The sequence below is a fragment of the Flagellimonas crocea genome, from assembly GCF_033441595.1.
GTDB lineage: Bacteria > Bacteroidota > Bacteroidia > Flavobacteriales > Flavobacteriaceae > Flagellimonas > Flagellimonas crocea.
Window position 1 is genome coordinate 841,096 of record NZ_JAUZVX010000001.1, and the last position, 57,671, is coordinate 898,766.

A 57,671-nucleotide genomic window follows, 5' to 3' on the forward strand; every position below is an offset into this window, starting at 1 on the left:
GCCTCGTCCAAAGGTATAAGTGTAGCCAAAAGTGGTCGTAAAATCAGTGGTGTTGGTCTGTACGGTATTTCGGAAAAGTGAAAGTAAATTCAGTGTGAAGTTGTGTCCCTCCTTCCAAGCATAATTGCCTCCCAAACGAAGGTTGTAAAACTGGTTTTGTTGCTCCCCATTCACAAAGGATGTATTGTAGGAAGCTGAAAAATTGCCTCGCAACTTTTTATCAAAGAATTGTTTGGCAACCCCCAAGGTTGGACCCACGGTAAGTCCTGTATCTGTATCCCCTGTTTTGGTGTACGAGGTGTTTGCCGCCAAGGTGATGGTCAGCGATTGCTGTGGATATCCCATGGCGTACGATGCTGTGCCATTATAAAACTGACTACCACTGTTGGCAATGGCCGTCCCTTCCTGCTCTTCGTTGGAATCTTGATACACCAGATTGATATTTGCCCTATTATTTCGTGTCTCTGTCTGTTTTACTGTATAGTTGATGCCCAAATTGGCATTTTTGGAAATCTGCCGATAGTTCAAGGTGTCCAGATTATCCAACTCGCTTACCTGATTGATGTAGTCGAACTGGTCCCTGATGTTGGTATAGGATTGGAAATTGGAAAAGGAACCGTTGATGCCAAGCCTTTCCGTTGGGGTGTAGTTCAGGTTGATGGCACTTACCAATCTTTTCATTGCCGAGGCTTTGGAATCGTCCAAATTGTCCCGTTGCAACCCTGCATTTACCCCTACGTTGAGTTTGTTGTCAAAAATGGTCTGTGTGGCATTTAGGGTGATGTTTTCCAAATCATTGTTGAAATAATAAGCGCCAAAAGTTCTGTATTCGGGGTCTATGCGCTCATAAGCCCCGCCCAAAGTTCCGTTGCCTACGGTATAATCAATGGAGGCATTGAAGGCATTGGTATAATTGGTGGTGATATTTTCATCCAAGAATGCCGATAGGAGCCCTTTTTTACTTTTCGGCTCTTTTACCCGTATATCTTCGGTGATACCCGAAATGGCATACTCCAATCGAACGTTTACATTATCCCGTATTCTAAAATCGGTTTGGAGCGAAACCACCGCATTGTCCTTGGGAGATAGTCCAAGTTCCAAGGGAAAAGGTTCCTCCAGTGAATCCTCTTTATCCAATGCCTTGAAGAAAATAAATCCAACGTTAAATCTTTCGAGACCATAGGAGGTTTTTAGGCCAAACCCTCTTCGTAAGTAAGCTGTTTGCTGTTGCAGCGCCTCAACATCATATTCCGACGCCCTTAAAAATCTACCGTACATTGCACTGACCTTAAATGGTCCCGTGGGAGCGAGGTCCACCCCCACTCCCGTAAATTGATGCCCACTGAGCGTGTAGGGCGAAAAGGTCATGGCGGCATCACCGATGTGGAGCGTAATCCACTTATAAGAGGGGCTAATACTTAACCTATTAAGCTTGAAAGGACTCGAAAAATCAAAATTTTGATTGGTATAGGCAAAAGACAGCGGAACATTATAAACTTCCGCTATATTGAAGTTCAGATTTCCATTCAGAAAATAAGTAAATGCTTGACGGTTTGCGGTACCCTCATAAAAAAAACCGTTGGCCGATAAGCTTCCGCTGTAATCAAAGAGTTTAGCTTTGCCCAATCGGTCAAGGTCAATACTTTGTGAAAGACCAAGAAAACCACACATAAAAAAAGGAAATAAAAGCTTGTACAATTTGGGTTGGTTAATTCCCCAATGATACTATTTACCATGCTTCTATTTTTCACCCGTTTGATGGATGGGCCTATTGAACTAATGGTTGCCCGATATGAATTGATGAATGAATTGGAAACCCTAAACTTCCTTGTCGAAAATAAGCGGTTTGTATGCAAAAAAATCCCGGGCGAATGGCCCAGGATTTTTTAATATAGTATGTTATGAAGTTTAGTTTGCTTCGGCAACCACTTCAAAAGGGAATTCCAATACGACTTCCCTGTGCAATCTGATAACAGCCTCGTAAGGTCCAGTTCTTTTCACCGCACCACCTTTGATGTTGATGAATTTTCTATCAATCTGGTGTCCTTCTTTGTCCAAAGCAGCGGCAAGGTCGATATTGGTAACAGAACCGAACAATTTGTCCCCTGCTCCAGCCTTAGCTGCAATCTTGATTTCCAATTGCTTCAATGCATCGGCAATCTTATTGGCCTCGTCGATTACTTTTTTCTCCTTGTGAGCTCTTTGCTTAAGGTTTTCCGCCAAAACTTTTTTGGCAGAAGGAGTGGCCAAATCGGCCAAACCTTGTGGGATAAGAAAGTTTCTGCCGTAACCGTTTTTTACGGTAACGATATCATCTTTAAATCCCAAATCCTGTACATCTTCTTTTAGAATAAGTTCCATTCTCTGGTGTTTTTTATTTCAACATATCGCCAACATACGGCATTAACGCTAGGTGACGGGCCCTTTTAACGGCCTGTGCCACTTTTCTTTGGTATTTCAAGGAAGTTCCAGTAAGTCTTCTAGGAAGCAGTTTACCTTGTTCGTTCACCAATTTCATCAAAAAATCAGGATCTTTGTAGTCTATGTACTTAATACCGGATTTCTTGAACCTGCAGTATTTCTTCTGCTTGCTGGTCTCAATGTTAAGCGGGGTCAAATATCTGATTTCCCCGTCTTTCTTCGATTTTGCTTGTTGCTCGATAGATGCCATACCCTATGCCTTTGCTTTTAGTTTGTTTCTTCTCTTTTCCGCCCAAGCGATTGCGTGCTTGTCCAATTTAACGGTCAAAAAACGCATGATGCGCTCATCTCTTCTAAATTCCAACTCGTATGGACCGATGGCCTCACCTGGGGCTTGGAATTCAAACAAGTGGTAAAATCCACTTTTCTTGTGCTGAATGGGATAGGCCAATTTTTTAAGTCCCCAATCTTCTTTGGAGACCATTTTGGCACCATTCTTAATCAAGAAATCCTCGAATTTCTTGACTGTTTCCTCTATCTGTGTTTCAGACAGAACGGGATTCAAAATGAAAACAGTTTCGTAATGGTTCATTATAATATATTTTTAAAGGAGCGCAAAATTAAGAATATTTCTTTCACCCTGCAAGAAAAGTGAAAAAACTTCGTTTAAGTACATGAGTTATCAACAATGAATAACCCCTTAAACCTAAATAACGCTTATAGTAAATTACACAACAAAATAGACCATGTTTACATCTTTTGTTGCTCCTAAACACCTTTTTTGTGTAATTTGCCGATGATTTAAAACCCTACAAATCACCCCATTCTATGAAATTAAAAAGTATAATTGTAGACGATTCCTCAATGCAGCGGATGGCCGTTGCAAAGCTGGTCAACAATCATCCACATCTTGCTTTGGTTGCTGAGTACAGTAACGCCATTGAAGCCAAAAATGGCCTGAAAAACCATGAAATCGACCTGATCTTCTTAGATGTAGAGATGCCGATCATCAGTGGTTTTGACCTTTTAGAGGCCCTAGAGAACCCACCACAGGTAATCCTGATCACGGGAAAACCTGATTATGCACTTAAAGCTTTTGACTACGACGTAACCGATTACCTTCACAAACCCATTACCCTTGCACGTTTTGAGGCCTCCGTTAAAAGAGCAGTGGCCAAATACGAGCAGATGAACCGGGTGGAAGAAGACGAAGAACACATCTTTGTAAAGAGCAACCTTAAGAAACGTAAGGTTATCCTAAATGATATTAAATGGATCGAAGCTTTGGGAGATTACATAAAATTGGTGACCGATGAAGCCAACATTGTAATTCTTTCTACCATGAAATCTTTCGAAAAGCAATTGCCTGCCGAAAAATTTCTACGGATCCACAAATCCTACATCGTGAATCTGGAGAAGATTGAAAAATTCAACAGTAAAAATGTTGAGGTAGGGGGCAGACAGATTCCATTGAGCAGAAACAAGAAAACCGAACTAGCGGAAGCGCTGGCCAACGTATAATCATATGTGGTCCACATTGTAGACCAGTCTTACACTTTTATACTTGGAAATAGCATTAAAGGATTTTTCAATTCTTTTAATGCTATTTTTTGTTTGTGATAAAGATTGTTTTTTTGGGATTTTTATCATCACGTTCTTGAGATAATCCCTCCGAATCCTGGCCACTGGAGGGTATTCCGGCCCCAAAATATGGGCTCCCAGAACATTCCGTAAAGAACTGGCCAGCCATTCCGAAGCCTCGTTCAATTTATTGAAGTCCTTATCCTTTAGGGTGATTTTAATGAGGCGCACCAAGGGCGGATATTTAAATTGTTCCCGCTCATAAAACTGCTCCTCGAACATTTTATCGTAATCGTTTGTGGTGACCTGCTGTAAAATCTGATGGTACGGATTGTAGGTCTGAATCAGCACTTTGCCTCTTTTTTGGGTACGCCCTGCCCTGCCCGCCACTTGGGTCAGCATTTGAAAACTTCGTTCATGGGCCCGGAAATCAGGAAAATTGAGCATGGAATCCGCGTTCATGATGCCCACCAAGCTTACATTTCTAAAATCCAATCCCTTCGTCACCATCTGTGTGCCTACCAGAATATCCATTTCTTGGTTTTCAAAAGATAAGATGATCTTTTCATAAGCATACTTGCCACGTGTGGTATCCAAATCCATTCGACCCACCGAGACCTCTGGAAACAACTGTCCAAGTTCTTGTTGAATCTGTTCCGTACCAAACCCCTTGTTGTCCAAAGTAGGGCTTCCACAGGCCAAGCACGCCTGTTGCAGTGCCATATGGTAGCCACAATAATGGCAACGCAATTGGTTTCGGTGCTGATGGTAGGTCAAACTAACGTCGCAATTGGGACATTGGGCCACGTGCCCGCAGGTGGTGCATTCCACCACCGGGGCAAATCCCCTTCTGTTCTGAAAAAGAATGATCTGTTCCCCTTCCTCCAACGCTTCGGAAATCGCCTTGATGAGAAGTTCAGAAAAATGTCCTTTCATCCGTCTTTTACGGGTCGCCTCCTTTATGTCGACCAGATTGATGTCGGGCATTAAAACATCGCCAAACCTGTGCAAAATGGATGCGTAGCCATATTTGTTGGTCTTGGCATTGTACATGCTCTCAATACTGGGAGTTGCCGAACCCAACACAATATTTGCCTTGTGAAGGGCGGCCAATACCACCGCGGCATCCCTTGCATGGTAACGCGGGGCAGGATCAAATTGTTTGAACGATCCTTCGTGTTCTTCGTCCACCACCACCAGTCCCAAGTGTGAAAAAGGGAGAAAAAGTGATGATCTTGCCCCTATGACAATCTGTGCCTTTTCGGCATTCTTTAAAACATTGTTCCAGACCTCTACCCTTTCGTGAATACTGTATTTTGAATGATACACCGAGACTTTGTCCCCAAAATAATGTCGCAATCTATTGATCAACTGGGAGGTCAGGGCTATTTCCGGTAACAGGTATAAGGCCTGCATACCTTCTTCCAGACATTTTTGAATCAGCTTTACATAGACTTCGGTTTTTCCCGAAGAGGTGACACCGTGCAACAACACTGGTTTCTCTTCCTTAAAGCCAATATTGATGTCCTCCAATGCTTTTTGCTGATACTCATTGAGGGCAACATGTTTGGATGCTTCGGATTTCTCCTCAAACTCAACCCTGTCCTTCCGAATATGGTACTCCTCCAAAACATTTTTGTCGATGAGCGATTTGATTACGGAGCGGGAGCCCCCACTCTGCTTTTCCAAATCGGTAATGGGAATGGGTTTGGCACTTTTCGACTTAATTTGGAAGAGCGACAGCACGACCTGACTTTGTTTTGGTGCCCTGGAAAGCTCGTTCAACAATTCTGACAGTTGTGCTTCGTCTTCATAGCGCTCCGAAAGTTTTACATAGCGGACCAATTTCGGTTTGTACTGCTCGTAGATTTCTTCTTTTTGAAGCACCACTCCCTTATGTGCCAAGGTATTTATCAGTTTTAGTACATTCTTTTTATCCACAATATCGCTGACCTCGGATATTTTCAATGCAGTTTGGTGCTGAAGTGCTTCAAATATCAAGAACTCATCGTCCGTAAGTTCTGTTTCATCCACTTCGGCATTTTTATTGGGCAAAATAAGCGTCTCACTTTCCAACATAAAAGCACTTGGCAGCGCACTTCGGATAACTTCGCCCAAAGTGCACATGTAGTATTGGGCCACCCAGCCCCAGTGCTTGAGCTGTATTTTGGTCACTACGGGATAATCGTCTAGAATCTGGTAAATTTCTTTGGGCTCATAAGCCTCGGGAGCATTTTGGTGTACCCGGTATGCCAATCCCGTATAAATTTTGGACTTGCCAAAAGGAACGGCAACGCGCATCCCTTCCTGAATAAATTCCGCCTCTGCCTGCGAAATTTTATAGGTGAAGAGTTTTTCCAGTGGGATGGGAAGAACAACGTCCAAAAAATAATCCATACATCAGTTCTCTTCTACCCTATGCCAGGTTTGGGTCCTGTACAAAAAGGCAAGGTAACCCCGCACTTTCAATCGATCTTCGTTCTCTTCGTCCAGCCAAACACGGCCTCTAAAGGTCATGGCCTGCTCGGGGTCGAACAGTTTGTCCCCTTTGTAGATGCCCTTGCTGTTCTTCTCGAAATCTTCCATGATTTTCATTCCAAGAATGGGCTTGTCCTTGCGCTCCCCTTCGCATTTGGTGCACAGGGCGCCTTTTTTTCCTTCTTCCAGAATCTCTACGACTTTGGCGTGCATCAGTCCGTCTTCCTTATATATTTCAATTATGGCCTTGGTTACCCCGTTGCGGTCGTCAATGGTTTTCCATTTGCCAAAAACAGTTTGCGACCATGTCATCTGGCAAAGCAGAAAACACCCTGCACATATCCATTTATTCCAAGTTCTTCTGCTTTTCATGTCTTTTTTTTAGTGAGTTCAAGGTTGCGTTCAATTCAAAACCCAATAATAATATATTGGAATTTAGCCAAATAAACACCATTAAAATCAACAATCCTCCCAAAGCTCCATAAAGTTCGTTGTAGCGGGCAAATTTTTCAACATAAATTCCGAAAAGATAAGATGTCAACAGGAACAACAACGTGGTCATTAAGGCCCCGGCAGAAAAAAAACGGGCATTTCTCCCCTCCGCGGTACCAAAATAGTAAAGTATGGCGGTGGTGAAATACGAAAGACTGAGGAAGAAAATCACTTTCGCCGCCTGTATCCCAAGGGTATCTCCTTTCTCAACATCATATCCCAACCTCTTGCCCAGATATTCACTTGCATATTCAACAATATAGAACTCAAAATATACAAATGCCACGGCACCTATGATCAATAGGATGGAGAGCACAAGCCCCACCATAAGGGCGTAGGCGTATTGACGAAAAAAATTACGGGTAAGCTCCACGTGATACGAGTTTTCGAACCCGCCAAAAATGGCATTGACCCCATTGGCCACCAAAAAGATGGATAGAATAAAGGAAGAGGACAATAATCCTCCTTGCTTTTGATTTTTGATCTGTTGGTAGATTTCACCAAAATAATCACTCGTAGCTGATGGCAAAAAAGATTCGAGGAAATCCAAAAACTGTGCATCAAAATTCTCGTTGCCCACACTCACGTAGGGAATAATAAACGGAATCAAGGTCACCAAAAATATGAGCAACGGGAACAGGGCCAAAAACAGACTAAACGCGATTGAGCTGGCCCTTGAGGAAAGGGTGCCTTTCACAATTCCCACCAAATACATTTCAATCAAATCATACAAAGAGAGTCCTTCAAAAGCGGTGAGCTTTATCTTTTTCAACAATTGGACGATCCAATTGATGACGGGTATTTTTTCCAACTGCTCTTCGATGACCTTGGACATTTATACGGCTTTTAAACTTAGGTCCATATTATAAACCGAATGGGTAAGCGCTCCCGAAGAAATGTAGTCCACACCGCATTCCGCATACCTCCGAATAGTGTCCTCCGTGATTCCTCCCGAGGATTCGGTAAGACATTTATCCCCTATTCGTTTGACTGCCTCTTGGGTTTCTTCGTAATCAAAATTATCCAAGAGAATGCGATACACCCCTTCGCAGGCCAAAATCTCATCCACTTCGTCCAAATTTCGGGCTTCAACGATAATCTTTAGATCTTTGCCGTTCTCACTCAGGTATTCCTTCGTTTTTTGAATGGCTTTGGTAATCCCTCCCGCAAAATCGATATGGTTGTCCTTGAGCATGACCATGTCATAAAGGGCAAACCTGTGGTTTTCGCCACCTCCTATCTTAACGGCCCACTTTTCCAAGGCTCGGATTCCGGGAGTAGTCTTTCGGGTGTCCAATATTTTGGTGTCCGTCCCATCAAGAATGGACACAAAATCCTGTGTCTTGGTTGCAATGGCACTCATACGCTGCATGGCATTGAGCACCAAACGCTCGGCTTTCAGAATACTTTGGGAACTTCCTTCCACATAAAAAACAATATCGCCGTATTTGACAGGCGAACCATCTTTCAGCAAAATGTCCAGTTTTAAACTGGGGTCCACGTAACGGAACACTTTTTCCGCAAAGGACACTCCGGCAATAATGCCTTCATCCTTTACCAAAAGTTTTGCTTTTCCCTGTGCCGATGCCGGGATGCAGGCCAAGGAACTATGATCGCCATCGCCCACATCTTCCCTAACGGCGTTGGCAATGATCAAATCCAGTTCGTTTTGAAATTGTTCTTCGGAAATCATCCTATTGGGGTTTTAACGAAAATAGTAAAAACATTGTTCGCTGTCCATCACTTTGGCATGCATAATTTAAGCTGAAACGTTTATTTTTGGGCATGCAGATTACTTTGATAGCCATTGGAAAAACCGATAAGTCTGAACTTGAAGAACTTATAGCTGTTTACGAAAAGCGGTTGATGCACTACATAAAGTTCCAGATGGAAATAATTCCCGATATAAAAAATAGAAAAAACCTTTCCGAAGCCCAGCAAAAGGAAAAGGAAGGTGAGCTTATTTTGGCCCATCTGCAACCTATGGACACCCTTGTTCTGCTCGATGAGAAAGGAAAACAATATACCTCCGTGGACTTTGCCCAGTTCTTGCAGAAAAAGATGAACAGCGGAATAAAAAACCTTGTGCTGGCCATTGGAGGGCCTTATGGTTTCAGTGATGCCGTTTACGCCAAAAGTTCAGGTAAGGTAAGTTTATCCAAAATGACATTTTCCCATCAAATGGTCAGATTGTTCATAGTGGAACAGATTTACAGAGGGTTTACTATTCTCAGGAACGAGCCCTATCATCATCAATGAATTGGATAAAAGACCGCTACGCTTTAAGAGACAAGACAAAAGATTTTTCCTGATTATTTGATCATTACATCTTGGCTCTTGACTCTGTATGTCTTATGTATTATGTCTAAGAAACTAGTAAAGCACTCTAAACTTGATGGTGTTCTCGATTTTCTTAAGGGCTTTGATCACATTCTTGTCGTATTCCTTGTCCAAATCGGTAATCACGTACCCGACCTCACTGTCCGTAGAAAGATACTGACCGGAGATGTTCAGTCCATATTGTGCCAAAATCTCGTTGATCTTGGCCATGATACCGGGAACATTGCGGTGGATGTGCAAAAACCGGTGCGCCTTGTTTTGCTTTGGTAATCGTATGTTCGGGAAGTTTACGGCATCTACCGTGTTTCCCGTATTGATGTAATCCATGATTTTATTGGGCACAAAATCAGCAATGTCTCGTTGCGCCTCCTCGGTACTTCCTCCAATATGTGGGGTTAGGATTACGTTGGGCAGCCCTTGTAAAGGAGTTTCAAATTCTCCATTACTACGAGGCTCGGAAGGATACACGTCCACAGCGGCACCGCCCAATTTTCCGCTTTTTAAGGCAGATGCCAAGGCATCAATATCAACCACAAAACCTCTGGATAGATTAATGAGTTTGGCACCATCCTTCATTTGGTTGATCTCTCGCTCTCCAATAAAATTTTTGTTGGCCTTATTGTCATCAACATGTAAAGTGACCACATCAGAAACATTCAACAAGTCTTCCAATGTATTGCATTTTATGGCATTCCCGATAGCCAGCTGATCGTCCACATCGTAATAATACACTTTCATGCCCATGGCCTCGGCCAAGACGGACATTTGTTTGCCTATGTTTCCATAGCCTACAATACCTAGGTTTTTACCTCGTACCTCTTGGGAGCCGGCCGCCGTTTTGTTCCATTCACCATTATGGATTTCGGTGCTACGCGGGAAAATGCTCCTCATGAGCATAATAATCTCTCCCACAGCAAGCTCCACCACCGAACGGGTGTTGCTATATGGCGCATTGAATACCACTACGCCCCTTTTCTTACTATATTCCAAGTCTATTTGGGTAGTTCCGATACAAAATGCCCCGACCACCAATAATTTATCGGCGGCATCCAAAACCTTTTGGGTCACCTGGGTCTTGGACCTGATTCCAAGCACATGAACTCCTTTGATGCGCTCAATAAGTTCATCCTCGGAAAGACTGGTCTTGATCAACTCTACCGAAAACCCCTCTTCAGAAAGGTTCTCAAAAGCTGCCGTGTGTACATTTTCCAGTAAAAGGATCTTGATTCTGTTCTTGGGGTATGATAAGTTTCTTGGCAAATCGTTCACAAATAAAAATTCATCTAGGTTAGGTGCAACGTAATCGGCATTGTTCGCCGCTTTTTCACGGTGCACATTTTCGGTGTAGGCAAAAAATTTATGGGCAATTCCGGCTTCGCGCATTACATAGTCGCTATACCCGTCGCCAATTACCTGGACCTCGCCTTCCAAATCCAAGTTTTTCAAACATTCAATTTTACCATTGTGGGAGGCCAAAACGTTGGTTTCGTCAAAGCCGATGATATTTTCCTGATCATCAAATTTGAAGGTGTTGGCGTAAACACGGTGCGATGGAATATTGTATTCTTCCACAATGGGATCTATAAATTCCTTGAAACCGCACGAGATCACATAAATATCCTCCGAGAACTCATGAAAGAATTGCTTGTTGGCTTCAATCGATTTTGAGATTTTTTGTCGGAGCTCTTTTACCAAGTTCTCCAAATCGCTTTTATTGGCGTTCAATAAGCGGATTCTTCGTTCCAAGGATTCCGTAAAGGAGATATCGCCATCAATCCCCAAGTTGGTGATTTTCTGTATTTCGGCCACAATCTCATCTCGTTTGGGATTGTCATGGAGGGTCATTTCCGCCAAAACATCCAAAGCTTCCACCCTTGTGAGCGTGCTATCAAAATCGAACACATATTTGCGTCCTGTTTCTACCATGGTTCGGTTCAAAAAAAATTAAGGCATAAAATTAAACATTAATTCCATCCTTGGAATCGGAACTTATCAAAAAGCTTACACATTTACGGATAAATCAAAAAAACATTACGATTTGTTTCATATGATACCCAAAACACACTTTTTTCAAACGAAGCGGTCATCAAAACCATCTTCGGGTGAGCTTGCAATAGATTTTATATTCCTGTCCAAACTTTTCCTGAAGCACTTCTTCTTCCGGTTTGATCTGAAATCGGTTCATGAAGGATACAAAGCCGGCTGCAATAAGGGTGTTGAATGCATTTCCCAGTTTTAATCCAATGGCCAACAACAAAAGTAACATGCCCAAGTACATAGGGTTTCGGGTAAATTTGTAAACACCCGTCGTGACCAGTGCACTGGATTTTTTGGGATTCATTGGGTCCACCGTTGTTTTAAAAATGAAGAATTGGACCATAGCGATCAAAATCACCAAAACTCCCAGCCCTGAAAGAAACACGGCAAGTCCCTGCTTACCAAAAAACTCGAATTCACCAACGGGCAAAAACCTGTCCAGCACATACATTGATCCTCCAAAAACCAACATTACCAATGCTGGTGGTACTTTCATTTTCATAGAATTCCGTTAAACCCCGAAATTACTACTTTTGAAAATCAAATAGAACCCTTTTTTGATTTGAAACTAGTTTTTGCCACCCATAACGACCATAAATTGGAAGAAGTACGGCAACTTTTGCCCAAAAGCATTACGCTGCTCTCCTTGAACGATATACAATGTTTTGATGAGATTCCGGAAACCGGGGCCACCATCGAGGAAAACGCCAAGATCAAGGCCGATTTTGTGACCAAAACCTATGGTTTGGACTGCTTCTCGGATGATACCGGCCTGCTTGTGGATACATTAAATGGAGCTCCCGGTGTATATTCCGCCAGATACGCGGGTGAACAAAAGAAGGCTCCGGACAACATGGCAAAACTTTTAGCCGACTTGGGACAATCAACCGACCGATCGGCGCACTTTAAAACCGTGGTCCATTTAAACCTCAAGGGGGAAAGCTATGTGTTTAATGGTGTTGTTAAAGGTGAAATCACCACCGAACCACATGGTGAAGGTGGTTTTGGCTATGACCCCATTTTTAAACCCGACGGATACTACAACACCTTTGGGGAACTGCCTTCGGAGACCAAAAATACCATCAGTCATCGTGCTAGGGCCATTCAAAAATTGGTGGCATTCCTAAAAAAGAATACCACTTAGCTTGTACCAATCAAAATAAGTGTACCTTTGCCGCTTTATTAACGCCGCCGGTATGGGCAAGGTGTTGTGATGGGCTTGAACGGGAAATACTAAATATCGCTCTATACAACACAAACATATTTGCGATTTAAGGTATTTACACCGCTATGACAAAATTTGAAGCCTTGGGGTTGGACAAACCCCTATTGGATGCCATTTCCGACCTTGGATTTGAATCCCCCTCTGAAGTACAAGAAAAATCAATCCCAATTTTATTGGAGCAAGAAACCGATTTGGTGGCCCTTGCCCAAACAGGAACAGGTAAAACTGCCGCTTTTGGATTTCCTTTGATTCAAAAAATCCAACACGACAGTAGAACCACACAAGGATTGATTCTCTCCCCAACAAGAGAGCTTTGCTTGCAGATCACCAACGAATTAAAATTATACTCCAAATACATAAAGGGACTAAATGTTGTGGCCATCTATGGTGGTGCCAGCATTACGGAACAGGCCAGGCAAATAAAGAGGGGCGCACAAATCATTGTGGCAACTCCTGGTCGAATGAAGGACATGATCGGCCGAAATATGGTCGATATCTCCAAAATTGATTATTGTATATTGGATGAAGCCGATGAAATGTTGAACATGGGCTTCTACGAAGATATCAAGGACATTCTGTCCAACACCCCAAAAGAAAAGTTTACATGGCTATTTTCGGCAACCATGCCGAAAGAAGTGGCCACGATCGCCAAAAAGTTCATGCGCAACCCCGTGGAGATCACTGTTGGTTCCAAAAACGCTGGTGCCTCTACCGTACAGCACGAATATTATGTAGTGGGCGGTCGTGATCGTTACGCTGCACTTAAACGTTTGGCCGATGCCAACCCAGGTATTTTCTCCGTAGTGTTCTGCAGAACCAAAAGAGATACCCAACGTGTGGCGGAAAAGCTTATCGAAGATGGATATAATGCTGGCGCTTTACATGGGGATTTAAGTCAAAACCAAAGGGATTTGGTGATGAACTCTTTCCGTAAAAAGCAGGTGCAAATGTTGGTGGCCACCGATGTGGCGGCCCGTGGTATCGATGTGGATGATATTACCCACGTAATCAACTATCAATTACCCGACGAAATCGAGACCTATACACACCGTAGCGGTCGTACAGGGCGCGCTGGAAAGTCTGGTATCTCCATGGTCATCATCACTCGTTCGGAATTGAGAAAGATCAAGGCCATTGAGAAAAAGATTCAACAGGAGTTCTTGTCCAAGAATATTCCGGACGGCATTGAAATCTGCGAGATCCAATTGTATCATTTGGCCAATAAGATCAAGGAAACCAAGATCAATAAAGAAATTGAAAGTTACCTACCTGCCATTAACGATGTGTTGGAAGGCATTGATCGCGATGAGTTGATCAAAAAGATTGTTTCTGTCGAATTTACACAGTTCTACAACTATTATAGCAAATCCAAAGACCTCAACAGTCAGGATTCGGGCAAGGAAAGAGGAACTTCGAAAGGGGATATCCCGTCAGAAGGTTCTGTTCGTTACTTTATCAATGTTGGGGAGCGTGATGGCTACGATTGGATGAGCTTAAAAGATTTCCTCCGTGATACCTTGAACTTGGAAAAAGAGGATGTATTCAATGTAGATACCAAGGATACCTTTTCCTTCTTCAATACCGATGCACAGCTTACCGAATTTATTTTACAGACCTTCACGGATTTTAAACTGGAAGGACGCTTTATAAATGTTGAAGTCTCCAAGAACCCAGGCGGTGGCGGTGGCAAAGGCGGTAAAAAACGTCGTGGCAGAAAAGGAGGAGATGGAGGCCGTAAAGGCGGCAACAAATCCTTCAAAGGAGGTAAAAAAGGAGGTTATGGTAAAAAAGGAGGCAAGAAAAGACAGGGCTTTTATTAGTTAATTCTATATTAAATGGTAAGTCTCCCCTGTTTATTTTTCTTTGTTTAGTACTTTTATAGCTACAAAGATTGCATGAGAAGATTACTACTTATACTATTGTCCCTTATCCCATTGCTAGGTTCTTCACAAGTTGAAGATGTTGAAAACCAAGATGTGCAGGATTTTACCGCAACGGTGATCAACGCCCAAACGGAATTTCCTTTGGAAAGCGTGCATGTGGTCAACCTTAATCAGGTAAAAGGTACCATTACCAATCCTGAAGGTAAGTTTACCATTCCTGCCGCTGTCAACGATACATTATATTTTTCCTATCTCGGTTTTAAGACCCAAAAAGTACGGGTCACCAACGATATGATTCGATTTGGAAATACCGAAATCGCACTAACAGAGTTGGCCTATGCCCTTGAAGAGGTGGTTGTGAGACCCTATCAACTCACGGGATATTTGGAAATCGATGTAAAAAACCTCCCTGTGAACAATGCCTATCAATACAGTATTTCGGGACTTCCTACCAGTTATGAGGCGGGAAACAAAAACCCGAGTGCGGTAACCAAGGTCTTAGGGGCCATTCTTAATCCTGCCGATTTGTTGCGGAACCTTTTTGGTAAGAAACCACGGCAGATGCGCAAGCTTCGTCAGATTAAGGAAGATGATAATATTCGCGACCTTTTGGCCTCAAAGTTTGATAGGGAGACCTTGACAGAGTTACTTCAATTGGAAAAAGTGGACATTGAGGATATTCTCAATAACTGCAACTATTCCAAATCCTTTATAAAAACGGCCAACGACCTTCAAATTTTGGATGCCATTTCCAGCTGTTATGAAGAGTACAAAGTGCTGAATAGAAATCAATAATCACCTGGATAGTCTTGTATTTGGATTGTTTAAAGTGGATATAAATAAATTTTATATTTACCAAGGCATTTTATAGCTTTAAACAAAATCCCTATCCATGAAAAAACTACTTGTTGTTTTGTTCTCGATACCTCTATTTTTTGGCTGCAAGAAAGTAATAAAAGAACAGGAATCTCCAAAGACGCAAGTAGCAGAGATGGAAGTCCCGAAAAAGAATGTACCCTTTACATGGGAAGGTGCCAACATCTACTTTTTGCTCACCGACCGTTTTAACAACGGAAATCCGAATAACGATGTCAATTTTGGGAGAACGGAAAAAACGGGGGTTCTCAGAGGTTTTGAAGGTGGGGACATCGAGGGAATAACAAAAAAAATTGAGGAGGGGTATTTTACAGATCTGGGCATCAATGCAATTTGGTTCACCCCCATTGTGGAGCAAATTCATGGCGCAACGGACGAAGGTACAGGAAAAACCTATGGTTATCATGGGTATTGGGCCAAGGATTGGACCGCTATCGACCCCAACTTTGGAACCAAAAAAGACCTTGAAAAATTAGTAAAAACTGCACACAGCAAAGGCATACGTATCCTTTTGGACGTTGTTCTGAACCACACAGGGCCTGTTACCGAAAAAGATCCTGTTTGGCCAGATGATTGGGTAAGAACCGACCCAACATGCCAATTCACCACCTACGAGAATACCACAGCCTGTACTTTGGTAAACAATTTGCCCGACATCCTTACGGAATCGGATGAACCAGTCGAGTTGCCCGATGCACTCTTGGCCAAATGGAAAGAGGAAGGTCGCTTGAGCAAAGAACTGGACGAACTTCAATTATTTTTTGAACGCACGGGATACCCAAGGGCCCCACGTTACTACATCATCAAGTGGCTCACCGACTATATCAATGATTTTGGTGTTGATGGTTTTCGTGTGGACACGGTTAAGCACGTGAACGAAAATGCATGGGCGGACCTTCATAAAGAAGCGAATTATGCTTTTGAAATGTGGAAGAAGAAAAATCAAAATAAGATATTGGACGACACCCCATTTTATATGGTTGGAGAAGTATATAATTACGGTATTTCAGGAGGTCGTGAATTTGATTTTGGTGACAAAAAAGTGGACTTCTTTGATTATGGATTCAAGAGCCTCATCAATTTTGAACTGAAAAACGATGCGGATAAAAGCTACGAAACCATTTTTCAAAAATACAGCAAACTTCTCCACACCAAGTTAAAGGACAAAAGTGTACTCAACTATTTAACCTCCCATGATGATGGCTCACCTTACGACAAAAACCGAAAAAAGCCATACCGCTCGGCCAATGTACTTTTGCTCACGCCAGGTGCCTCACAAGTATATTACGGGGATGAAACTTCCAGAAGCTTGACAATTGAAGGAACTGAGGGAGATGCCACACTAAGATCATTTATGAACTGGGAGGACTTGGACAGTCTGCCAGAAACGCAAAAAATACACAGACACTGGCAAAAATTGGGTCAGTTTCGTGCCAACCACCCAGCCATTGGAGCGGGAAAACACAAACGCTTGGCCAAATCGCCCTATGTATTTTCCAGAACCTATGACAATGGGGAGTATCGTGACAAAGTAGTGGTTGGGCTTGATTTACCTAAAGGCAAAAAGTCCCTTTGGGTAAAAGGGTTCTTTGGTGATGGCACTACGCTGTATGACACCTATTCCGACACACAAGTGATAGTGGCCAACGGAAAGGTAACCCTCGACAATGATTTTGATATTGCCCTATTGGAACTTGTGGAATAAACCTTATTGTCTGGAGTGCAATGCGATTCGGTTGCCTTCCGTATCCAAAAACACCGCCATAAAACCTATTTCTGGACTGATCTGAGTCTTGGACTGAACAATCTTACCGCCATTTGCTTCGATACGGTCAAGTTCCTTTTGTACATCCAAGCTATTGAAATAAATCAGTACACCTTGGTTTTCGCTGGGCTTATACCAGTCCTTATTTTGAATCAGGGAACCAGCAGCGCCTGGTTTTCCGTGATCTGCAGGAAACCAGCCCATTTTGGTGCCCCCAAAATCCTGTAGTTCAATGGCAACCTGAAAAACAGCCTCATAAAATTTTTTCGCTCGGTCCATATCCGCAACAGGAATCTCGAACCAGCCGACCATATTGTACTCCATAATTTATTGATTTTCCAAAATCTGTTTTAAACTGACCAACCCCTCTTCAAAGTCTTTGCCCACTGCTTTGTCCATGCTCATAAACAGCATCATAATACTCATCGGAAACTTGTGCTTTCCTGAAAAACCCCAAATCACCTTGGTTACGTTCGGGTCCACCTCTTTGGTGGCAATGTAGGCATCCGAAGTAGATTTAAAAGGTTTTAAAAACCGTAGCTGCGAATCAATTCGGTCGCCGTCCATAATGTTAATGATTTCTTGCTCACCTTCCCCTACTTCTTTGTTGCCGTTCCAATAACTTATGGCTCCTATCTTTCCATCAGTGCCTGTAAACTTTTTTTCCATGTTGGGGTCACGTTTTCCCCAAGGAGACCATTCGTCCTGGTTTTTTAAGGATTTGAGATAGGTGAAAACCACACTTTTGGGTCGATGGATTTCGATAGAGCGGGAAACATCATAAGACTTGGGAGCAATAGCGGCCAAAAGAAGGATAAGTGCCACTACCCCAAAAACGATATAAAGTATTAGCATAACTGTATAATTGATTGATTCACAGTTAAAAATACAAAAATTATTTACTTGACAAGATACCTTTTAATGATACCATCCACGTTTTTAATGGATTTTTTGGTCCAATCCAACCGTTTTCCAAGCATCTCTATATCAGATAATTGCCATTCAACTTGAGAGTCGCGCACTTTTTGGGCCAAATGCTGTATGATGATAGCTGCGGATACGGAAACATTCAAACTCTCGGAAAAGCCGACCATCGGGATTTTAAGAAAACTATCTGCTTGCTCCATTACCTCGTTGGACAGTCCCTTTCTCTCCGTACCAAAAAAGATGGCGGACTTCTCCAAAGGCGAAAAGTCGGGCAATAGAGTGGAATCGTTGTAAGGTGTAGTAGCGATTATTTGATAACCATCTTCCCTCAATTTGGAAATGCAATCAGCCACATTTTTGTAGCGGTACACGTCCACCCATTGTTCCGCACCCATGGCAATATTCTTGTCCAAACGTTTACCAAAACGGTTTTCTACCACATGAAGGTCCTGCACTCCAAAGGCATCGCTACTGCGTAGAATCGCACTGGTATTGTGCAGTTGATACACATCTTCAATAGCAATGGTAATATGCCTAGTTCGTTGTTGAAGTACTTCTAAAAAACGTCGCTTTCGCTCTTCAGTGAGGTAGGTTTCCAAATATGTCAACAAGTCATTATCAAACATAAAACCAAGATAGGAAAAATTGAAAATGTGAATTTTGTAAAAATAGAATTGTTATTTTAGAAAGATGTGGTCCACCACTCAAAAATACTTAACAGTAAAACAACACAATGCACAATCTAAAAAAGATAATTCTATCCGCTCTCCTTTGTATTTTTACGCAAGGATACGCCCAAACAACTTCCCTTATAAAAACGAAGGTCCTGGACACCGTTGAGACCAAATTGAATTCCCATATCATTCAAATGCTTTGGTTGAAGGACACCATACAAGTCGATATACAAAAAGAACAGATACAGGTAGATCCCACCTTAATCAAAAGCCTACGGGAATCTGCCAAGGACAGTACCCTTTACACTTCCAAAGAAGAAATTGATGAACTTCTCGGTGTATTAAGAAGAGGTGCACAAAACTGTTATTCATATGCACTTGAAAGCTATTTTGAGCACAATGAAGCGTTTGACCAAATGATTTTTGGGAAATCGACACATATCGGACTCGAATCAGCAGAGAAAATTCTGGACAATTACTTCCAGCTGATAGGCTTGGTCAACACAAAACCAAGACGAAACCTTAATGAACCATTACCAAATGATGTTTTGCTTTCCTTTATCAACAAAAATGGAAGGGCCATTCATTATGCCTACTACCACAACGGTGTTTTTTATTCCAAAAATGGCTCATTTGCACCTAAAGAGTTCCAATCCTTGAGAAAGTTTCTCAAAAAAAGCTATTGGGACACACAACAAATCATTCTTTATAAAATTGATGAAGAAAAAGTAAAAAATATTTGATGTGACACATCTTTGTTTCATATTACAGTTTCAACCAAACATTATTGACTATCAATGAACATTAAAAATTTTACAATTGCCATATGCTGCCTGATGGGAACAGGCATATTTGCCCAACAATCCAACAAAAAACAGAACAACCCCATTTTTGAAGGATGGTATGCCGACCCCGAAGGAATCGTGTTTGGGGACACCTATTGGGTCTACCCGACCTTTTCGGATGATTATGATAAGCAACTTCATTTTGATGCCTTTTCATCCAAGGATTTGGTAAATTGGGAAAAGCACGAGCGTATTTTGGACACGACCAAAATCAAATGGTTGAGGCAGGCTCTTTGGGCACCTTCCATTATTGAAAAGGACAATAAGTATTACCTGTTTTTTGGTGCCAACGACATTCAACGGCCCGGAAGAAGTTCCTACGACCCAAATAACGATATCAATCATTATGGGGGCATTGGTGTGGCTGTAGCAGACAATCCAGGTGGACCCTTTGAAGATTACTTGGGCGAGCCATTGATTTCCGACTTCTATAACGATGCACAACCTATTGACCAATTTGTTTTTAAAGATGTGGACGGCACTCATTATTTTTTCTACGGTGGATGGAGCCATTGCAACTTGGGGAAGCTCAATGAGGATTTTACGGGCTTTGAGCCATGGGAAGATGGCCGTCTGTTCAAAGAAGTTACCCCGGAAGGTTATGTGGAAGGTCCGTTCATGTTTTTACGGAACGGCATCTATTATTTTATGTGGTCCGAAGGAAACTGGACCGATGGAAGTTACAAAGTGGCCTACGCCATGTCAGATGAGCCAACAGGGCCCTACAATCGTATCGGCACCATCTTGGAATCAAAGGAAGGAGATATTGCCACGGGTGCAGGGCATCATTCCGTAATCAATAAACCGGGCACGGATGAGTGGATCATAGTTTATCACCGCAGGCCCATTCCCAATAAAGACCGTGACCATCGTGTAACCTGTATGGACAAGATGGAATTTAATCCAGATGGGACCATAAAACCGGTGATCATGACTTTTGAAGGGGTTGGAGGAGAATAATTTTGGACAACCCTCGAATACTTAGCAAATGATTGAAAAGGATATATTGGATCTAAGGCACCGGCTACATGCAAATCCGGATATATCCAATCAGGAATATGGCACAGCCGGATTGATCAAAAACTTTTTGGCACCATATCATCCCACGGAAATTATCGAAGGAATTGGTGGGGCTGGCTTGGCAGCCATCTACAAATTTCCAAAAAAAGGCCCCACCGTTGCAATTCGTTGCGAACTTGATGCCCTGCCGATACAGGAAATCAATTCCTTCAACCACAAATCCACCAAAAAAGGAATATCGCACAAATGCGGTCACGACGGGCACATGGCAATGGTTGCCAGTCTTGCACCGTGGTTAGAACGTAAACCTTTGGCTTGCGGCACGGTCGTACTGCTGTTTCAGCCCGCGGAAGAAACGGGAGAGGGTGCCAAACGGGTCCTGGAGGATGAAAAATTCAAAAAAATACGGCCCGACTACGTTTTTGCACTTCACAATATTCCCAAGGAGCCGATGCACAGCATCATTTTAATGGACAATGGGTTTTCTGCGGAAGTACAGAGTGTCATCATCAAGGTGAGAGGAAAGGAATCCCACGCCTCGGAACCTGAAAATGGAATCAATCCTGCCTTGGGTCTTTCTGAAATCATCCAAAAAATATCGGAACTCAACGTTCCAGAGCCATCCGATTCCAGTTTTGCCCTTTTAACCCCGATACATATCAGCATGGGGCAAAAATCCTATGGAGTCTCTCCTGCGAACGGAGAGCTGCACTATACACTTCGGACATGGAACACAGCCAAAATGGATGGATTGAAATCAGAACTCATCAAGCTGGTGGAGAAGATAAGCCATGAGCACAAACTACGGTATGAACTGGAATGGCTGGAACATTTTCCTGCCAGTTCTGTTGATAGTGAAAGTAATGCATTTGTCCAACAAGCGGCAGAGGCAAATAATTTGTCCATAGTCCAAAGAAAAACGCCTTTCAAATTTGGGGAAGATTTTGGTTGGTTTTCCAAATCCTACAAAACCGCAATGTTCGGGATAGGTTCAGGAGTTTCTACACCCGCTCTGCACAATGCGGATTATGATTTCCCCTACGAAATTATTTCCACTGGGGTTTCTATGTTCAAATCCATAATTTTGGATATACTGAAAGAAATCTGAACCTGATGTCCAAACAAAAGATCGTGGTGCTCTCAGGAGCGGGAATGAGTGCAGAAAGCGGCCTAAAAACCTTTAGGGATGAAAACGGTCTGTGGGAAGGCCATGATGTGATGCAAGTAGCCACTCCGGAAGGCTTTGCCCGAAATCCTGAACTGGTACTGGAATTTTACAATCAGCGAAGAAGGCAATTATTGGATGTTTCGCCCAACAAAGGACATTTGGCCCTTGCCGAACTGGAACAGGCGTTCGATGTGAGCATCATCACCCAAAATGTGGACAACCTGCACGAACAGGCCGGTAGCTCGCATGTGGTCCATTTGCACGGTGAACTTTTTAAAGTGCGTAGCACCATCAATGAAAACCATGTTTTGGATTGGAAAAAAGATTTGATTCTAGGCGATACCGACGAAAACGGACATCAATTACGCCCCCATATTGTATGGTTTGGCGAAATGGTGCCGATGTTGGAAACTGCTGCCGAGATTACCCAACAAGCGGACATTTTGATTATTGTGGGAACGTCTATGCAAGTGTACCCTGCGGCGAGCTTAATCCATTACGCTCCGGAACAGACCCCGATATACTTTGTGGATCCCAAGCCCAACATTCGGTCAGCGGATTTTTATAACCTCACCGTAATCCCCAAAACCGCGGCCGAAGGAATTCCCCTATTGGTAAACGAGCTTTTCAATAATTAGCTCTGGCCTTTTTTGCCCAAGCAACCAACGCATTGATTTGCTCATCGGACAAGTCGGCATCGGCATGTGTCCATGTGTATTCGTTCAGGGGCATCTTCCCCTCTTTTACTTCTTCAATTACCTCTTCCAGTTTATGGTCCTTCTTCTTATTGTCATAATTATCCCAATCGGAGAAATTTAAATGTCTTTTTCCATCTTCAATGTGGTCCGCCAACCAATAGGAAACCGGAGCTATGTTGTTGTACCAAGGATACTCCGTATTGGCACTGTGGCAATCGTAGCAGGCGGTCTTTAAAATTTGTTTTACCTCAGCGGAGGGTTGGGTCTCAGCTTCAAAAGCAGCCACATAATCACCTTCGGCCTTATTTTTTTCGGGACGGTAAAATTGTATCCCGATCAATACGATCAAGAGGACAATTGCTATTTTTTTTACTATTTTCATTTTTTCCTTGGATTTACATAAATGTATTGATTTTTTGTGACAGAAGAACAGCTTTATACCGCACTTGATTCCGGCAGGATATCAAAATCCCAGATAGATGGCTTGGTGCTTCAATTGGAAGAACACCCCAAATTGGCACCTGCGCTTTTTAGGCTTGTTTTGATGGAAGATAAAGAAGGAACCTACAGCGCAAGCTGGACCTTTGATCATTTGATGCGGAAGCAACTTGTTTTTCTAATCCCCTTTATTGATGAGTTTACAAATGGATTGGCCGAATTAAAGTCCGAATCCTGTATTAGGCCCATTGCCCATGTATGCGAAATGTTATGTGAGGCCTATTTCAAAAAAAAGAATCCAGAGTTTGTTCAAAACATGACCAACGATCATTTGGAAAAAATAATGACAGTTTGCTTTGATTGGCTCATAAGCCCCATGAACGTTGCTCCTAAAGTATTTGCTATGACAAGTTTGTACTATTTAGGTCTAAAATTTGATTGGGTCCATCCCGAACTCAAACAGGTTTTAGAGGTCAATTATGCCGCAGGAACCACAGGATACAAAAACAGGGCGAAAAAAACTCTGGATAAGTTGGCCCAATTGGGGGTCTAAACTGGCACGTTTAAGTATCTTTGTTCCTTTCAAAATTTTCTTGACCATGTCATTGACACCACTAAACGCCATTTCGCCGATCGACGGTAGATATAGAAACAAGACCAAGGCCCTTAAAGACTATTTTTCGGAGGAAGCGCTGATCAAATACCGCGTTCAAGTAGAGATTGAATACTTTATCGCGCTCTGTGAAATCCCATTGCCACAGTTAGCGGATTTCAATAAGGCTCTCTTTCCGAATCTACAGGCAATCTACCAAGAGTTTTCTACGGCCGATGCACAGGCGATCAAGGATATTGAAAAAACCACCAATCACGATGTAAAAGCGGTGGAATACTTCATCAAGCAAAAGTTTGATGCTTTAGATCTTCAAAAATACAAGGAGTTCATCCATTTTGGGTTGACCTCACAAGATATCAACAACACAGCAATACCACTTTCCATTAAAGAGGCCGTGAACAATGTTTATGTGCCTTCCTATTTGGAGGTTTTTGAAAAATTGAAGGAACTTGCCAAGGAATGGGAAAACATCCCCATGTTGGCCAGAACACACGGTCAACCTGCTTCCCCTACCCGTTTGGGCAAGGAAATTGATGTATTTGTGGAACGCTTTAAGGAGCAGTTCAATTTATTGAACGATATTCCCAGCGCCTCTAAATTCGGTGGCGCTACGGGAAATTACAATGCACACAAGGTGGCCTATCCCAACAATGATTGGAGAGCCTTTGGAAAACAATTTGTGCAGGAAAAATTAGGGTTGCACCACTCCTTTCCTACCACCCAAATTGAGCATTACGACCATATGGCGGCCTTGTTCGATTGTCTTAAGCGCATCAATACCATTTTGATTGACCTGAACAGGGATATGTGGACCTATATCTCCATGGACTACTTTAAACAGAAAATCAAAAAAGGGGAAGTTGGCTCTTCGGCCATGCCGCACAAGGTAAACCCCATCGATTTTGAAAATTCAGAAGGAAATTTAGGCTTGGCAAATGCCATTTTTGAACATTTATCGGCAAAATTGCCTATTTCCCGTTTGCAGCGTGACCTTACGGACAGTACAGTGCTTCGTAATGTTGGAGTACCCTTTGCACATACCATTGTCGGGTTTCAATCCACTTTAAAAGGTTTGAACAAGTTGGTGCTGAACCAAGCCAAGTTTGAACAGGATTTGGAGGACAATTGGGCCGTGGTTGCGGAAGCTATCCAGACAATTTTAAGAAGGGAAGGCTACCCTAATCCGTATGAAGCTTTAAAAGGCTTGACACGTACCAACGAGAAAATCAATCAGAAATCCATCGCTGATTTTATTGAAACACTAGAAATTTCGGATGCCATTAAGGCCGAATTGAAACAAATAACCCCAGCGAATTACACCGGGGTTTAATGTCTTAATAAGTGAAGGGAAGATAATCAACCTTCTTTTTGTATCTGAACTCTGTGCGGATAAGGGATTTCGATTCCAGCTTCGTCAAGAGCGATTTTACTATTTTCGTGGGTGGCGAAATACACATCCCAATAATCTTCTGGCTTGCAAAAGGGACGAACGGCAAAATTCACTGAGCTATCAGCCAATTCCATCACGTTTACCGAGGGCGCAGGGTCCGTGAGTACTTTGTCGTTGGATGTCAACACCTTTAGCAATACCTCCTTTGTCTTTTTGATATCCTCGCCGTATCCCACACCTATGACCGTGTCCACCCTTATCTTGCCTTCGGCGGTATAATTGATGATGTTCCCGTTGGCCATGGCCCCGTTCGGCACAATGGCCAATCTGTTTTGAGGTGTTACCAATTTGGTCGTAAATATTTCGATGCCCTTTACCTTGCCCAAAACACCCTGTGCTTCAATAAGGTCATCGATTTTATAGGGTTTAAAAATCATGATGAGGACTCCGCCGGCAAAATTGGAGAGTGATCCTTGAAGAGCAAGTCCCACGGCAAGGCCGGCCGCAGCGATTACCGCAGCAAAAGTGGTGACATCGACTCCCAAGCGGGAGATCACGATTATGATCAGAAAAATTTTTAAGGCCCAAGAAAATAAGTTGAGTAGGAATTTTTGAAGTGACTGATCGTACTTACTTTTGGACATTACTGTGCGGGTTCCCCCAACTATCTTTTTTACCACCCACATTCCTACGAGATAAATGAGGAGTGCCGTTACCAGTTTTGGGCCAAAATCCTTTGCCAGTTCAACTCCATAATCGAACCATTCTTGTGCTTTCTCCATGTTGTTTTGGTTTTGTTAGTTTTCTTATAATGAGACACTAAGATACTAAACTAGGTCACTCATTTATTCGTTCAAAACATTCCAAAAACAAAAAGGGCAACAAATGTCGCCCTTAATTGAAGTTATGATGATTGGTCTTAGCCCTTTAAAAAGTCCCCGATTTCTCCAAGTCCCTCACCTTTGTAATCGGATTTTTGAATGGCCTGCATTAATTGGATAATGTGGGCGGGGTTCATATCCTTGCCCAATACACGGACAAGTGCAAATCCTTTATCCTCACTATCTCCGTAAATGATCACTTCATCAATGGCATCTTCATCACCTAAATATTTAATGACGCCCTTGCCATATTTTGAATTGATTTTCATTAGTTCCACAAAGTCATCACCTTTTAGGATCTCTCGAACTCTTTTCTTTTCAATTTCGTACTCTGCTTCATTATCGGCATTCTTCTTGAAGGCCAATAAGTTGAATTTTCTCAAGGATTCAATGGCTTCTTTTTGTGTCGGGTTCAAATCTATCCCGTCCATTTTAAGAATACTGGCAGGTACATCTATGGATAAAAAATTGGGGTTCTCCGAATTGTCCACGTAATACTCCTGCAGACTTGGCTGCGAAGCGCAGGAAGCCAGGAGCACTGCTCCGGCAACCAATACGGTTTTAATGATATGTTTCATCTTTTCTATGTTTTTGATTGATTTTGAAATCTAAAAATCGATTGACAATAATAAGTTGGGAGTTTCTGTGTTTTGTTACAATTCCCTTCCGATTATTGTCAACCGAAGTGTGATTAGTTCTTCTTGCCAGCTTCGTTGAGTTCTTCGGGCAAATTCATTTTTTTGGTCAATGAACTTATTTTGTTCAGGTCAATATCTCCGGTAAGGGATAAAATCACGGTCTCAAATTTATGCCCATTGGCCTCAACGTTGTTTATTCCGGTAACGAACATAAGCAGCTCGCTCACATGGTCGGAATCCCTACCCTCTTTAATGTAGAACTTAGCATTGGCGTCTTTGTCCTTTACCCTCATAAGTTCTTCCATTTTGGAAGATTTTAGGTAGCTGTCCACAGAGGATTTCATTTCTTCCCCGATTTTCTTGTTCTCGGTGGTAAACACCTTTAGGCTTTTTAGGCTGCTGGCAATATCCATAAAATCCCGTGCTTCTGGATCATCCACCTCCACATCGATTTTTGCGAGCAGATTGAACATACTTTTGTTCACCACTACGGATGTTACATCGTCGAGGTCCTCAAACTTATCAAAAAGTGATTGTGAAAACCCTGCCAAAGGCAATAAAGCCATTACTGTGATTAAAATATACTTTTTCATGTTGTTACGTTTTTTAATTGTTGTTGTAAATTTTTTGTTTTGCTTCTTCAAACTCTTTTAGATAGGCCACTTTTTCTGTGCCTTTGTTAAAATTTTCCGCCAAGAGCTCAAAGGCCTTTTTGGTTTCTTCGTAGGCGTACTCCGCCTTTTCTTGTTCCAAGCGCTGTTCTTCTTGATACTGATTTCCAAAATAAATGCCAAAGGTCAAAACTACTGCTGCTGCAACGGATAGCCACTTGTAATAGTTTACTCTAGGTTTTAATGGTACCTGCTTGGTGTACTTTTCTTCCTTGGCCATGGAAAAGTAGTTGAACATAGGTTTGTACTGCTCCAAGTGAGGGGCTACCTCGTCTTGTGAAAAATACTCCCTTAATGTTCTTTCTTCGCCCACTGTTGCAGTGGCCTCGAAATACTTTTCCAATATCTTTTCTATGTTACCCAATTCCATAGTTGTGTTTTTTTATTAATTCTTCCCTTACTGTTTTTCTGGCCCTCGACAGTGCTACGCGCACCGCAGTGGGTTTCATGTCCAATAGCTCGCATATTTCATCGAACTCGTATTGCTCTACATCCCGTAGCTGCAATATCATTTTTTGTTGTTCTGGCAGGTCTTCCATTATACGTTCCATCCAACTTACACTGTCCTCGGCCTCCAACTGTTTTTGCAAGGAGGTGTTTTCGTCGCTGTAGTTGCTGTGAACCAATTTTAGGTTTCCCGCTTGTTTGGACTTTAAACGGTCCAAGCAAAAGTTTTTGGTCATGGTCATGGCAAAAGCTTCTACGTTTTTGTACTTCTCCATCGACTCGTTCTTCGACCATAACTTCAACAAAATTTCTTGAGTGGCATCCTCCGCTTCTTCCCTGGAAACCAACAGGCGTTTTGCGAGCCTGTACAGTTTATCCTGAAATGGTAAAACCACATTTAAGAATTCTGTTTGTTTCATTGGTTGTTTTGTTGTTCAGTCTGTTAATTATCGGTCTACACTATCACGACGATACATATCGAAATTTGTTACAAAAAATTTGTTATCTCCTCATATAGCCCTATTTTGCAGGGTAAATTTACATGTTAATCCATGTGATAATGCTCATCTAAACCTACACCAATAATCAATTTGGAACAAAATTTGAGTAAATTCAATAAAAATTAAGCTATGAAAAAGTATTCTTTCCTGTTTTTAGGATTTTCCTTGCTGTTGACCTCGTGCAGTAATGATGATAACGGTATCAAGCCTGGTCCAACCCCAAACCCTGAACCAACTGCCGACGTCACCGCTCAAGACTTTATGTGGAAGGCTATGAACCTTTGGTATTTTTGGCAAGGTGATGTGGCCGATTTGGCCGATACTCGATTTTCCACCGATGCCGAGTACACGGCTTTTTTGGAATCCTACCCCGATGCTGAAAATTTCTTTTACAGTATTTGCAACAACCATGAGAGAATAGTAGGTGAAGAAACTGCCACAGACCGATTCAGTTTTGCAAACGAAGACTATAGTGAATTGGTTAGTAGCCTCTCCGGCATTTCCCAAAGCAATGGACTCGAATTTGGTTTAGGGCTTATCGGGGATTCTGGTGATGTGTTTGGGTTCGTTCAATACATCGTCCCAAATTCGGATGCCTCCACCAAAGATATCCAAAGGGGTGAATTTTTTACACGCGTCGATGGTACTCAACTAACTGTAAACAATTATCGAACTTTGCTTTTTGGTGAAAATAGTACCTATACATTAGGAATGGCGACAGTATCGAACAACACCATCTCGGACAGCGCCAAAGAAGTTACCCTGACCAAAATAGAGAACCAAATCGAAGACCCAATATTAGTTGCTAAAACCTTGGACGTAAACGGCACCAATGTGGCCTATTTGATGTACAACCGCTTTTTGAGCAGTTTTAATGAAGATTTGAACGATGTTTTCGCCCAATTTAAGGCTGATGGTGCTACAGAGTTGGTTTTGGACATGCGTTACAATCCGGGCGGCTCCGTGAATACTTCTCGCTTATTGGCCAGTATGATCTATGATACCAACACCAATAATGTTTACATCAAACAACAGTGGAATGATAAAATTCAAGCTGAATTTTCAGAAGAGTTTTTGACGGATTATTTTGCCAGCTCAACTGGTTCAAGCCCTATTAACTCGTTAAATCTTACAAGGGTATTTGTAATAGCAACAGGAGATTCCGCCTCCGCCAGTGAATTAGTAATGAACGGTCTTGCTCCTTATATGGACGTTATTCACATTGGGGAGGTTACCAGTGGAAAAATTGAATTTTCAATCACTTTGGTCGATGACCCAGGAAATTCTTTTGTCTACAATAGCGACCGTGAAGGTAATATTAATCCTCAAAACAGCTGGGGATTGCAGCCTTTGGTGGGAATAAATACAAACGCAGTCGGAAATTCTGATTATATCGACGGTCTAATCCCAGATATAGCCCTTAGCGAAGATTTGACCAATCTTGGTGTGTTGGGCGACCCAAACGAGCCTCTTTTGGCACGCGCCCTAGAAGAAATTTCTGGAATATCTGCTAAAATAGACTTTACTGTGGAAATGCCAGCTGAGAACTTTGACAGTTCCAGAATGCATACTCCATTAAAAGACAATATGTATTTGGAAAAGCCATTGCAGTTGAACAAATAATAAAAAAGCGGCCAATTGGCCGCTTTTCTTCTTTTAAAGGTTCAGGTGAACACTTCTTTCAAATATCAATAATTCTTATTTTAACCCTTTGTAAGTAAAATACGTATCCTTTATTCCGAATTTTTTTATAAATTGCAATCAACCTCTTAATTAAACTTTAGCCAGAAATTTTTTAAAGTTGGCTATTATTAATTCTAATTCATGAGGTATCTCCCCACTACATTAGCAAAAGCTTCTTCGTGATTGCTTTTTGAAAAAGTACTTCCACTATCCGCAAAATAGTAAACTTAACCATTATATCATGAAAACAAATTTCAAACTATTACTCACATCTCTATTCGTACTGTTGATTTTTAATGCATGTAACAAGACGTTCGAAGAACAATTGTTGTTGGAGGAATCACAATTGAACGAAATAATTACTGTAAAAGGACAATTTGATGAATTTCATGAACTTAAAAAACTTTACGACGATGTAGTTGTTAAGGAAATAAAGAAGAACACCGCCGATAAAAAAGGAGAATACAATTTTCAAATAGATTCCACCAATGTCATTAAAAAATCATTTGAAAATGACAACTATTACACTTTTAGCGTGATTAGGGAAGATGATATTTGGCCCAATTTCGAGAACCTCGTAATTTCCAATAAGGACGGGCAAGATCCAGAAGCTTATCTTTTTGTATACATTCCCGATGAGGCATATTTAGAAAGTTTTAAAGAAAACCCTAACACCGCATTTTCTGGGAGCATTGAAGCAAAACCGCTCGACTACGAAAAACTTATGGCCTCTGCGGGTGGTTGCATAAACTACACCACGGAAATATGTAACTATGGCGGGCACACGGACAACGGCTTGGGCGAAGGTGTTGCAGGGCCTGGTTGCCAAGACACCTACATAGTGAACAATACGGTTTGCTTTATCTCACCCAATCCTTTCGATGGTGTGGGCGGTGGCGGCGGAAGCTCCGATGGAGGAAGTGGCGGAGGTGGAGGTTCCTCAAACGATTCCGACCTTCCGTTGGCCGACTCCGATGTAATTACCAAAATAGTGGTAACTCACGAACAATTGCACCAGCTCAACAGCGACCTTGGCTTTGTATATGCTTCACCAGAGGCGTACTGGGTCAGGGATTCAAAGAATAAGTATGAAGTGAGCAGGGTTATTGAATTTGTAGAAGCCAACAAAATAAACGGGATAGTATCCAAAAATGTTAAAGATTTTTCCGCTTGGTACATTAAATTAAAAATGTTGCCCAATTCTCCTTGCGGCGTGGGACACGATTGCGTGAAATCCATAAAAATGATGGCCCAAGGCCTACGCACGCTCCATGGGCAGGAGGGTATTTTAATGGCCGATTATTTTGACAGTTTGGTCTCAGATTATGGAACTTTCACAAAATCTGATCTACAGGCCTTTTATACTATGGCAAAGGCCATTACGGAGGATTACAATAACCGAATGTTCGATGCTGTCACAGGTGGTTTTGTTGCAGGTATAACACCTGTTTTGGAGATAGCACTTTTTGAAGTAGGTGCCCCAGTTGCCATTAAGCTGCTCCAAAAAATACCCATTTCTTGGGTATATAGAGGAACCCGCTTGAACAACATGGTCAAGAAAGTTAGGCTTTTGGGTAAGATGGGAAACAATAATACTGTAAGAGAAGTAGTGACTAACACTCCAGTTGCAAAAGCATCGGAACTTTTTAAGGCACTAACAAAACACGCAATATCAAAAACAAATAAAGCAGATGGAGTAATTTTAGCCAATATGGGAAATGGGAACTTTATAACTTACCGACCTATAACCGCTTCCAGTAGTAATATTCCTGCTACAATAACTTTAGACTTCAGAGCTGCGGGGATTTGGTCAAAAGTGAGGGACGTTAAATTCGTATTACCATGATAAAAGAAAATATTTTTGATGAACAAAATTTGGATATTTTTATCCCTAATGATGGTGTGGAGTTCATTTATTCAATACTTCAGAATCTAGGATACCGTGATTTTACTACTAAAAAAGCCAAGAAACATGGGTTAGATGTACTGAACAAACTTTTTGAATTAGATTTAATTGAAATATTTAGTTGGGGTAAACATCATAACTTATTTAACAACCTAGACCTGAACAAGAATCAAACAATAAAATTAATTGATAATATTTGGTTTGTTGGAGCCGATTTTGAAGACTTTCTTAATATGCCCATGTTCAGGCACAAAGATTGGTATTTAAAAGCCTTGGACAATGAGGGGCTAACATCGACTACAAATTGGAAAATCTTTGTTAAACAGAAAATAGGAAATCTGGAAAAATGGATTGAAGAAAACAGGCCAAAAGAATAGGCAGTAATATACTACACAATCCAAGGTATAACTTACTTTAACATAAAATTGCTCCAAAAAACACCCATTTCTTGGGTATATAGAGGGACCCGCTTGAACAATATGGTCGAGGAAGCAGGGGTCTTGGAAAACTAAGTAATTCTGGAAATCATATAAGGAAGGTTTTAACTAAAACTCCCGTTTCCAAGGCAAAAGAACTTATCATTTGGGCTTTTGACCCATATAAGGCAAAAAAAGGGAAATTGAAATTGAATATGCATCGTAAGTCTAAAAGAAATTGTCACAACATTACTCAATACCTAATCAAAATAAAAAAGCGGCCTATCGGCCGCTTTTCCTTTTTAAAGGTTCAGGTTGAGCCCGATCCTAAAGTTTCGTCCTCGGGTGGTGAAACCTAGCAATTCACGATAATCTTCGTTCAGCAAATTATCCGCATTCAAGAATACATTCAATTTATTCTTAATCAGTTCGTGCCTAATGGAAAAGTTCAACAGTGAAAATGGTTCCAAGGCAATATCCGAGAACGTAGCAAAATCCGTATCAAAACGTTCACCAGTGTAAGCGTAGGTCAATGACGCATCGGTACTCTCACAGAATTGATACCACAAAGACACATTCGCCTTGTGCTTGGGAATACGGATGGCATTGTCGCCCTTCCGTTCCGTGAAGGTGTAGTTGGCATTGACGCTAAAGCTGCTCCAAGGCAACCACGTAGCTTCTACCTCTACCCCATTGGCATCAATTTCATCCGCCACATTGATGCTCATAAAATTGGCATCGTAACCAATGGCATTCGTCTCGTTTCTATCAAAATAAACCGTGCTGATTCGGAAAGTATTATCGAGTTTAAATTCAATACCTCCCTCAATGGTAGCGTTTTCTTCAGGCTCCAATTCTGGATTCCCGCCGAAAGCACCGAACAATTGCGTTAGATTCGGTGTGATGTACGATGTAGCATACGACCCCATCAATTTTACATATCCATCTTCAGTATCAAACACAAATGATGGATTCACATTGTACACAAAATGGTTTCCATATTCGGAGTGATTGTTCAGTCTGGCGCCCGCATTCAGATTCAATCCAAAATCCGAAACATAGACCACATTGGCATAAGGGTCAACAATGGTAAAATCCACTTCTTCTGTAAAAATCGCTTCAACCTTTATATAATTCACCCCAAGTACCGTGTGGAACTTTTCAGCAAAAACGTATTTATTGTACACGTCCAACACCCAATTACTTCCTTCGGTCATACTTTCCCCAAAAGTGTCATTGGCCACGGACTCATAGTCCGTATAGGCAGCGTTCAAGTGAATGGAACCTTTGCCATAATCAAATTCTGATGACAGACCTACGCGTTGCTGCTCATTTTCACCCAAATTATCAGCTTCGGCCATTGAAGCATCATATTCATTCTTGAACTTGGTCTGATTACCATAAACCTGAACCCCAAAACTTTCCGAAAACTGATACCCTAGCTTTAGATTAGTGCTGTAATGGGAAAAAATGTCCTCTTCGTTCTCTGGCGTCACCGCGGCAGAGAGCCCACTCTTATATCGGTTGGAAAAATCGACCCCATAATTGAACTTGCCCAAAGTACCGTTCACATTCGCAGAATTTTGAATGCTCCCGATATTATAATTCTGGTCATCGGCTGTTTGATTGGTCCCTACGCTCGTTTCAAAATTTCCTGCAATCTTCTTTTCGGAGCTCTTTTTCGTTGTGATATTGATCACGGCCGTTACCGCATTGGTTCCATAAAGCGTACTTGCCGCTCCTTTAATGATCTCAATGGATTCGATGGTATTGGGCGAAAGCAAGCGAAGATCGTACTCTGCAGAAAATGTAGATGGATCCTGCACACGAACACCATCGATAATGATCAAAACCTGACGTCCACGGCCACCACGCGCATACACCCCAAGCACATCCCCATCACGACCGCGGCTACCTGCAATCTCGATACCGCTTTTGGTGTTGATGATTTCCGCAACCGTCCTGCCCTGGTTGCGCTGCATTTCTTCAGCAGTGATTTTGATCACTGTTTTTCCTGAGTTTTCTCGTTTCAACTCAAATTTTGAGTCGCTTACAACAACCTCGTCCAGTTGTTGCACTTTAAGTGAATCTTGCTGTACATTTTGTGCAAAAATTCCCTTGCCCGCCAATAGGGCGGTAATCAACCATAAATGATTTTTTTTCATTTCGTTTAATTGAATAAACGGGAGAATAGTATGTGATGCATACGTAAACTTTTATCCCGAAAGTTTAACATTGTTTGTTTGAATTTGGCAGGTCTCCTGGCTTGTGTTTTGTCTCCTACCTTCCCACCCATTGGGCAGTGGCTTTGAAGAAGAGACAATCGCCTACTACGTACTGATGCTCAAAAAACATCAGTGCCGATTCGGCACATACATTTACAGTTGCGGGAACAGCTCCAGTTTTTCACTGGATTCCCTTTTAATCCCACGGAAACTCCGTGCGAACCAAAATTCGGGGCCAAAGCTAATCAATCTGTTTAATCTTTTTCCGCAAAAATTAAATAATCTTACTTTTGACCCATGGCACAAAAACATCGATTGATTCTACCACTGGTATTGCTTCTGGTAGCGCTGACGGGTTGTAAACAAGAAAAAAAGCAGCAACCTGTTCAAATTCAAGAAACAGCATCGAACATTACGTATGCAAAGGGCTTCACGATAAAAAAAGAAGGCGATATAACCATTATTGAAGTCACCTCTGCTTGGCCAGGTGCCGACAATTTTACCTACGCCCTGGTTCCAAAGGAAAAATTGATAGCAATGTCCTTTCCAAGAGATGCCTACGATGCCATTATTGGCACTCCTGTTGAAAAAGTGGTGCTTACCTCCACCACCCACATTGAGCCCCTAACGCAATTGGGCGAACTCAATACCGTGGTCGGTTTTCCCAATACGGATTACATTTCTTCCCCAGAGGCTCGAAAACTGGTGGAAAACGGGCAAATTCAAAATCTGGGCATGAACGACATGCTTAACACTGAAATGGTGCTCGCCATGAATCCAGAGCTTATTGTCGGGTTTAGCATCAACAATGAAAACAAGGCGTACGACATTATCAAAAAAGCAGGGACGCCCGTGGTCTACAACGGCGATTGGGTAGAACACACCCCTTTGGGAAAAGCGGAATGGATCAAGTTCTTTGCACCTTTCTTTCAAAAAGAGGCCTTGGGCGATAGTATTTTTGCAGAAGTTGAATCTTCCTACCTACAAGCCAAGGAATTGGCCCAAAAAGCAAAGACCAAACCCACGGTTTTAACAGGCGGACTGTACAAAGACGTATGGTACGTAGCAGGCGGGAAAAGCTGGATGGCCAAGTTTCTGGAGGATGCCAATGCCGATTATCTTTGGGCCGATAACAACGAAACGGGCAGCATAGGACTCAGTCTGGAATCGGTTTTAGAAAAAGCCCAAGACGCCGAATATTGGTTCAATCCGTCAGCCGAAACCACGTATAACGAATTGGCCGAAGCCAATCCACACCATCAACAGTTTGATGCTTTCAAAAGCAAAAATGTGTTTTCCAATGCCATTGACAAAGGCGAAACGGGAGGGCTCATTTTTTATGAATCGGCCCCACATAGGCCCGATTTGGTATTGAAAGACCTCATCAAAATATTGCATCCCGAACTATTGCCGCAACACGAACTGCAATTCATCAAACCGTTACAATAAATGCAAGGAGGTCGAACATATCGGTTTTCGTTTTTACTGATGGTGCTCGCCTTGCTGTGTTCGTGGCTATTGAACATCAGTTCGGGGTCGGTTACTATACCTTTTGCCGATATGTTGTCTACCCTATTCGGGGAAAGTCCTGAAATTGCTTCGTGGGAGTACATCATCTGGGATTATCGGGTGCCCAAGGCATTTACCTCCATTTTGGTGGGTGCTGGACTCGCTTTGAGCGGACTTTTGATGCAAACCCTGTTCAGAAACCCTTTGGCTGGCCCTTTTGTATTGGGTATCAGTTCGGGGGCCAGTTTGGGCGCTGCCTTATTTTTAATGGGTACATCCATTTTGGCAGGGTACACCTCCCTATCATTTCTGGGTGATATAACCCTATCCATCGCCTCAAGTTTTGGTAGTTTTTTGGTGCTTTTGATAGTAATGATCGTGGCCCAACGGGTAAAGGACACTATGGCCTTACTCATTATTGGGTTGATGTTCGGCAGCATCACTTCTGCAATTGTGAGCGTTCTGGCCTATTTTTCAAGTGCAGAGGATTTGCAACGGTTTAATTTTTGGTCCTTCGGAAGCGTGGGCAATCTATCCGTAAATCAATTATTTTTGTTGGGAAGCATCGTAGCCGTCGGTGTTTTAATGAGTATTGTCTCGATAAAATCGTTGAATGCCTTCCTTTTGGGCGAAAACTATGCGCGAAGTTTGGGGGTCTCCTTGAAAAAATCTAGAATGACCATTATAATCGCAACTGGATTGTTGGCAGGCGGAATAACCGCGTTTGCAGGTCCCATCGCTTTTGTAGGGTTGGCCGTTCCCCATTTAACCAGACAGATTTTCGATACTATGGAACACAAAGTGTTGATTCCCGCCGTGATGCTGTACGGTGCCATTCTAATGCTGTTGTGCGACACCTTGGCGCAACTGCCCAATTCCGCCAGCGTGTTGCCCATAAACGCCATTACATCCTTGGTAGGGGCTCCTGTGGTAATATGGCTCTTGGTCCGCAAACGTAAAATGATGTTCTGATGGCGAAAACGGAGAAAAACATATTGTCCATTGCCGATTTGTCCATTGGGTACGGTTCCAAAACCATAGCACAAAACATCAATTTTGATTTGGAGGCTGGAATGCTCTGTGGTGTTGTGGGCATTAACGGTATCGGAAAATCTACCTTGCTGCGCACCTTGGGCGGATTTCAAGCAAAACTTTCTGGAGATATACATTTGAATGGCAAACCGTTAGAAAAATATACCTCAGCAACGTTGGCCAAAGAGCTCAGTGTGGTATTAACGGAACAACCCGCTTCTAAAAATCTCACGGTTCAGGAATTGATCGCCCTTGGACGACAGCCTTACACCAACTGGCTCGGTACATTGACACAGGAAGATAAGCTACAGATTCAGACAAGTTTGGATGCCTTTTTGCTGAACGATCTCCGTAACAACAAATGCCACGAACTCAGTGATGGTCAGTTACAACGGGTATTGGTAGCGCGGGCCATGGCCCAGGACACTTCGTTAATCCTGTTGGATGAACCCACCACGCATTTGGACCTCTATCACAAAGTGCAGATTTTAAAAATGCTTCAAGCATTGGCGCACGATAAACAAAAAACTATCCTGTTCACTACACACGAAATCGAACTGGCCATTCAGTTATGCGACCGCATATTGATCTTGGACGGAAAGAACCATCCCTTCGGAGACCCTTGTCAACTCATCGAACAAAAACACTTCGACAAATTATTCCCTTCGGAAATGGTGCAGTTTGATGCTAAAACGGGTTCTTTTAAAGTTTCAAAATAGGGGTTGCCTTTCTAAATCTTGAAGTTTTCTTGAGTCAAAACCGTCAATTCGAGTGAAATTCTAAAGGAATTTTGTATCGAGAATTGTTTTTAGGCTTGAAATTCTAGTTCTCGATACATTTTTTTTTTCAAAAACACTCGAACTGACAAATTTCAATATGCCTTTTGTGGATTTCTGCTTTCACTGAAATGGCATTTTTATCTTTATAATCCGTTATCTTTATCCTTCAGAAATTTTTTAATGGGCGCAGAACTTATCTACATCATTATAGGATTCATCATCACGTTGGGCATAGGTCTCTTTGTGGGGGTGTACATTCAAAAACTAAAGACCAAGTCAACAGAGAGTGTTTGGGAAAGCAAGGAAATCGAATTTAGAAAAACAGAGTCCTCACTGAAAGAGGAAATAAAGGAGATTCAAAACAGGAAATCTGAAATTGAAATCGCTCTGGCCAAAGAAGAATCCAAATCGGACAATCTGGAAGAAAAACTCTTGGAGCAAAAACAGGAACTGGAAAAACTTCAGGAAAAATTCACCAAAGAATTTGAAAACCTGGCCAATAAGATTCTTGACGAAAAAAGCGAAAAGTTTACCAAGAGCAACAAAGAAAATATCGACAACATACTGGACCCGCTCAATAAAAAAATCAAAGAGTTTGAGGAAAAAGTGGTGAAATCCCAGCAGGAAAATTTTGGTCTGCACGCTGCTTTAAAACAACAATTGTTGGATTTACGCAGTCAAAACCTGAAAATTACCCAAGAGGCGGAAAACTTGACCAAGGCCTTAAAAGGTGATAGCAAAATGCAAGGGAACTGGGGCGAGGTGATTTTGACACGTATTTTAGAGAAATCTGGTCTTACCAAAGACCGTGAATATACAATACAGGACAGTTTTAAGGACGAGGAAGGGAAAAGGTACCAGACCGATGTGCTGATCCATTTACCAGACGGCAAAAAAATGATTGTGGACAGCAAGGTTTCCATTGTTCATTTTGAACGATACGTATCCGAAGAAGATGAAAAACAACGGGAAATCTACCTGAAACAACATATAGATTCCATTAAAAGACATATAGAGGAGTTGAGCAAGAAGAACTATCAACTCTTGATTGACGAAAGCCCAGATACGGTCTTTATGTTCATACCAACGGAGCCTGCTTTTGCGATTGCCTCGGCTTTTGAACCCAATTTGTACGAAGATGCATTTGTAAAAGACGTAATCATTGTTACCCCATCTACGCTTTTGGCTGCCTTGAAGTTGGTTGACAACCTCTGGAAAAACGACAAACAAAAGCGATTTGCCATTGAAATTGCCACTGAGGCGGGCAAACTGTACGATTCCTTCACCAATTTAACCGATGAGCTTTTAAAGATTGGAAATCAGATTGGAACGGTACAAAACACCTATCAAAGCACAATGAAAAAGCTAACAGGGCGCGGCAACTTGATCAAACGAGTGGAAAAACTTAAATCCTTGGGAGCAAAGGCCAGCAAGAGCATAGACGATAAATTGCTCAAACGTGCATTGGATGACGATTTTGAAGAACTCAATTAGAAAACACTACCATGAAAAAATTCCTGATCATTTTTATCGCTGCCATTCTAGTTGGTTTTGCAGGGTATTTTGCCTTTATCTATTATGTGCCCTACAGTGAGGGTTATCGTTCTGGGGAACTCATTAAATTCAGTAGAAAAGGGGTTTTGGTCAAGACATGGGAAGGACAGATCAGCCAAGGGCTATCTGGTACCAATGTGTTTTCGTTCTCCGTGGAGGACAGTGAAAAGGAAATTGTGGAGAGAATGAAGGAATTTCAAGGGCAGTACATCAAGGTCACCTATAAAGAGCGCTACGCCACCTTTTTCTGGTTGGGCGACACCAAATACTTTATCACAGAAGTAAAATCTGAAAAATCACCGATTTTTAGGAATTAGATAACACACCCCTAGCCCCTCTTTTTAGAGGGGAAAACACCTTCCCTCCTAAGAAGGAGGGATTGAGGGAGGTGTATTTCCATTAACTTCAAACTGAAAAATATATGCTTCAATCGCTCGCAAAACATTATCCATATCGTTTAAAATCTGATTGTCAGAAAATCGGAGTACTTGAATACCCAGTTCATTCAATCTTTTTGCCTTAATAACATCTTTCTCCCAAGTTTCTTCAAGTTGATGTGAATAACCATCGACCTCTATGGCCAACTGTAATTTGTTACAGAAAAAGTCAACAATATATTCATCAATAGGCTTTTGCCTGTGAAAATCGTATCCGTGCATTTGGTCACGCTTTAGCTTTTGCCACAACCGCACTTCGGATTTCGTAGCATTCCTCCTGAGTTCCCTTGCAAGTTCCTTAAGCTTTGGATTATATTTGATAATCATTATCGCATTTCTGAATACCCCAACAACATATGAAAAAATTCAAATCATCCCGAGAAAGTAGGGTTTCCATCACCGAACTTATGCTGCCCTCCCACTCCAATTTTGGTGGCAAGGTGCACGGTGGGCACATTCTCAATCTTATGGACCAAATAGCCTTTGCCTGTGCCTCCAAACATTCACAAAGTTATTGTGTGACCGCTTCTGTAAATCGGGTGGATTTTCTAAACCCGATTGAAGTGGGTGAACTGGCCACACTAAAAGCATCCATCAACTATACAGGGAAAACTTCTATGGTTGTAGGCGTACGGGTTGAATCGGAAAATATAACCACAGGAGAGGTAAAGCATTGCAATTCCTCCTATTTTACCATGGTGGCCAAAGGAAAGGATGGAAAGAACAAAACAGTTCCAGGGCTTATACTAAAGACCAAGCAGGATATTCGTCGTTTCGCACGCAGCAAGGAGCGCAAGCAATCCGCCTTTAAGCGGGATAGCAAATATGAGTCCAACAATTTTAAAGTAAACGAGTATTTGGAATTTTTACAGGGCGAAAACGTTAAGATGGATTTTGATTAAGTTTTGCTGCAGCCTCCTCATCCAAAAACCACACTAAATTCCCTGATATTGGATTGACCAAGGATGCAGGATAGGCATCGGAACCTTCGTTTTTTTCAATAACCGCTTCCACCTTTTCCGCTTTGGATGTTCCCGTGACCAAAAAAGCCACTTCTTTGGACGTGTTGATGACTTTCCCGTTTATAGAGACCCGTTTTTGTCCTGAATCGGGGTGCGTTGCCACTACGCAATGTTCCTCGGAATCCCACAAATCGATTTCGTGCGGGAAGATGGAGGCTGTATGGCCATCATCGCCCATTCCCAAGATCACCAAATCAAATTGGGGCACCTCATCAACCCTGTCCAAATTTATTTCCAGTAGATTGGCATAACGCAATGCTTCATTAACGGGGTCTTTTTCGCCCAAAATTCTATGGATGTTCGCTTCGGGGACATCAATCTTGGAAAAAAGGTGCTCCACCGTCATTTTATAGTTGCTCTCATCATCCGAAGGCGGCACACAACGCTCGTCGCCCCAATAAAAATGTACCTTGCTCCAATCCACTTTGTCCGCAAAATTCTCGGCCAACACATCAAAAACGATTTTTGGGGTGCTTCCTCCAGACAATGCCACATGAAAAGCAGCTTTATCTTTCAACTGATCTACAAAATAGCTGGAAAATTGCTCGGCCACCTCTTGTTTATCCTTATATATTTTTAAATCCATTTTGAATTAATTAGTTGTTCTCGACTGCCTGCCTGCCGCAGGCGGGCGCTCGAACTGACATATTTTTTCTTGACTCCTGACTCCTGACTCCTGACTCCTGACTCCTAAATACTAGCAAATCACACAATAACCAGGGTCATCCGCCAAGTTCTCCGAAGGGTTTCTCCAATATCCATCATCCTCTATCAAATCATCTGCATTTTCAGGGCCCCAGGCTCCTGCAGCATAACCGTACATTCGCACATCGTCACCACTGTTCCAGTAGTTCAAAATCGGGTCCACAAATTCCCAAGCAGCCTCCACCTCATCGGCCCGCGCATAGAGGGTGGCATCGCCTTGCATGGCATCCAACAACAAGCGTTCATAGGCTTCCATCACATAGGTTTCGGCCAAGTTGGCATAATAAAAATCCAAATTGGCCCGCTCCACCTTAAAGCCTTGACCGGGAACTTTTACACCAAACTTGATCAAAATACCTTCATCAGGTTGTATTCGGATAATCAATTTATTGTCCATTTCCTGCATTTCGGAACCCTTGAAAATTTGATGGTGCGGTTTTTTAAAGTGAATCACAATCTCCGTCACCTTGGTAGGCATCCGTTTGGCAGTTCTTACATAAAACGGAACCCCGTGCCAGCGCCAATTGTCCACATAAAATTTGATGGCGGCATAGGTCTCTGTGGTGGAATTGGGGTCGACCCCATCCTCTTCGCGATAACCTTTCACCTCTTCGCCATCTACTTTGGATGCAACATATTGTGCTCTAATGGTATTGTCAAAAAGCTCCTTCTCGTCCGTCATAACACGCAACGATTTAAGGGCCTTCACTTTTTCGTTCCTGATTTCTTCCGCATCCGCTCCAATGGGTGGTTCCATCACCACCAAGGAAACAATCTGAAGTAAATGGTTTTGGAACATATCCCGTAGGGCCCCGGATTTATCATAATAGCCACCGCGCTTCTCTACCCCAACACTTTCCGCATTGGTCACCTCGACCCGCTGAATGTAATTTCGGTTCCATAGCGGTTCAAAAATGCTATTGGAGAATCGGGTCACCAAAAGGTTCTGCACGGTCTCTTTTCCGAGGTAATGATCTATTCGGTAAATCTGATGCTCCTTAAAATATTTGTGCAGTCCTTTGTTTAATTTTTGGGCCGTTTCCAAGCTATAGCCAAAAGGTTTTTCCACGATCAAGCGCTTCCACCCATTGTTCTGTGTATTCATCCCCGCATCCGAAAGATTGTGGGAAACCGTCTCGTACAAGGTCGGCGGAGTGGAAAGGTAGTAGATTATGTTTCCCGAGGTATCGTGTTTTTCTTTCAATGCCTCTACCCGTTTTCTCAAAGGGCCATAATCCGTATCGTAGCTGTCGCCCAAATCCTCATAATAGAGCTTATCGGCAAAGCCTTTCACCTTGGAGTCATCCAAATTCTTGGTCTTTTCCTTTAGATATTTGCTTTCATAAACCACCCTGTCACGAAAAGCTTCATCGGAAAGGTTGCTACGGCTAACACCGAGTACCACAAAATTTTCCGGCAGTTGTTTGGCCAAGTATAGATTGAATAAGGAAGGTATAAGTTTTCTAGCAGTCAAATCACCCGATGCCCCAAAAATAACGAGCATCTGATTATCGGTCTTTTTCATAGTTTTTTCGTTTTCTGGCGAGTTTACACTCCTATTGGCACATTGATTTCAATATGACGTCAATATTTTTGAGCATCACGAATATAAGGTTTATTTTAGGTTCGTAATTCAAGAAACATCAACCTTAGTGATGTCTTAACACCTAAGAAGAAGAAAAAAATTAGAATGGCAGACACGTATGATTTTGGCCTTGTGGGCCTTGGAGTAATGGGACGTAATTTTATTTTGAATGTGGCCGATAACGGATTTACAGCATTCGGAAATGATTTGGATGAAGAAAAAGTAAGCGCATTGATCAAAGAAGGCGGCAATACTGACAAAGTGAACGCCACTTCCGATGTTAAAACATTTGTAGAGTCGTTGACGACTCCCAGAAAAATCATGTTGCTGGTACCTGCCGGAAAAATAGTGGACAGCGTAATCGAAGGGCTATTGCCGCATTTGGACCAAGGCGATATTATTATTGATGGAGGAAACTCCTTTTATACTGATACCGACCGGCGCGAAGCCTATTTAAAAGAAAAAGGAATCAACTTTTTTGGTGCTGGTGTCTCTGGCGGAGCCGAAGGTGCCCGAAAAGGACCAAGCATTATGCCAGGCGGTTCCAAGGAAGCCTACCAACATGTAAAGCCTATTTTTGAAGCTGTTTCGGCCAAATATGAAGGAGAACCCTGCGTGGCATATCTGGGCCCGAAATCGGCAGGGAACTACGTAAAAATGGTGCACAATGGCATCGAATACGGTTTGATGCAGCTGACTTCCGAGATTTACGACCTGCTCAAAAAAGCGGGCGGACTTACCAACGATGAGCTCCACAAAACCTATTCCGACTGGAATGAAGGTCGCCTTCAGTCCTTTTTGGTAGAAATCACCTCCGAAATATTTGAACAAAAAGATGAATTGACGGACAACGACCTTGTCGATATGATTTTGGACAAGGCCAAGCAGAAGGGCACTGGAAAATGGACCTCACAAAACGCCATGGATCTAGGCATTCCCGTGCCCACTATTGATATTGCGGTGAGCATGCGGGAAATATCCGCTCTAAAGGACGAACGCATCAAGGCCGACGCGTTGTACGACCGCCCTACCCCAACTGCTGTGGACAAGGATGATTTTACACAAAAAGCGGAGCAGGCACTGTATTTTGCCTTCATCATCACCTATGCGCAAGGTATGCACCAATTGGTCGATGCCTCCAAGGAATACGGTTACGAACTGGAGCTGGGCGAAATTGCCAAAATATGGCGTGCTGGCTGTATTATCCGAGCCGCGCTATTGGCCGATATTACCGATGCTTACCAAGCTGACAAGGATTTACAGAACCTATTGCTCTCCCCGTCTTTTGTGGAAAAAGTGCAAAGCACGGTGGATGCCGCAAGGGATTTGGTAAGTTATGGGGCTGCGAATGGCATTCCATTGCCAGGATTGTCCAACGCCCTCACCTATTTTGATGCATACACCAGTAGTCGTTTGCCATTGAACTTGATACAGGCGCAACGTGACTACTTTGGGTCGCATACGTACGAGCGTTTGGACCGCGAAGGCATTTTCCATACGGAGTGGGAGAAGTAAATCTATCCAAAAATGAAAAGAGCATTTCTTCTTCTAACCTTCACCCTTTGCCTATTGACCGTATCGGCTCAGAAACAGCCCTATGTAATCTACAACGCCAAAGGAAAAAAGGTCTCCTACAAAAAAATGCTGAAGACTTTGGAGAAAAAGGATATGGTGCTGTTCGGGGAGCTGCACAATAATCCCATTGCGCATTGGCTACAATACGAGCTTACGGCCGACCTTCACAGCAAAAGACAGCTTATTCTGGGCGCTGAAATGATCGAAGCCGACAACCAAGACGAACTCAACGATTATTTATCGGGCAAAATAGACTACAAGGCTTTGGATTCCACCGCCCGGTTATGGAACAACCACAGAACCGATTACGCCCCTTTGGTGAACTTTGCGAAGGATAGCAGTTTGGTTTTTGTGGCATCCAACGTGCCAAGACGCTATGCCAGTTTGGTCTACAAAGGCGGAGGTTTCCAAGCGCTGGACACCTTATCACAAGAAGAAAAAAGATGGATTGCCCCCTTGCCCATAACCTACGACCCCGAATTACCGGGATATCGCAACATGCTCAAAATGATGGGGGAACATGCAACACCTTCACTTGCAATGGCACAAGCATTAAAAGACGCCACCATGGCCCATTTTATTCTTGAAAACTATAAAGAGGGAGCCCTGTTCCTGCATTATAATGGGGCATACCATTCCAACAACTATGAGGGTATCCTGTGGTATCTAAAATTACAACGGCCCAATTTGGAATACGCTACCTTATCCACGGTAACGCAGGAAGACGTACACACCTTAGAGCAGGAAAACCAGAATATTGCCGATTTCATTATTTGCGTGGACCAAGACATGACCACTACCTATTAATTCACCTACTTTTTCATCGGGATGTCCCAGCATGGGATAATTTGCTTATTTTTAGGAAACTAAATAACCAACCTCATGAAAAAATTACGCATCACTTTGCTGCTTCTTGTGGCCATAAACCCTTTAGTCTTTGGTCAAGTGCAGTCCAATCTGGAGCTTTTGGACATCTTCAATATGGAATATGTCTCGGACCCCCAGATTTCTCCTGATGGCTCAAAAATCATCTACGTACGGAACTTTAAGGATGTGATGACGGACCGAAACCTTTCCAACTTATGGATCATCAATTTTGATGGTTCCAACAACCGTCCGTTGACCACGGGCAATCACAATGATTTTGCCCCAAAATGGTCGCACGATGGCAAAAAGATAGTTTTCAAGTCCAACATGGCGGACGATAAAATGAAACTCTACCTGATGTGGTTGGACACCAAGGAAACCATGGCCCTGACCAATACACCACAATCGCCAGGTTCTGTTTCTTGGTCGCATGACGATACACATGTGGCCTTCAACATGTTTGTCCCCGAAGCCAATAAATCCATCATAAAAATGCCTAGCAAGCCCGAAGGTGCCAAATGGAACGAACCGCCCAAATACATTGATAAAATGAACTATCGCGGCGATGGTGCAGGATACTACAAAGGAGGCAATTCACAGTTGTTCACTTTGCCAATAAGCGGAGGCACCCCAAAGCAGCTCACTTTTTCAGAGTTTGATCATGGTGCGCCTATTTGGGCAACCGACAACGCCCATTTATATTTTAGTGCCAACTTCCACAAGGATGAAGAATTTGAACCTGCAGATAGTGAAATCTACTCGATTAATGTAAATACTGGGAAAACCAATCCGCTTACCGACCGCTATGGTCCAGACTCCAACCCTATCCTGTCTCCTGACGGCTCCAAAATAGCTTATTTGGGTTACGATGACCGTTTGCAAGGTTACCAGCTCACCCAATTGTATGTGATGAATGCCGATGGTTCCGATTCCCAGCTGATTTCTGGGGATTTTGATAGAGATGTAGAGGATATGGCTTGGAACAGTAAGGGCAATGGACTTCATTTTATATATACCGATAAAGGGATGGGCAAGTTGGCCTCCATAGAGCTATCGGGAAAAGTGAGCGATATTACGTACGGATTGGGAGGTCTATCCTTGGGAAGGCCCTATAATGCTGCAAGTTTCTCCGCATCCACCAATAACAAGTTTGCCTATACCATTGGAGATACAAGTCATCCTTCGGATTTGGGGGTGGCAGACACCAAAAGTTCAAAACGTTTGACTGCAGTGAACGATGATTTGTTCGCTTTCAAAAAATTGGGCAAAGTCGAAGAAATGTGGTGGGAGTCCTCCTATGATCAAAGGAAAATACAGGGTTGGGTGGTAACGCCCCCAGATTTTGACCCGTCCAAAAAATATCCGATGATCCTAGAGATTCACGGCGGACCGTTTACAAGCTACGGTGCGGTTTATTCGGCCGAAATCCAAGCATACGCAGCTGAGGGTTATGTGGTACTTTATACCAATCCCCGTGGAAGTACCAGCTACGGTGAGGAATTTGGAAACCTGATACATCATGACTATCCCAACCACGATTACGAAGATTTGATGTCGGGCGTAGACGCCCTTTTGGAGAAAGGCTACGTGGACGAAGACAACCTGTTTGTAACAGGAGGTTCAGGTGGTGGTGTACTTACCGCTTGGATTGTTGGGAAAACAGATAGATTTAAGGCTGCGGTGGTCGCCAAACCTGTCATCAACTGGACCAGTTTTGTGCTCTATGCCGATGGAGTTCAATTTTTCTCCAAATATTGGTTCGGGAAAAAGCCTTGGGAAGATCCAGAAAACTATATGAGACGCTCCCCCCTTACCTACGTGGGCAATGTTACCACCCCGACCATGCTTTTAACAGGTGAAGAAGATTACCGAACCCCCATTGCGGAATCGGAACAGTTTTATGCGGCCTTAAAGTTGGAAAACGTGGAAACGGCCATGGTCCGTATTCCAGGTGCTTCGCACGGTATTGCCAACAAACCCAGTAATTTGATTGCCAAAATAGCTGCCGTGTTGGCATGGTTTGAGAAGTACAAAGAGGGAGAGTAAATCAACACCCATGAAAAAATCAATAGTTCTTTTATTCCTATGTGTAACGATTTCTTGTGGAGAAAAACAGAACAAGGTCGTTGTTGAGCCTGCCCAGAACCTCGAAATTGATGTGAAAGCAGAGTTGGCGAAAATCGAGCAGGTTCGAAAATCATTCGAACAAACAGTAAAGGAAAAACGGTACGGAGACCTGGGAAAGTTCACAACGGATGATATGATTTCCATTGGACCAGGGAGCGAAGACTGGATTGCCTATCGGAAACTAAGGGAAGAACATGGAAACAAATTCCGTTACGACAGTATAAAAATGAACCCCAAGGAAACCGTGATATTATCCGATACCATGGCCTACGATTTTGGGGTAAGTTCTGTTTATTATACCGATGAGAATGGAATTGTCCACGAAATGGAGGACACTTTTTTGGTAATCATGAAAAAAAATAAAGATGGCGAATGGAAGTTGTTCAGGGAGCTTGCATCGTCGTTGGTCATAGAATAATTTAACTCCCTGTTTACAAACATTCTGACAATGAAAGTATCTGTGAAAAACAACCTGTTTCTTGCAGTTTGTATTTGTTTTTTAGGATGTTCCCCCAGTACAAACAAAAAGAGCGAACCAAGTGAACAAAAAGCCTACCAAGGCCCAATAATCGACATGCACCTTCATGCATTGGAGGAAAATGAACTGTCGCCTGAACCTATGGCGATGTGCACTCCCCTATCCACCATTGTTCAACATTTTGACCCTCAGAATGATTTTGGGGACGTGTTTTGGGGCAAAGCGGCAAACCCCGATTGCGAAAACCCCTATTGGTCTCCCGTTACCTATGAAGAGTATGTGGAAAGGCTAAGCAATCAGGTTGAAAAATATAAGATTACGGCCATAACAAGCGGTAGCCTTCCCGCAACCAAAAAATTGATGGGTCATTTTCCCGATCAGTTTATCCGAGGAATCCAATTTCGAATCAATCGTGACAGTATTCCTGTGGACAGCTTGCAATCGTTGGTAGAAACTGAAGGACTGAAAGTATTGGGCGAAATAAGCAATCAATATGGTGGTATTGCACCCAACGACCCAAAAATGTTTCCCTATTATGCATTGGCAGAAGAGATGGATGTTCCCATTTTGCTTCACATGGGCAGTGGTCTTCCAGGGACGCCTTTATTTCTGAATCCAGAATACCAAGTCGCCCATTCCAACCCATTGCTACTGGAAGAAGTGCTGAAAAGTTATCCTAAAATGCGAATATCCATAGCGCATTATGGCGAACCGTTCATTGACGAACTTATTGCCATGATGTACCATTACCCTCAAATTTATGTGGACTTGGGAGGCATACAATGGTGCTACCCAAGAGAATATTTTTACCAAAGCCATTTAAAAAAGTTGGTAGATGCTGGGTTTGGCAAACGCATCATGTTCGGGTCGGATATGATTATTTGGCCAGAATTGATAGAAGAATCCATCGCGATTATAAATGATGCCGATTTTCTGACCTACGAACAGAAAGCGGATATCTTTTACAACAACGCAGCCAGGTTTTTAAGGCTGCCCAAGGATTGAATATTTAATAACCCATTAACCATATCATTATGAAACATCAATTCGTATTTGGCATTGCAACATTGCTGATGATTGTTTTTGCCGCCAGTTGTGAGCAACCCACCCCTGAGCCAATGTCAGGAGAAGCATATTCCGCTGAAATTAAAAAAATCATTGAAGAAAAGAATGAGAAAATCGAAGGATTTTATGCCTCGGGCATGATAGACTCCGCAGCCGTACATTTCGCCGACAACAGTATCCAGTTTATGCCCAATCAACCTGCTGTTATCGGGGTCGAGAACTATAAAGCCGCATGGAAGCAGCACATTCAATTTGGAACATGGGAATTTGACCTTAACACGCAAGAAGTGAAGGCCAGTGGAGATTTGGCCATGGAATACGGAAAATATACCATGACCTTTACGCCAAACGAAACCTCTCCTATCCCCGCTATGGAAGACGAAGGCAATTATTTGGTGCTTTGGGAAAAATTGGACGGGGAATGGAAAGTGGTCTGGGACGCTCCCGTCACCGAATTACCGATGCCTACTCAGGCCCAAGATACCACCATGGTAGAGTAAAGCATAATCCAATATGATCCAACAACTCCACATACCCAAAAACCCAGCGCTTTCACAGGTCGTAAAGTTTATGAGCTATGTGGAGTTGACCCATGCGGACATGGTGGAGGGACATACGGCCATCTTCCCCAATGCCACTACAAACATCCTGTTTTCGTTGGATGAGCAGATACTTGTAAACAAAACCTCATCGGCCCATTCCATTTATACCTCCTGCAGCTCCACGGTGTTCTTTAAACCATATGCTGGAATGAAGTTCATGACCATTCAATTTAGTAGCTACGGCCTTTCCTATTTAAAAAAAATACCCGCTTTTGAGTTACTGGACACGTTGAGCGAGTTGGATATCATTTTTCCTGCAAGCGAGATTAAAAGAGTCTCCAATCAACTTAGAGAATGCAAATCCATTGGAGAGAAGTTTTCCTTGCTGGAAATATTCATCAGCAAAAAAATGGGATTTCCCGAAGTTGACCCCAGGCTCCCCTACGCACTAAAACTTTTGAATTCGGAAAACTCCATCTCCATTGATACGTTGAGTCAGTCCCTTTGTATTTCCAATCGAGGACTGCAAAAGTTGTTCAAAAAACATATTGGAATGAGTCCTGCATATTACCGAAAAATCATTCGCTTCAACAAGGCCGCTCAATTGCTTTCAAGCGATTCGAATAGCTCTTTGACCGAGATTTCCTATGCATGCGGTTATTTTGACCAGGCACATTTCATCAAAGATTTTAGGGAGTTTGGTGGAATTTCCCCTTCCGAGTTCTTACGGTTCAAATCAAAGAGTTCGGATTTTTACAATTACAGAATTTCCGAATTGGATATCTTGGTTGCACTCAACGACTAGTTCATCAAATCATGAAGAAAATTTTAATCGGGTTGGTGCTATTCTCCTTTTGGGGAACCCTGCACTCCCAAAAATACACAGGCCCCATAATAGATATGCACCTGCACGCCTACAATCAAGAACTTGGGGGTATGATGTTCGGTATGGATCATCCGAATCCATTGAAAAATGAAATGTACAAGGGCGTAAAAACACCCGAGGAGCTTAAGATGGAAACCTTTAAAAAAATGGATGAGCACAACATTGTGCTGGCGCTGACCTCGGATGGACAATTGTGGAAACAGGACGATCCAGAACGTATTCTGGTCAGCGGACGAAATATGCCTCTTGAACAGTTGAAAACGATGGCCGAAAAAGGGGAATTGGTAGCCATTGGTGAACTAAATCCGTTTTACGGCGGTGTTACTGCCGATGATGCCTCACTTGAACCCTTGTTCGATTTGGCCGAAAAAGCGAATCTGCCCGTAGGCTTCCATATTATGCCTGGAGGGCCTCCTGGAGGGCTTTATCATTTGGGAATGAGTGAAATCAGGGTGAAAAATGCCAACCCAAAACAGTTGGAGGACGTATTGGTTGCCCATCCGAACCTCAAGGTTTATATAATGCACGGTGGATGGCCCTATTTGGAGGATATGAAAGCCATGCTGTACATGCATCCACAATTGTATTTGGATGTGGCCGCGATTGACTGGGTATTGCCTAAAGCGGAGTTCCATAACTTCATTAAAGGTTTGGTGGATTCAGGTTTCGGTAACAGAATCATGTTTGGCACCGACCAAATGGTGTGGCCCGAGACCATCGATATTGCGGTGGACGCCATCAATTCCGCAGAATTTCTGACACTGGAACAAAAAGAGGATATTTTTTATGACAATGCCGCTGAGTTTTTGGGACTGTCCCAAACACAAATCGACAATCACAAGAACCCATAAATCATTAAACTTGAAGATGAGAGTAAACTATTTCATATGTGTTTATTGTCTTTTTATCGTGTCCGTAAGCTTTGGTCAACTTACCAAAGAGGATGCGCCCAAAATCGAGGCCTTTGCCAAACAACTTTTTGATGAAGGAAAAACACACGGTGCGCTATTGGTCGCCGAGGGGGAAACCGTTATCTACGAGGGAGCATTCGGACTGGCAGACCGTAGCCTGAACATTCCCAACTCCCCTAAAATGCGATTCTGGGATGCAAGCGTGGGCAAAATGTTTACGGCCGTATTGATCTTACAACTGCTTGAAGAAGAAAAAATCTCTTTGGAAGACCCCATATCCAAACACCTTCCATGGTTCAAGCACAAAATGGCCGATAAAATCACCATACATGATCTATTGAGCCATCGTTCAGGGTTCTCGAGCCAAGTTTATGAGGAAAGAGCGAAAGCGAAGCACGACCAAAAAAGCCAAAGGAGCATTCTGGAGCAAAAAATTGCAAAAACAGCGTTGGCCTTCGAGCCAGGCACAGCATTTTTATACAGCAATACAGGATATGTGCTTCTTTCTGAAATTGTAATGGCTCATTTGGGGAATGATTACAATGCCATTTTACAGGAAAAAATCTTTAAGCCCCTGCATATGTCAGACACATATTGGTCCGCTCCGATTTATGGGCCAAGCATGCCCGTTTATTATCTTGAAACAGGCGAGCCACTGCTACCTGCAAAAGAACTTGATTTTACAGGTCCTGGTGGGGAAAAAACCACCTTGCAGGACTTGCACAAATTTATGATGGCCGTAGGAAAGGATAAATTGATTTCAAAACAGTCTTGGACTCTCGCATTTCAACCCCATTCCCTGCCCGAAGAAGCAAAAAGCGGATGGGGGCCTCACCAAAGTCCATACGGCTATGGTTTTAGCCTGATCGATTTCCCTTATATGGAAAATCAGTTTGCTGCAACGGTCAGTCATGGTGGAGCTTCGGCCGGAACTTCCAGCTATGCACTTCGCTTTATCGAAAAGGACCGTATTGTTGTCCTTTGGAACAATGAATTTAAAAATCCAGTGTTGTTCGAGCTTTATCAAGCCCTGAACGATATAGCCACGAAATAAACCATCAAAAAATCAGAAGCCCGATTTACAAATGTAAACCGGGCTTCCTTTTGGGTAAATCAATAGCCAAGACAGCAGGTAAAGTTATCGATTTGGGACTTAATTCCAGCCACCGCCCAAGGCGCGGTACATATTTACCTGGGCCAACAACTGGTCTTTTTTGGTTTCCACCAATTCCATACGAGATTCCAAGGCCTCACGCTGTGCCAGAAGCACTTCGATATATTCCACCCTTGCAGATTGGAACAAACGTGTAGAGAGGTCTATGGATTCCGTTAAAGCTTGTACCTGACCTTCTTTTAGATCATAGCTCTTTTTAAGGTTGTCGATGTTGGACAATTGGTTGGCCACTTCTATGTAAGCGTTCAAAATGGCCTTTTCATACTCATAAACCGCTTGTAACTGTCGAGCGGTAGCGTTCTTATACTGTGCCTTAATTGCATTTCTGTTAATCAAGGGAGCTACCATATCACCAATAGCTGAATAGAGAACAGATTCGGGAGTGGTCGTTAGGTATTTTATATCAAAGGCCTCAAGACCTAACCCTGCCTTAATGGTAAATTGCGGATAGAAATTGGCTTTGGCCGCTTTTGTATCCAACTTGGCCGCTGCCAATTCAAACTCAGCACTACGTACATCGGGACGATTCTGCAACAATTGGGAAGGTATTCCCGCATAAATGGTATCGATCGATGCATCGATAAAATTATCGGATGCCCGCTGAATATGCTGCGGTGAACGACCGATCAAAAAATTCAATCGGTTCTCCACTTCCACAATTTCCTGCTGGATCTCATACTTATGGCTTTGGTTTTTCATCACCTCTGCCTGAAAGCGCTTTACCGCCAATTCCGTGGCACGAGCGGCCTGCTTTTGCAATTTTACCATACGCAATGCATTCTGCTGAATCTCCAAGCTCTGGTCTATAATGGACATTTGGTTGTCCAAGGCCATCAACTCGTAATACGAATCGGCAATTTCAGCCACCAGATTGGTTACCATAAAATTCTTGCCCTCTACACTGGATAAATAGTCATAAACCGCAGCTTTTTTCTCGTTTCGGAGTTTCTTCCACACATCCAGCTCCCAAGTAGCGAAAGCCCCGACGATATAATTGGTCAAGGGTTCGGGAAACTCTTCGCCTTCCTTCACTTCAAGGTTTTTCTCCACGGCTCCATTTCGGGTATACTCCCCTACTTTCTCCATCTCGGCAGCTGCTTGAAGGTTGATGAAGGGCAAATACTCCCCTTTCTTGGCCTGAATTCTGTTCTTCGCCATATCGACCTGTTGCAGCATAACATTCAACTCTTGGTTTTTTACCAAGGCTGAATCTATCAAGGCAATCAGGTTAGGGTCGCTAAAGAATGACCTCCATTCCATTAATCCTGTATTTACAGTATCCGTGGATTGATTTTGATAATTCTCTGGAACGGCAACATTCTCGTCCCTGATCTCACGAGTTGGTACACAGGAATAAAGTGCCACCATTGCCATTATTCCAATTAAGATTGATTTTCTATTCTTCATCTTCGCTGCCTTTTTTATTCTTTTTTCCATTTTTAGAGGTGGTCATCTTCTTTAAGCGTTTGTTCATCAAGCGCAGTCGCGCTTTTAGCTTAAAGACCGTATCGTTCCGATGGAAGAACTCTTCGGAAATTGGTTCGTCGTGTTCGTCTTTGATCAAACTCTTACCATCCGCCATTTTTGCAAAGACAAAGTATAGTCCAGGTATCAACAATACCCCAAAGATGGTACCTATCAACATTCCACCTAATGCCGAACCACCGATGGTGCGGTTACCGATTGCTCCCGCACCTGATGCTACAACCAACGGAATCAAACCCGCGATAAAAGCAAAGGATGTCATCAAAATGGGTCGGAAACGTTGTTTGGAACCTTCGATGGCTGCTTCAAGAATAGTGGCTCCCTGCCGGTGTTTCTGAACAGCAAACTCTACGATCAATACCGCGTTTTTACCTAAAAGTCCCACTAACATGATCACACCTATCTGTGCATAAACGTCGTTTGCCAATCCCATCACCTTCAACAGGAAAAAGGAACCGAATACCCCAACAGGCAAAGAAAGAATCACGGCCATGGGCAACAAGAAGCTCTCGTATTGCGCTGCCAATACCAAATACACAAAGATCAATACCACAATGAAAATGTAGAGCGACTCATTACCGCGTTGTGCCTCATCAAAAGACAATCCTTCCCAGGCAATGTCGTATCCACGGGGCAACGTATGCGCTGCAACCTCCTTAATGGCATCGATGGCATCGCCCGTCGTGTATCCTTTGGCAGGCAGGCCATTGATGGCTGCGGAGTTGTATAAATTATACCTAGTGATTTCATTGGGACCCAATCGTTTCTCCATGGTCATGAAGGCCGAATAGGGCACCATTTCACCCTCTTCGTTTTTTACAAAGAGTTTTTCCAAATCCGATGGCAGTGCTCGATATTCTGGTGCGGCCTGGGTATATACCTTGAAAAACCGCCCAAAACGGATGAACCCTTGCTCATAGGTACTACCGATGAGGATGTTCAGGTTTTCCATGGCTTTTCCTATGGAAACTCCCTTTTGCATGGCTGCCTTATTATTTATCTTTAACTCATACTGCGGATAATTGGCTGCATAGAAGGTAAACAGGCCCGTCAACTCCTTACGTTGCTTTAGTGCTTCCATAAAATCGTTATTTACCTTTTCGAACTCATGGTAGTCGGTACCATTGGTCTTGTCCAACAAACGCATGGCAAAACCACCGGAGGAACCGAAACCAGGAACTGCTGGGGGCTCAAAGTATTCTATGACCGCTCCAAGGTCTTTGGTCTCTTCCTCCAATTCTTCCATAATCTCGTGAACCGTGTGTTCACGTTCAGACCATGGTTTTAGGTTGATCAAACAAGTACCGGCGTTGGAACCCCTACCCTCGGTCATGATCTCATATCCTGCCAATGATGAAACGGATTCCACACCTTCGGTTTCTTCGCAGATTTCCTGAAGTTTTCGTGCCACGGCGTTGGTCCGCTCCAAAGTGGCTCCAGGAGGAGTCTGGATAATGGCATAAATCATCCCCTGGTCCTCGTTGGGAATGAATCCTGCAGGCAATACCTGATTGGTAAAAAAGATTCCCGCACAGAACGCCAATAGAATCCCAAAAGTGACAACTCTTCGATTTACAATCTTGTTCAGGACACCCACGTATCTTCCCGTGAGTTTTTCGAACTTGCCATTGAACCAATCGATAAAACGGTTCACTGGCGATTTCCTGCGTTGCTTGCCATGGGTGCTCTTCAACATCATGGCACATAGCACCGGGGTCAATGTCAATGCAACAATGGCAGAAATCACGATAGATCCCGCCATGGTGATGGAAAACTGTCGGTAGAAGACCCCAACAGGTCCCGTCATGAACGAAATCGGTATAAAAACTGAAGTCATTACTAAAGTAATGGCGATGATGGCACCACCAATCTCGCCCAAAACTTCATAGGATGCCTTGTACGGCGTGAGGTTTTCCTCATGCATCTTCACGTGCACCGCTTCCACTACCACAATCGCGTTGTCCACCACAATACCGATGGCCAAAACCAGCGCAAAGAGGGTGATCAGGTTGATGGACAGTCCGAACAATTGCATCACAAAGAAGGCCCCGATCAAGGAAACGGGTACCGCAATGATCGGGATGAGCGTAGACCGCCAATCCCCCAAGAAGAGGAATACCACAATGGCCACCAAAATGAACGCATCGCGCAGTGTATGGATCACTTGATCTATGGAAGCGTCCAAGAAGTTAGACACGTCATAACTGATCTGATAGTCCATGCCGGGAGGCAAATCGGCTTCCAATTCCTTCAATTTTGCCTTTACTTCCTTGATCACCTCACTACCATTGCTACCAAACGTTTGTTTTAACACAATGGAAGCAGAAGGTCTTCCATCCAAATTGGAGTAAATATCGAAAAACTCGCTACCGAGCTCCACATCGGCCAAATCGCCCAATTTTAGGATTTCCCCTTCTTTATTGGATTTTATAATAATATCCTTGTACTCTTCGGGTTCACTATATCGGTCCTGGTAGACCAACACATACTCTAGGGATTGTGCATTTTTACCTGAACTCTGTCCCAATCTACCGGGACGGGCAATGATACTCTGCTCTTCCATCGCCTCCAAGATTTCTTCTGCAGACACACTATAGGCCCGCATACGATCCGGTTTCAACCAAATGCGCATAGCAAACTTTCTACTTCCCAAAATTTGGGCAGTGGCTATACCATTGATTCTTTGGATTTCGGGAATCATTTTGGTGTAAGCATAGTTGTAAAGGAACAGCTCATCTGCATTGTCCTCCTTACTATAGAGGTTTACATACATCAGCATACTGGGAATTACCGGGGTAATGATCACCCCTTCCCGCTGCACTAGATCGGGCAATAGGGGCATCACTTGGTCTACCCGGGTCTTGACCCGCACTACCGCTTCGTTGGGGTCCGTGCCCGGTTCAAAAATGATGCGAACGGTTCCTTCCCCTGCACTGGTGGCATCGGAAGCTATATAACGCATGCCCTGCACCCCATTGATGGCCGTTTCCAAAGGAATCAATGTCGATTTTACCAATACGTCGGCACTTGCACCAGGGTAGGCAATGAATATGTTTACGGTGGTTGGGGCAATCTGCGGAAACTGTGAGATGGGCAATTGCTTTATTGCAAGCAGACCCGTGAACACAATGATTACCGAGATTACAATGGCCAATACAGGCCTATGGATAAATTTTTTGAACATCTTGTCTAAAGATTTTAGGTTGTTACTCTGCGTACAGGTCCAGATTCTTTAAGATCTTGTCCGGTTTCTCGAACACATAGTGGATCTTCTCGCCATTCTTGACCATACGAATACCCTCCAAAAGAACCTTATCATCTTTGGACAATCCTTTTTCCACTACAAAGAGGTGCTGTAGTTCGGCTCCAATCTTTACCTCGCGCTGGCTTACCTTATCATCTTTGTCAATAACGAACACATATTTCTTGTCCAACACCTCAAAAGTGGCCTTTTGGGGGATGAGCAGGGCATTTTTTAGCGGAACGGTCATCAAGATACTTCCGGTTTCGCCATGCCGCAAAATACCGTCGGGGTTGCCAAAAGTGGCCCGGAAGGCGATGTTCCCTGTCTCGTTGTTGAATTCTCCCTCAATAGTTTCCACAATCCCGGGTTGATTGAACTTTTTATTGTTGGCCATTAAAAGTTCCACCTGTTGTTTCTCGTTCTTTTTGGCACTGGTAATATAATCCAGGTACTCTG

General features: G+C 42.9%; 56 protein-coding genes and 1 riboswitch (2 of these 57 only partly in view). Of the genes, 30 read left to right on the forward strand and 26 right to left on the reverse strand.

The window, feature by feature from the left end:
* From SD449_RS03865 to rpsF, 4 genes are all read right to left on the reverse strand, one after another.
* Positions 1-1,671, reverse strand: partial view of a TonB-dependent receptor gene (locus SD449_RS03865; protein WP_318308878.1) — the 5' portion only. The gene continues 297 nt to the left of window position 1, outside the view; 1,671 of the gene's 1,968 nt are visible here — the first part of the coding sequence; the start codon lies at positions 1,669-1,671; its stop codon lies off the left edge, out of view.
* A 237-nt stretch (positions 1,672-1,908) separates the two neighbouring features.
* Positions 1,909-2,361: a 50S ribosomal protein L9 gene (rplI, locus tag SD449_RS03870; RefSeq protein ID WP_318308880.1), complete on the reverse strand. Its 453-nt coding sequence runs from the start codon at positions 2,359-2,361 to the stop codon at positions 1,909-1,911.
* 13 nt (positions 2,362-2,374) lie between these two features.
* Positions 2,375-2,671, reverse strand: coding sequence for a 30S ribosomal protein S18 (gene rpsR, locus SD449_RS03875; protein WP_014031368.1), 297 nt, complete (start codon positions 2,669-2,671; stop codon positions 2,375-2,377).
* 3 nt (positions 2,672-2,674) lie between these two features.
* Positions 2,675-3,013, reverse strand: a complete 339-nt coding sequence (gene rpsF, locus SD449_RS03880; RefSeq protein WP_014031369.1) for a 30S ribosomal protein S6 — start codon at positions 3,011-3,013, stop codon at positions 2,675-2,677.
* 236 nt (positions 3,014-3,249) lie between these two features.
* On the opposite strand from rpsF, the gene SD449_RS03885 reads away from it, so the two are divergent.
* Positions 3,250-3,942 (forward strand): LytR/AlgR family response regulator transcription factor, encoded by a 693-nt coding sequence (locus tag SD449_RS03885; RefSeq protein WP_318308883.1) that lies wholly within the window; start codon positions 3,250-3,252, stop codon positions 3,940-3,942.
* Here SD449_RS03885 and priA read toward each other — a convergent pair whose 3' ends face one another.
* From priA to nadC, 4 genes are read right to left on the reverse strand one after another with little or no spacing between them, the layout of a single operon-like run.
* Positions 3,943-6,399: a replication restart helicase PriA gene (priA, locus tag SD449_RS03890; protein ID WP_318308884.1), complete on the reverse strand. Its 2,457-nt coding sequence runs from the start codon at positions 6,397-6,399 to the stop codon at positions 3,943-3,945.
* A 3-nt stretch (positions 6,400-6,402) separates the two neighbouring features.
* Positions 6,403-6,852 carry a DUF2147 domain-containing protein gene (locus tag SD449_RS03895; protein ID WP_318308885.1) on the reverse strand — a complete coding sequence of 150 codons (450 nt, stop codon included), beginning with the start codon at positions 6,850-6,852 and terminating at the stop codon, positions 6,403-6,405.
* Positions 6,827-7,807, reverse strand: coding sequence for a YihY/virulence factor BrkB family protein (locus tag SD449_RS03900; RefSeq protein WP_318308886.1), 981 nt, complete (start codon positions 7,805-7,807; stop codon positions 6,827-6,829). Before SD449_RS03900 ends, SD449_RS03895 begins: the two co-directional genes overlap by 26 nt.
* A complete protein-coding gene (gene nadC / locus SD449_RS03905) occupies positions 7,808-8,665 on the reverse strand; it encodes a carboxylating nicotinate-nucleotide diphosphorylase (RefSeq protein WP_318308887.1) in 858 nt (285 codons plus the stop codon).
* 92 nt (positions 8,666-8,757) lie between these two features.
* Here nadC and rlmH point away from each other — a divergent pair, with 92 nt between their 5' ends.
* Positions 8,758-9,231 carry a 23S rRNA (pseudouridine(1915)-N(3))-methyltransferase RlmH gene (gene rlmH / locus SD449_RS03910; RefSeq protein ID WP_318308889.1) on the forward strand — a complete coding sequence of 158 codons (474 nt, stop codon included), beginning with the start codon at positions 8,758-8,760 and terminating at the stop codon, positions 9,229-9,231.
* A 114-nt stretch (positions 9,232-9,345) separates the two neighbouring features.
* Here the strand turns inward: rlmH and serA are convergent, their stop codons facing one another.
* Together serA and SD449_RS03920 are read right to left on the reverse strand one after the other, a co-directional pair.
* Entirely contained in the window at positions 9,346-11,238 is a 1,893-nt protein-coding gene (gene serA / locus SD449_RS03915) for a phosphoglycerate dehydrogenase (RefSeq protein ID WP_318308890.1), read from the reverse strand.
* Between the two features lie 160 nt (positions 11,239-11,398).
* A complete protein-coding gene (locus SD449_RS03920; protein ID WP_318308891.1) occupies positions 11,399-11,845 on the reverse strand; it encodes a methyltransferase family protein in 447 nt (148 codons plus the stop codon).
* Between the two features lie 66 nt (positions 11,846-11,911).
* Between SD449_RS03920 and SD449_RS03925 the strand changes: the two genes are divergently transcribed.
* The 4 genes from SD449_RS03925 (at position 11,912) to SD449_RS03940 (ending at position 17,038) form a co-directional block, all read left to right on the forward strand.
* Positions 11,912-12,493: a non-canonical purine NTP diphosphatase gene (locus SD449_RS03925; RefSeq protein WP_318308892.1), complete on the forward strand. Its 582-nt coding sequence runs from the start codon at positions 11,912-11,914 to the stop codon at positions 12,491-12,493.
* Between the two features lie 146 nt (positions 12,494-12,639).
* Positions 12,640-14,394 (forward strand): DEAD/DEAH box helicase, encoded by a 1,755-nt coding sequence (locus SD449_RS03930; protein WP_318308893.1) that lies wholly within the window; start codon positions 12,640-12,642, stop codon positions 14,392-14,394.
* Between the two features lie 75 nt (positions 14,395-14,469).
* The gene (locus tag SD449_RS03935; protein ID WP_318308894.1) at positions 14,470-15,252 is read left to right on the forward strand and encodes a carboxypeptidase-like regulatory domain-containing protein; all 783 of its coding nucleotides are present in this window, start codon (positions 14,470-14,472) and stop codon (positions 15,250-15,252) included.
* 97 nt (positions 15,253-15,349) lie between these two features.
* Positions 15,350-17,038 (forward strand): alpha-amylase family glycosyl hydrolase, encoded by a 1,689-nt coding sequence (locus SD449_RS03940; RefSeq protein ID WP_318308895.1) that lies wholly within the window; start codon positions 15,350-15,352, stop codon positions 17,036-17,038.
* A gap of 3 nt (positions 17,039-17,041) precedes the next feature.
* Here the strand turns inward: SD449_RS03940 and SD449_RS03945 are convergent, their stop codons facing one another.
* The 3 genes from SD449_RS03945 to SD449_RS03955 are packed head-to-tail and all read right to left on the reverse strand — an operon-like array spanning position 17,042 to position 18,651.
* The gene (locus SD449_RS03945; protein ID WP_318308897.1) at positions 17,042-17,422 is read right to left on the reverse strand and encodes a VOC family protein; all 381 of its coding nucleotides are present in this window, start codon (positions 17,420-17,422) and stop codon (positions 17,042-17,044) included.
* Positions 17,423-17,425: 3 nt separating this feature from the next.
* On the reverse strand, positions 17,426-17,953 hold the full coding sequence (locus SD449_RS03950; RefSeq protein ID WP_318308898.1) for an SRPBCC family protein: 528 nt from the start codon (positions 17,951-17,953) through the stop codon (positions 17,426-17,428).
* Between the two features lie 44 nt (positions 17,954-17,997).
* Positions 17,998-18,651, reverse strand: a complete 654-nt coding sequence (locus SD449_RS03955; protein ID WP_318308899.1) for a TrmH family RNA methyltransferase — start codon at positions 18,649-18,651, stop codon at positions 17,998-18,000.
* 107 nt (positions 18,652-18,758) lie between these two features.
* Between SD449_RS03955 and SD449_RS03960 the strand changes: the two genes are divergently transcribed.
* From SD449_RS03960 to SD449_RS03975, 4 genes are all read left to right on the forward strand, one after another.
* Positions 18,759-19,442, forward strand: a complete 684-nt coding sequence (locus SD449_RS03960; protein WP_318308901.1) for a hypothetical protein — start codon at positions 18,759-18,761, stop codon at positions 19,440-19,442.
* A 93-nt stretch (positions 19,443-19,535) separates the two neighbouring features.
* Positions 19,536-20,504 carry a glycoside hydrolase family 43 protein gene (locus tag SD449_RS03965; protein ID WP_318308903.1) on the forward strand — a complete coding sequence of 323 codons (969 nt, stop codon included), beginning with the start codon at positions 19,536-19,538 and terminating at the stop codon, positions 20,502-20,504.
* A gap of 28 nt (positions 20,505-20,532) precedes the next feature.
* A complete protein-coding gene (locus tag SD449_RS03970; RefSeq protein WP_318308904.1) occupies positions 20,533-21,672 on the forward strand; it encodes an amidohydrolase in 1,140 nt (379 codons plus the stop codon).
* Positions 21,673-21,677: 5 nt separating this feature from the next.
* Entirely contained in the window at positions 21,678-22,370 is a 693-nt protein-coding gene (locus SD449_RS03975; protein ID WP_318308906.1) for an SIR2 family NAD-dependent protein deacylase, read from the forward strand.
* Here SD449_RS03975 and SD449_RS03980 read toward each other — a convergent pair.
* Positions 22,360-22,812 (reverse strand): heme-binding domain-containing protein, encoded by a 453-nt coding sequence (locus tag SD449_RS03980; protein ID WP_318308907.1) that lies wholly within the window; start codon positions 22,810-22,812, stop codon positions 22,360-22,362. The genes SD449_RS03975 and SD449_RS03980 overlap by 11 nt on opposite strands.
* A 36-nt stretch (positions 22,813-22,848) precedes the next feature.
* Here SD449_RS03980 and SD449_RS03985 point away from each other — a divergent pair, with 36 nt between their 5' ends.
* Positions 22,849-23,421, forward strand: a complete 573-nt coding sequence (locus SD449_RS03985) for an adenylosuccinate lyase (RefSeq protein ID WP_318308908.1) — start codon at positions 22,849-22,851, stop codon at positions 23,419-23,421.
* 46 nt (positions 23,422-23,467) lie between these two features.
* Positions 23,468-24,811 carry an adenylosuccinate lyase gene (gene purB, locus SD449_RS03990; RefSeq protein ID WP_318308910.1) on the forward strand — a complete coding sequence of 448 codons (1,344 nt, stop codon included), beginning with the start codon at positions 23,468-23,470 and terminating at the stop codon, positions 24,809-24,811.
* A gap of 26 nt (positions 24,812-24,837) precedes the next feature.
* Here the strand turns inward: purB and SD449_RS03995 are convergent, their stop codons facing one another.
* From SD449_RS03995 to SD449_RS04015, 5 genes are all read right to left on the reverse strand, one after another.
* The gene (locus SD449_RS03995) at positions 24,838-25,653 is read right to left on the reverse strand and encodes a mechanosensitive ion channel family protein (RefSeq protein ID WP_318308912.1); all 816 of its coding nucleotides are present in this window, start codon (positions 25,651-25,653) and stop codon (positions 24,838-24,840) included.
* 137 nt (positions 25,654-25,790) lie between these two features.
* Complete coding sequence (locus SD449_RS04000; RefSeq protein WP_318308914.1) at positions 25,791-26,330, reverse strand: DUF4252 domain-containing protein; 540 nt, start codon at positions 26,328-26,330, stop codon at positions 25,791-25,793.
* Between the two features lie 113 nt (positions 26,331-26,443).
* Positions 26,444-26,983, reverse strand: a complete 540-nt coding sequence (locus SD449_RS04005; RefSeq protein ID WP_318308915.1) for a DUF4252 domain-containing protein — start codon at positions 26,981-26,983, stop codon at positions 26,444-26,446.
* Between the two features lie 13 nt (positions 26,984-26,996).
* Positions 26,997-27,431, reverse strand: a complete 435-nt coding sequence (locus SD449_RS04010; RefSeq protein WP_225604693.1) for a hypothetical protein — start codon at positions 27,429-27,431, stop codon at positions 26,997-26,999.
* Complete coding sequence (locus tag SD449_RS04015; protein WP_207033049.1) at positions 27,418-27,927, reverse strand: RNA polymerase sigma factor; 510 nt, start codon at positions 27,925-27,927, stop codon at positions 27,418-27,420. Before SD449_RS04015 ends, SD449_RS04010 begins: the two co-directional genes overlap by 14 nt.
* Positions 27,928-28,137: 210 nt before the next feature.
* Between SD449_RS04015 and SD449_RS04020 the strand changes: the two genes are divergently transcribed.
* From SD449_RS04020 to SD449_RS04030, 3 genes are all read left to right on the forward strand, one after another.
* The gene (locus SD449_RS04020; protein ID WP_318308919.1) at positions 28,138-29,631 is read left to right on the forward strand and encodes a S41 family peptidase; all 1,494 of its coding nucleotides are present in this window, start codon (positions 28,138-28,140) and stop codon (positions 29,629-29,631) included.
* Positions 29,632-29,932: 301 nt separating this feature from the next.
* A complete protein-coding gene (locus SD449_RS04025) occupies positions 29,933-31,537 on the forward strand; it encodes a hypothetical protein (RefSeq protein ID WP_318308921.1) in 1,605 nt (534 codons plus the stop codon).
* Positions 31,534-31,974, forward strand: coding sequence for a hypothetical protein (locus tag SD449_RS04030; protein WP_318308923.1), 441 nt, complete (start codon positions 31,534-31,536; stop codon positions 31,972-31,974). The genes SD449_RS04025 and SD449_RS04030 overlap by 4 nt, the downstream gene beginning before the upstream one ends.
* Before the next feature lie 341 nt (positions 31,975-32,315).
* On the opposite strand, the gene SD449_RS04035 is transcribed toward SD449_RS04030, so the two are convergent.
* Entirely contained in the window at positions 32,316-34,178 is a 1,863-nt protein-coding gene (locus tag SD449_RS04035) for a TonB-dependent receptor plug domain-containing protein (protein WP_318308924.1), read from the reverse strand.
* 69 nt (positions 34,179-34,247) lie between these two features.
* A riboswitch (cobalamin riboswitch) is annotated at positions 34,248-34,480 on the reverse strand.
* Positions 34,481-34,535: 55 nt separating this feature from the next.
* Here SD449_RS04035 and SD449_RS04040 point away from each other — a divergent pair.
* The 5 genes from SD449_RS04040 to SD449_RS04060 all read left to right on the forward strand — a co-directional run bounded on the left by SD449_RS04040 (position 34,536) and on the right by SD449_RS04060 (position 39,429).
* Positions 34,536-35,687, forward strand: a complete 1,152-nt coding sequence (locus SD449_RS04040; protein ID WP_318308926.1) for an ABC transporter substrate-binding protein — start codon at positions 34,536-34,538, stop codon at positions 35,685-35,687.
* The gene (locus SD449_RS04045; RefSeq protein WP_318308928.1) at positions 35,688-36,719 is read left to right on the forward strand and encodes a FecCD family ABC transporter permease; all 1,032 of its coding nucleotides are present in this window, start codon (positions 35,688-35,690) and stop codon (positions 36,717-36,719) included.
* Entirely contained in the window at positions 36,719-37,498 is a 780-nt protein-coding gene (locus SD449_RS04050; protein ID WP_318308929.1) for an ABC transporter ATP-binding protein, read from the forward strand. The genes SD449_RS04045 and SD449_RS04050 overlap by 1 nt, the downstream gene beginning before the upstream one ends.
* Before the next feature lie 240 nt (positions 37,499-37,738).
* The gene (rmuC, locus tag SD449_RS04055; protein ID WP_318308931.1) at positions 37,739-39,052 is read left to right on the forward strand and encodes a DNA recombination protein RmuC; all 1,314 of its coding nucleotides are present in this window, start codon (positions 37,739-37,741) and stop codon (positions 39,050-39,052) included.
* 11 nt (positions 39,053-39,063) lie between these two features.
* Positions 39,064-39,429, forward strand: coding sequence for a 6-phosphogluconate dehydrogenase (locus SD449_RS04060; RefSeq protein ID WP_225604700.1), 366 nt, complete (start codon positions 39,064-39,066; stop codon positions 39,427-39,429).
* A 48-nt stretch (positions 39,430-39,477) separates the two neighbouring features.
* Here the strand turns inward: SD449_RS04060 and SD449_RS04065 are convergent, their stop codons facing one another.
* The gene (locus SD449_RS04065; protein ID WP_318308933.1) at positions 39,478-39,876 is read right to left on the reverse strand and encodes an endonuclease domain-containing protein; all 399 of its coding nucleotides are present in this window, start codon (positions 39,874-39,876) and stop codon (positions 39,478-39,480) included.
* Positions 39,877-39,905: 29 nt separating this feature from the next.
* Between SD449_RS04065 and SD449_RS04070 the strand changes: the two genes are divergently transcribed.
* Complete coding sequence (locus SD449_RS04070; RefSeq protein ID WP_207033040.1) at positions 39,906-40,451, forward strand: acyl-CoA thioesterase; 546 nt, start codon at positions 39,906-39,908, stop codon at positions 40,449-40,451.
* Here SD449_RS04070 and pgl read toward each other — a convergent pair.
* Both pgl and zwf read right to left on the reverse strand, forming a co-directional pair.
* Positions 40,432-41,157, reverse strand: a complete 726-nt coding sequence (pgl, locus tag SD449_RS04075) for a 6-phosphogluconolactonase (protein WP_318308934.1) — start codon at positions 41,155-41,157, stop codon at positions 40,432-40,434. The two genes, SD449_RS04070 and pgl, sit on opposite strands and share 20 nt — an antisense overlap.
* Positions 41,158-41,268: 111 nt before the next feature.
* Positions 41,269-42,801: a glucose-6-phosphate dehydrogenase gene (gene zwf, locus SD449_RS04080; RefSeq protein ID WP_318308936.1), complete on the reverse strand. Its 1,533-nt coding sequence runs from the start codon at positions 42,799-42,801 to the stop codon at positions 41,269-41,271.
* Between the two features lie 165 nt (positions 42,802-42,966).
* Between zwf and gndA the strand changes: the two genes are divergently transcribed.
* The 9 genes from gndA to SD449_RS04125 all read left to right on the forward strand — a co-directional run bounded on the left by gndA (position 42,967) and on the right by SD449_RS04125 (position 52,366).
* On the forward strand, positions 42,967-44,376 hold the full coding sequence (gene gndA, locus SD449_RS04085; protein ID WP_318308937.1) for an NADP-dependent phosphogluconate dehydrogenase: 1,410 nt from the start codon (positions 42,967-42,969) through the stop codon (positions 44,374-44,376).
* A 12-nt stretch (positions 44,377-44,388) separates the two neighbouring features.
* The gene (locus SD449_RS04090; RefSeq protein ID WP_318308938.1) at positions 44,389-45,243 is read left to right on the forward strand and encodes a ChaN family lipoprotein; all 855 of its coding nucleotides are present in this window, start codon (positions 44,389-44,391) and stop codon (positions 45,241-45,243) included.
* 75 nt (positions 45,244-45,318) lie between these two features.
* Complete coding sequence (locus tag SD449_RS04095; RefSeq protein WP_318308939.1) at positions 45,319-47,349, forward strand: S9 family peptidase; 2,031 nt, start codon at positions 45,319-45,321, stop codon at positions 47,347-47,349.
* A gap of 10 nt (positions 47,350-47,359) precedes the next feature.
* Complete coding sequence (locus SD449_RS04100; protein WP_318308940.1) at positions 47,360-47,848, forward strand: YybH family protein; 489 nt, start codon at positions 47,360-47,362, stop codon at positions 47,846-47,848.
* A gap of 30 nt (positions 47,849-47,878) precedes the next feature.
* The gene (locus SD449_RS04105; protein WP_318308942.1) at positions 47,879-48,913 is read left to right on the forward strand and encodes an amidohydrolase family protein; all 1,035 of its coding nucleotides are present in this window, start codon (positions 47,879-47,881) and stop codon (positions 48,911-48,913) included.
* A 29-nt stretch (positions 48,914-48,942) separates the two neighbouring features.
* Positions 48,943-49,473 carry a YybH family protein gene (locus SD449_RS04110; protein WP_318308946.1) on the forward strand — a complete coding sequence of 177 codons (531 nt, stop codon included), beginning with the start codon at positions 48,943-48,945 and terminating at the stop codon, positions 49,471-49,473.
* A gap of 13 nt (positions 49,474-49,486) precedes the next feature.
* The gene (locus tag SD449_RS04115) at positions 49,487-50,320 is read left to right on the forward strand and encodes a helix-turn-helix domain-containing protein (RefSeq protein ID WP_318308947.1); all 834 of its coding nucleotides are present in this window, start codon (positions 49,487-49,489) and stop codon (positions 50,318-50,320) included.
* An 11-nt stretch (positions 50,321-50,331) separates the two neighbouring features.
* Positions 50,332-51,252, forward strand: a complete 921-nt coding sequence (locus SD449_RS04120) for an amidohydrolase family protein (RefSeq protein ID WP_318308948.1) — start codon at positions 50,332-50,334, stop codon at positions 51,250-51,252.
* Between the two features lie 16 nt (positions 51,253-51,268).
* A complete protein-coding gene (locus SD449_RS04125) occupies positions 51,269-52,366 on the forward strand; it encodes a serine hydrolase domain-containing protein (protein WP_318308950.1) in 1,098 nt (365 codons plus the stop codon).
* A gap of 99 nt (positions 52,367-52,465) precedes the next feature.
* Here SD449_RS04125 and SD449_RS04130 read toward each other — a convergent pair whose 3' ends face one another.
* The 3 genes in view from SD449_RS04130 to SD449_RS04140 are tightly spaced (at most 22 nt apart) and all read right to left on the reverse strand, a layout consistent with a single transcriptional unit that may run on beyond the window.
* Positions 52,466-53,893: a TolC family protein gene (locus tag SD449_RS04130; protein WP_318308951.1), complete on the reverse strand. Its 1,428-nt coding sequence runs from the start codon at positions 53,891-53,893 to the stop codon at positions 52,466-52,468.
* A complete protein-coding gene (locus tag SD449_RS04135; RefSeq protein ID WP_318308952.1) occupies positions 53,883-57,155 on the reverse strand; it encodes an efflux RND transporter permease subunit in 3,273 nt (1,090 codons plus the stop codon). Before SD449_RS04135 ends, SD449_RS04130 begins: the two co-directional genes overlap by 11 nt.
* A gap of 22 nt (positions 57,156-57,177) precedes the next feature.
* Positions 57,178-57,671, reverse strand: the 3' portion of a protein-coding gene (locus SD449_RS04140; RefSeq protein ID WP_318308953.1) for an efflux RND transporter periplasmic adaptor subunit. The gene runs 589 nt beyond the window's last position; only the last 494 of its 1,083 coding nucleotides appear in the window; its start codon lies off the right edge, out of view; the stop codon is at positions 57,178-57,180.

Bases quoted from the DNA above. Each gene is read 5' to 3' on its own strand.
- rplI (WP_318308880.1), bottom strand. From the start codon at position 2,361: ATGGAACTTATTCTAAAAGAAGATGTACAGGATTTGGGATTTAAAGAT.
- rpsR (WP_014031368.1), bottom strand. From the start codon at position 2,671: ATGGCATCTATCGAGCAACAAGCAAAATCGAAGAAAGACGGGGAAATC.
- rpsF (WP_014031369.1), bottom strand. From the start codon at position 3,013: ATGAACCATTACGAAACTGTTTTCATTTTGAATCCCGTTCTGTCTGAA.
- SD449_RS03885 (WP_318308883.1), top strand. From the start codon at position 3,250: ATGAAATTAAAAAGTATAATTGTAGACGATTCCTCAATGCAGCGGATG.
- priA (WP_318308884.1), bottom strand. From the start codon at position 6,399: ATGGATTATTTTTTGGACGTTGTTCTTCCCATCCCACTGGAAAAACTC.
- SD449_RS03895 (WP_318308885.1), bottom strand. From the start codon at position 6,852: ATGAAAAGCAGAAGAACTTGGAATAAATGGATATGTGCAGGGTGTTTT.
- SD449_RS03900 (WP_318308886.1), bottom strand. From the start codon at position 7,807: ATGTCCAAGGTCATCGAAGAGCAGTTGGAAAAAATACCCGTCATCAAT.
- nadC (WP_318308887.1), bottom strand. From the start codon at position 8,665: ATGATTTCCGAAGAACAATTTCAAAACGAACTGGATTTGATCATTGCC.
- rlmH (WP_318308889.1), top strand. From the start codon at position 8,758: ATGCAGATTACTTTGATAGCCATTGGAAAAACCGATAAGTCTGAACTT.
- serA (WP_318308890.1), bottom strand. From the start codon at position 11,238: ATGGTAGAAACAGGACGCAAATATGTGTTCGATTTTGATAGCACGCTC.
- SD449_RS03920 (WP_318308891.1), bottom strand. From the start codon at position 11,845: ATGAAAGTACCACCAGCATTGGTAATGTTGGTTTTTGGAGGATCAATG.
- SD449_RS03930 (WP_318308893.1), top strand. From the start codon at position 12,640: ATGACAAAATTTGAAGCCTTGGGGTTGGACAAACCCCTATTGGATGCC.
- SD449_RS03935 (WP_318308894.1), top strand. From the start codon at position 14,470: ATGAGAAGATTACTACTTATACTATTGTCCCTTATCCCATTGCTAGGT.
- SD449_RS03940 (WP_318308895.1), top strand. From the start codon at position 15,350: ATGAAAAAACTACTTGTTGTTTTGTTCTCGATACCTCTATTTTTTGGC.
- SD449_RS03945 (WP_318308897.1), bottom strand. From the start codon at position 17,422: ATGGAGTACAATATGGTCGGCTGGTTCGAGATTCCTGTTGCGGATATG.
- SD449_RS03950 (WP_318308898.1), bottom strand. From the start codon at position 17,953: ATGCTAATACTTTATATCGTTTTTGGGGTAGTGGCACTTATCCTTCTT.
- SD449_RS03955 (WP_318308899.1), bottom strand. From the start codon at position 18,651: ATGTTTGATAATGACTTGTTGACATATTTGGAAACCTACCTCACTGAA.
- SD449_RS03960 (WP_318308901.1), top strand. From the start codon at position 18,759: ATGCACAATCTAAAAAAGATAATTCTATCCGCTCTCCTTTGTATTTTT.
- SD449_RS03965 (WP_318308903.1), top strand. From the start codon at position 19,536: ATGGGAACAGGCATATTTGCCCAACAATCCAACAAAAAACAGAACAAC.
- SD449_RS03970 (WP_318308904.1), top strand. From the start codon at position 20,533: ATGATTGAAAAGGATATATTGGATCTAAGGCACCGGCTACATGCAAAT.
- SD449_RS03975 (WP_318308906.1), top strand. From the start codon at position 21,678: ATGTCCAAACAAAAGATCGTGGTGCTCTCAGGAGCGGGAATGAGTGCA.
- SD449_RS03980 (WP_318308907.1), bottom strand. From the start codon at position 22,812: ATGAAAATAGTAAAAAAAATAGCAATTGTCCTCTTGATCGTATTGATC.
- purB (WP_318308910.1), top strand. From the start codon at position 23,468: ATGTCATTGACACCACTAAACGCCATTTCGCCGATCGACGGTAGATAT.
- SD449_RS03995 (WP_318308912.1), bottom strand. From the start codon at position 25,653: ATGGAGAAAGCACAAGAATGGTTCGATTATGGAGTTGAACTGGCAAAG.
- SD449_RS04000 (WP_318308914.1), bottom strand. From the start codon at position 26,330: ATGAAACATATCATTAAAACCGTATTGGTTGCCGGAGCAGTGCTCCTG.
- SD449_RS04005 (WP_318308915.1), bottom strand. From the start codon at position 26,983: ATGAAAAAGTATATTTTAATCACAGTAATGGCTTTATTGCCTTTGGCA.
- SD449_RS04010 (WP_225604693.1), bottom strand. From the start codon at position 27,431: ATGGAATTGGGTAACATAGAAAAGATATTGGAAAAGTATTTCGAGGCC.
- SD449_RS04015 (WP_207033049.1), bottom strand. From the start codon at position 27,927: ATGAAACAAACAGAATTCTTAAATGTGGTTTTACCATTTCAGGATAAA.
- SD449_RS04020 (WP_318308919.1), top strand. From the start codon at position 28,138: ATGAAAAAGTATTCTTTCCTGTTTTTAGGATTTTCCTTGCTGTTGACC.
- SD449_RS04025 (WP_318308921.1), top strand. From the start codon at position 29,933: ATGAAAACAAATTTCAAACTATTACTCACATCTCTATTCGTACTGTTG.
- SD449_RS04030 (WP_318308923.1), top strand. From the start codon at position 31,534: ATGATAAAAGAAAATATTTTTGATGAACAAAATTTGGATATTTTTATC.
- SD449_RS04035 (WP_318308924.1), bottom strand. From the start codon at position 34,178: ATGAAAAAAAATCATTTATGGTTGATTACCGCCCTATTGGCGGGCAAG.
- SD449_RS04040 (WP_318308926.1), top strand. From the start codon at position 34,536: ATGGCACAAAAACATCGATTGATTCTACCACTGGTATTGCTTCTGGTA.
- SD449_RS04045 (WP_318308928.1), top strand. From the start codon at position 35,688: ATGCAAGGAGGTCGAACATATCGGTTTTCGTTTTTACTGATGGTGCTC.
- SD449_RS04050 (WP_318308929.1), top strand. From the start codon at position 36,719: ATGGCGAAAACGGAGAAAAACATATTGTCCATTGCCGATTTGTCCATT.
- rmuC (WP_318308931.1), top strand. From the start codon at position 37,739: ATGGGCGCAGAACTTATCTACATCATTATAGGATTCATCATCACGTTG.
- SD449_RS04060 (WP_225604700.1), top strand. From the start codon at position 39,064: ATGAAAAAATTCCTGATCATTTTTATCGCTGCCATTCTAGTTGGTTTT.
- SD449_RS04065 (WP_318308933.1), bottom strand. From the start codon at position 39,876: ATGATTATCAAATATAATCCAAAGCTTAAGGAACTTGCAAGGGAACTC.
- SD449_RS04070 (WP_207033040.1), top strand. From the start codon at position 39,906: ATGAAAAAATTCAAATCATCCCGAGAAAGTAGGGTTTCCATCACCGAA.
- pgl (WP_318308934.1), bottom strand. From the start codon at position 41,157: ATGGATTTAAAAATATATAAGGATAAACAAGAGGTGGCCGAGCAATTT.
- zwf (WP_318308936.1), bottom strand. From the start codon at position 42,801: ATGAAAAAGACCGATAATCAGATGCTCGTTATTTTTGGGGCATCGGGT.
- gndA (WP_318308937.1), top strand. From the start codon at position 42,967: ATGGCAGACACGTATGATTTTGGCCTTGTGGGCCTTGGAGTAATGGGA.
- SD449_RS04090 (WP_318308938.1), top strand. From the start codon at position 44,389: ATGAAAAGAGCATTTCTTCTTCTAACCTTCACCCTTTGCCTATTGACC.
- SD449_RS04095 (WP_318308939.1), top strand. From the start codon at position 45,319: ATGAAAAAATTACGCATCACTTTGCTGCTTCTTGTGGCCATAAACCCT.
- SD449_RS04100 (WP_318308940.1), top strand. From the start codon at position 47,360: ATGAAAAAATCAATAGTTCTTTTATTCCTATGTGTAACGATTTCTTGT.
- SD449_RS04105 (WP_318308942.1), top strand. From the start codon at position 47,879: ATGAAAGTATCTGTGAAAAACAACCTGTTTCTTGCAGTTTGTATTTGT.
- SD449_RS04110 (WP_318308946.1), top strand. From the start codon at position 48,943: ATGAAACATCAATTCGTATTTGGCATTGCAACATTGCTGATGATTGTT.
- SD449_RS04115 (WP_318308947.1), top strand. From the start codon at position 49,487: ATGATCCAACAACTCCACATACCCAAAAACCCAGCGCTTTCACAGGTC.
- SD449_RS04120 (WP_318308948.1), top strand. From the start codon at position 50,332: ATGAAGAAAATTTTAATCGGGTTGGTGCTATTCTCCTTTTGGGGAACC.
- SD449_RS04125 (WP_318308950.1), top strand. From the start codon at position 51,269: ATGAGAGTAAACTATTTCATATGTGTTTATTGTCTTTTTATCGTGTCC.
- SD449_RS04130 (WP_318308951.1), bottom strand. From the start codon at position 53,893: ATGAAGAATAGAAAATCAATCTTAATTGGAATAATGGCAATGGTGGCA.
- SD449_RS04135 (WP_318308952.1), bottom strand. From the start codon at position 57,155: ATGTTCAAAAAATTTATCCATAGGCCTGTATTGGCCATTGTAATCTCG.